The sequence below is a fragment of the Nitrobacter vulgaris genome, assembly GCF_031453995.1.
GTDB lineage: Bacteria > Pseudomonadota > Alphaproteobacteria > Rhizobiales > Xanthobacteraceae > Nitrobacter > Nitrobacter vulgaris.
This window is the reverse complement of the sequence record NZ_JAVDPZ010000020.1, coordinates 1-56,108: the sequence shown is the minus strand read 5'-3', so window position 1 is coordinate 56,108 and position 56,108 is coordinate 1. Positions and strand designations below refer to the sequence as shown.

Annotated in this window: 55 protein-coding genes and 1 tRNA gene (1 of these 56 running past the window's edge); 29 read left to right on the top strand and 27 right to left on the bottom strand. The window is 59.0% G+C overall.

Annotated elements, in window-relative coordinates; translation table 11 throughout:
- From GGQ85_RS13085 to GGQ85_RS13070, 3 genes are all read left to right on the top strand, one after another.
- Positions 1–4,169, top strand: partial view of a hypothetical protein gene (locus tag GGQ85_RS13085; protein WP_309774873.1) — the 3' portion only. Its footprint begins 148 nt before the window's first position; 4,169 of the gene's 4,317 nt are visible here — the last part of the coding sequence; its start codon lies off the left edge, out of view; the stop codon is at positions 4,167–4,169.
- Positions 4,170–4,855: 686 nt separating this feature from the next.
- Positions 4,856–6,451 (top strand): serine hydrolase, encoded by a 1,596-nt coding sequence (locus GGQ85_RS13075; RefSeq protein ID WP_309774871.1) that lies wholly within the window; start codon positions 4,856–4,858, stop codon positions 6,449–6,451.
- A gap of 134 nt (positions 6,452–6,585) precedes the next feature.
- On the top strand, positions 6,586–6,756 hold the full coding sequence (locus GGQ85_RS13070; RefSeq protein WP_173816033.1) for a hypothetical protein: 171 nt from the start codon (positions 6,586–6,588) through the stop codon (positions 6,754–6,756).
- 215 nt (positions 6,757–6,971) lie between these two features.
- Here the strand turns inward: GGQ85_RS13070 and GGQ85_RS13065 are convergent, their stop codons facing one another.
- The 3 genes from GGQ85_RS13065 to GGQ85_RS13055 are packed head-to-tail and all read right to left on the bottom strand — an operon-like array spanning position 6,972 to position 10,730.
- Entirely contained in the window at positions 6,972–9,176 is a 2,205-nt protein-coding gene (locus GGQ85_RS13065) for a xanthine dehydrogenase family protein molybdopterin-binding subunit (protein WP_309774870.1), read from the bottom strand.
- Positions 9,177–9,210: 34 nt separating this feature from the next.
- The gene (locus GGQ85_RS13060; protein WP_309774869.1) at positions 9,211–10,227 is read right to left on the bottom strand and encodes an FAD binding domain-containing protein; all 1,017 of its coding nucleotides are present in this window, start codon (positions 10,225–10,227) and stop codon (positions 9,211–9,213) included.
- A complete protein-coding gene (locus tag GGQ85_RS13055; RefSeq protein WP_309774868.1) occupies positions 10,224–10,730 on the bottom strand; it encodes a (2Fe-2S)-binding protein in 507 nt (168 codons plus the stop codon). The genes GGQ85_RS13060 and GGQ85_RS13055 overlap by 4 nt, the downstream gene beginning before the upstream one ends.
- Positions 10,731–12,227: 1,497 nt before the next feature.
- Here GGQ85_RS13055 and nirB point away from each other — a divergent pair.
- From nirB to GGQ85_RS13040, 3 genes are all read left to right on the top strand, one after another.
- The gene (gene nirB / locus GGQ85_RS13050; protein WP_309774867.1) at positions 12,228–14,690 is read left to right on the top strand and encodes a nitrite reductase large subunit NirB; all 2,463 of its coding nucleotides are present in this window, start codon (positions 12,228–12,230) and stop codon (positions 14,688–14,690) included.
- Positions 14,687–15,016, top strand: coding sequence for a nitrite reductase small subunit NirD (nirD, locus tag GGQ85_RS13045; RefSeq protein WP_079447907.1), 330 nt, complete (start codon positions 14,687–14,689; stop codon positions 15,014–15,016). The genes nirB and nirD overlap by 4 nt, the downstream gene beginning before the upstream one ends.
- Before the next feature lie 338 nt (positions 15,017–15,354).
- Positions 15,355–15,834 carry a VOC family protein gene (locus GGQ85_RS13040; protein WP_079447905.1) on the top strand — a complete coding sequence of 160 codons (480 nt, stop codon included), beginning with the start codon at positions 15,355–15,357 and terminating at the stop codon, positions 15,832–15,834.
- Between the two features lie 50 nt (positions 15,835–15,884).
- Here GGQ85_RS13040 and GGQ85_RS13035 read toward each other — a convergent pair whose 3' ends face one another.
- The 5 genes from GGQ85_RS13035 to GGQ85_RS13015 form a co-directional block, all read right to left on the bottom strand.
- On the bottom strand, positions 15,885–16,208 hold the full coding sequence (locus GGQ85_RS13035; protein ID WP_309774865.1) for a hypothetical protein: 324 nt from the start codon (positions 16,206–16,208) through the stop codon (positions 15,885–15,887).
- A 66-nt stretch (positions 16,209–16,274) separates the two neighbouring features.
- Complete coding sequence (locus GGQ85_RS13030) at positions 16,275–16,592, bottom strand: hypothetical protein (protein WP_309774864.1); 318 nt, start codon at positions 16,590–16,592, stop codon at positions 16,275–16,277.
- Positions 16,593–16,730: 138 nt separating this feature from the next.
- Positions 16,731–16,982: a hypothetical protein gene (locus GGQ85_RS13025; RefSeq protein WP_309774863.1), complete on the bottom strand. Its 252-nt coding sequence runs from the start codon at positions 16,980–16,982 to the stop codon at positions 16,731–16,733.
- 297 nt (positions 16,983–17,279) lie between these two features.
- Positions 17,280–17,696, bottom strand: a complete 417-nt coding sequence (locus GGQ85_RS13020; RefSeq protein ID WP_309774862.1) for a DUF1236 domain-containing protein — start codon at positions 17,694–17,696, stop codon at positions 17,280–17,282.
- 1,055 nt (positions 17,697–18,751) lie between these two features.
- Complete coding sequence (locus GGQ85_RS13015; protein WP_309774887.1) at positions 18,752–19,852, bottom strand: peptidase M15; 1,101 nt, start codon at positions 19,850–19,852, stop codon at positions 18,752–18,754.
- Positions 19,853–20,113: 261 nt separating this feature from the next.
- Here GGQ85_RS13015 and GGQ85_RS13010 point away from each other — a divergent pair, with 261 nt between their 5' ends.
- The 3 genes from GGQ85_RS13010 (at position 20,114) to GGQ85_RS13000 (ending at position 22,419) form a co-directional block, all read left to right on the top strand.
- A complete protein-coding gene (locus GGQ85_RS13010; RefSeq protein ID WP_309774861.1) occupies positions 20,114–21,676 on the top strand; it encodes a L,D-transpeptidase in 1,563 nt (520 codons plus the stop codon).
- Between the two features lie 266 nt (positions 21,677–21,942).
- Positions 21,943–22,158, top strand: a complete 216-nt coding sequence (locus tag GGQ85_RS13005) for a hypothetical protein (protein ID WP_139372926.1) — start codon at positions 21,943–21,945, stop codon at positions 22,156–22,158.
- A gap of 18 nt (positions 22,159–22,176) precedes the next feature.
- Complete coding sequence (locus tag GGQ85_RS13000; RefSeq protein WP_309774860.1) at positions 22,177–22,419, top strand: hypothetical protein; 243 nt, start codon at positions 22,177–22,179, stop codon at positions 22,417–22,419.
- Positions 22,420–22,680: 261 nt separating this feature from the next.
- Here GGQ85_RS13000 and GGQ85_RS12995 read toward each other — a convergent pair whose 3' ends face one another.
- Positions 22,681–22,824, bottom strand: coding sequence for a hypothetical protein (locus tag GGQ85_RS12995; protein WP_309774859.1), 144 nt, complete (start codon positions 22,822–22,824; stop codon positions 22,681–22,683).
- Positions 22,825–22,972: 148 nt separating this feature from the next.
- On the bottom strand, positions 22,973–23,173 hold the full coding sequence (locus tag GGQ85_RS12990) for a hypothetical protein (RefSeq protein ID WP_079447896.1): 201 nt from the start codon (positions 23,171–23,173) through the stop codon (positions 22,973–22,975).
- Between the two features lie 376 nt (positions 23,174–23,549).
- On the opposite strand from GGQ85_RS12990, the gene GGQ85_RS12985 reads away from it, so the two are divergent.
- Positions 23,550–24,368 (top strand): AMP nucleosidase, encoded by an 819-nt coding sequence (locus GGQ85_RS12985; RefSeq protein WP_309774858.1) that lies wholly within the window; start codon positions 23,550–23,552, stop codon positions 24,366–24,368.
- A gap of 375 nt (positions 24,369–24,743) precedes the next feature.
- Here GGQ85_RS12985 and GGQ85_RS12980 read toward each other — a convergent pair.
- A tRNA-Leu gene (locus GGQ85_RS12980) sits at positions 24,744–24,828 on the bottom strand.
- A gap of 216 nt (positions 24,829–25,044) precedes the next feature.
- Between GGQ85_RS12980 and GGQ85_RS12975 the strand changes: the two genes are divergently transcribed.
- Positions 25,045–25,584, top strand: coding sequence for a disulfide bond formation protein B (locus GGQ85_RS12975; protein ID WP_374708890.1), 540 nt, complete (start codon positions 25,045–25,047; stop codon positions 25,582–25,584).
- 245 nt (positions 25,585–25,829) lie between these two features.
- Here the strand turns inward: GGQ85_RS12975 and GGQ85_RS12970 are convergent, their stop codons facing one another.
- Positions 25,830–26,093, bottom strand: coding sequence for a PsiF family protein (locus GGQ85_RS12970; protein WP_309774857.1), 264 nt, complete (start codon positions 26,091–26,093; stop codon positions 25,830–25,832).
- Between the two features lie 184 nt (positions 26,094–26,277).
- On the opposite strand from GGQ85_RS12970, the gene GGQ85_RS12965 reads away from it, so the two are divergent.
- Together GGQ85_RS12965 and GGQ85_RS12960 are read left to right on the top strand one after the other, a co-directional pair.
- Complete coding sequence (locus GGQ85_RS12965; RefSeq protein WP_309774856.1) at positions 26,278–26,715, top strand: hypothetical protein; 438 nt, start codon at positions 26,278–26,280, stop codon at positions 26,713–26,715.
- Positions 26,716–26,721: 6 nt separating this feature from the next.
- A complete protein-coding gene (locus tag GGQ85_RS12960; RefSeq protein WP_309774855.1) occupies positions 26,722–27,390 on the top strand; it encodes a DsbA family protein in 669 nt (222 codons plus the stop codon).
- A gap of 153 nt (positions 27,391–27,543) precedes the next feature.
- Here the strand turns inward: GGQ85_RS12960 and GGQ85_RS12955 are convergent, their stop codons facing one another.
- Complete coding sequence (locus GGQ85_RS12955; protein WP_309774885.1) at positions 27,544–27,945, bottom strand: group III truncated hemoglobin; 402 nt, start codon at positions 27,943–27,945, stop codon at positions 27,544–27,546.
- Between the two features lie 17 nt (positions 27,946–27,962).
- A complete protein-coding gene (locus GGQ85_RS12950; RefSeq protein WP_158081546.1) occupies positions 27,963–28,145 on the bottom strand; it encodes a hypothetical protein in 183 nt (60 codons plus the stop codon).
- Between the two features lie 104 nt (positions 28,146–28,249).
- On the opposite strand from GGQ85_RS12950, the gene GGQ85_RS12945 reads away from it, so the two are divergent.
- Complete coding sequence (locus GGQ85_RS12945; protein WP_079447882.1) at positions 28,250–28,702, top strand: RrF2 family transcriptional regulator; 453 nt, start codon at positions 28,250–28,252, stop codon at positions 28,700–28,702.
- Between the two features lie 79 nt (positions 28,703–28,781).
- Here GGQ85_RS12945 and GGQ85_RS12940 read toward each other — a convergent pair whose 3' ends face one another.
- The 4 genes from GGQ85_RS12940 to GGQ85_RS12925 all read right to left on the bottom strand — a co-directional run bounded on the left by GGQ85_RS12940 (position 28,782) and on the right by GGQ85_RS12925 (position 33,025).
- The gene (locus GGQ85_RS12940; RefSeq protein WP_079447881.1) at positions 28,782–29,753 is read right to left on the bottom strand and encodes a S1C family serine protease; all 972 of its coding nucleotides are present in this window, start codon (positions 29,751–29,753) and stop codon (positions 28,782–28,784) included.
- A 128-nt stretch (positions 29,754–29,881) separates the two neighbouring features.
- Positions 29,882–30,439, bottom strand: a complete 558-nt coding sequence (locus GGQ85_RS12935; RefSeq protein ID WP_079447880.1) for an HNH endonuclease — start codon at positions 30,437–30,439, stop codon at positions 29,882–29,884.
- 304 nt (positions 30,440–30,743) lie between these two features.
- Entirely contained in the window at positions 30,744–32,264 is a 1,521-nt protein-coding gene (locus GGQ85_RS12930) for an ATP-binding protein (RefSeq protein WP_309774854.1), read from the bottom strand.
- Between the two features lie 107 nt (positions 32,265–32,371).
- Complete coding sequence (locus GGQ85_RS12925; RefSeq protein WP_309774853.1) at positions 32,372–33,025, bottom strand: DNA-3-methyladenine glycosylase family protein; 654 nt, start codon at positions 33,023–33,025, stop codon at positions 32,372–32,374.
- Between the two features lie 45 nt (positions 33,026–33,070).
- Between GGQ85_RS12925 and gluQRS the strand changes: the two genes are divergently transcribed.
- Positions 33,071–33,943 (top strand): tRNA glutamyl-Q(34) synthetase GluQRS, encoded by an 873-nt coding sequence (gene gluQRS, locus GGQ85_RS12920; protein ID WP_309774852.1) that lies wholly within the window; start codon positions 33,071–33,073, stop codon positions 33,941–33,943.
- A gap of 120 nt (positions 33,944–34,063) precedes the next feature.
- Positions 34,064–35,320: an ATP-binding protein gene (locus tag GGQ85_RS12915; RefSeq protein ID WP_309774851.1), complete on the top strand. Its 1,257-nt coding sequence runs from the start codon at positions 34,064–34,066 to the stop codon at positions 35,318–35,320.
- On the opposite strand, the gene GGQ85_RS12910 is transcribed toward GGQ85_RS12915, so the two are convergent.
- Positions 35,247–36,140: a YihY/virulence factor BrkB family protein gene (locus GGQ85_RS12910; RefSeq protein WP_079447876.1), complete on the bottom strand. Its 894-nt coding sequence runs from the start codon at positions 36,138–36,140 to the stop codon at positions 35,247–35,249. The two genes, GGQ85_RS12915 and GGQ85_RS12910, sit on opposite strands and share 74 nt — an antisense overlap.
- Positions 36,141–36,283: 143 nt before the next feature.
- Here GGQ85_RS12910 and GGQ85_RS12905 point away from each other — a divergent pair, with 143 nt between their 5' ends.
- The 6 genes from GGQ85_RS12905 (at position 36,284) to GGQ85_RS12880 (ending at position 40,258) form a co-directional block, all read left to right on the top strand.
- A complete protein-coding gene (locus GGQ85_RS12905) occupies positions 36,284–36,478 on the top strand; it encodes a twin transmembrane helix small protein (protein WP_079447875.1) in 195 nt (64 codons plus the stop codon).
- Positions 36,479–36,507: 29 nt separating this feature from the next.
- The gene (locus tag GGQ85_RS12900; protein ID WP_309774849.1) at positions 36,508–37,080 is read left to right on the top strand and encodes a cob(I)yrinic acid a,c-diamide adenosyltransferase; all 573 of its coding nucleotides are present in this window, start codon (positions 36,508–36,510) and stop codon (positions 37,078–37,080) included.
- Between the two features lie 149 nt (positions 37,081–37,229).
- Positions 37,230–37,979, top strand: a complete 750-nt coding sequence (locus GGQ85_RS12895) for an electron transfer flavoprotein subunit beta/FixA family protein (protein ID WP_079447873.1) — start codon at positions 37,230–37,232, stop codon at positions 37,977–37,979.
- The gene (locus GGQ85_RS12890) at positions 37,979–38,923 is read left to right on the top strand and encodes an electron transfer flavoprotein subunit alpha/FixB family protein (RefSeq protein ID WP_309774848.1); all 945 of its coding nucleotides are present in this window, start codon (positions 37,979–37,981) and stop codon (positions 38,921–38,923) included. Before GGQ85_RS12895 ends, GGQ85_RS12890 begins: the two co-directional genes overlap by 1 nt.
- A 111-nt stretch (positions 38,924–39,034) precedes the next feature.
- A complete protein-coding gene (locus GGQ85_RS12885; protein WP_309774847.1) occupies positions 39,035–39,907 on the top strand; it encodes a 3-hydroxybutyryl-CoA dehydrogenase in 873 nt (290 codons plus the stop codon).
- A gap of 159 nt (positions 39,908–40,066) precedes the next feature.
- Positions 40,067–40,258, top strand: coding sequence for a YjfB family protein (locus tag GGQ85_RS12880; RefSeq protein ID WP_079447870.1), 192 nt, complete (start codon positions 40,067–40,069; stop codon positions 40,256–40,258).
- Here the strand turns inward: GGQ85_RS12880 and GGQ85_RS12875 are convergent.
- From GGQ85_RS12875 to tlpA, 3 genes are all read right to left on the bottom strand, one after another.
- On the bottom strand, positions 40,255–40,653 hold the full coding sequence (locus GGQ85_RS12875) for a VOC family protein (RefSeq protein WP_309774846.1): 399 nt from the start codon (positions 40,651–40,653) through the stop codon (positions 40,255–40,257). The genes GGQ85_RS12880 and GGQ85_RS12875 overlap by 4 nt on opposite strands.
- A gap of 26 nt (positions 40,654–40,679) precedes the next feature.
- Complete coding sequence (locus tag GGQ85_RS12870; RefSeq protein WP_079447869.1) at positions 40,680–41,039, bottom strand: DUF1428 domain-containing protein; 360 nt, start codon at positions 41,037–41,039, stop codon at positions 40,680–40,682.
- Positions 41,040–41,137: 98 nt separating this feature from the next.
- Positions 41,138–41,809 carry a thiol:disulfide interchange protein TlpA gene (gene tlpA / locus GGQ85_RS12865; RefSeq protein ID WP_244553543.1) on the bottom strand — a complete coding sequence of 224 codons (672 nt, stop codon included), beginning with the start codon at positions 41,807–41,809 and terminating at the stop codon, positions 41,138–41,140.
- Between the two features lie 111 nt (positions 41,810–41,920).
- On the opposite strand from tlpA, the gene argH reads away from it, so the two are divergent.
- The 4 genes from argH (at position 41,921) to GGQ85_RS12845 (ending at position 46,036) form a co-directional block, all read left to right on the top strand.
- Positions 41,921–43,309 (top strand): argininosuccinate lyase, encoded by a 1,389-nt coding sequence (gene argH / locus GGQ85_RS12860; RefSeq protein WP_309774845.1) that lies wholly within the window; start codon positions 41,921–41,923, stop codon positions 43,307–43,309.
- A 92-nt stretch (positions 43,310–43,401) separates the two neighbouring features.
- Entirely contained in the window at positions 43,402–43,683 is a 282-nt protein-coding gene (lptM, locus tag GGQ85_RS12855; protein WP_374708889.1) for an LPS translocon maturation chaperone LptM, read from the top strand.
- 158 nt (positions 43,684–43,841) lie between these two features.
- The gene (gene lysA, locus GGQ85_RS12850; protein WP_079447865.1) at positions 43,842–45,107 is read left to right on the top strand and encodes a diaminopimelate decarboxylase; all 1,266 of its coding nucleotides are present in this window, start codon (positions 43,842–43,844) and stop codon (positions 45,105–45,107) included.
- Between the two features lie 374 nt (positions 45,108–45,481).
- Positions 45,482–46,036: a c-type cytochrome gene (locus tag GGQ85_RS12845; RefSeq protein ID WP_079447864.1), complete on the top strand. Its 555-nt coding sequence runs from the start codon at positions 45,482–45,484 to the stop codon at positions 46,034–46,036.
- Positions 46,037–46,650: 614 nt separating this feature from the next.
- Here GGQ85_RS12845 and GGQ85_RS12840 read toward each other — a convergent pair.
- Entirely contained in the window at positions 46,651–47,058 is a 408-nt protein-coding gene (locus tag GGQ85_RS12840) for a DUF59 domain-containing protein (protein WP_309774843.1), read from the bottom strand.
- A gap of 706 nt (positions 47,059–47,764) precedes the next feature.
- On the opposite strand from GGQ85_RS12840, the gene GGQ85_RS12835 reads away from it, so the two are divergent.
- Both GGQ85_RS12835 and GGQ85_RS12830 read left to right on the top strand, forming a co-directional pair.
- Positions 47,765–48,511: a hypothetical protein gene (locus GGQ85_RS12835; RefSeq protein WP_079447862.1), complete on the top strand. Its 747-nt coding sequence runs from the start codon at positions 47,765–47,767 to the stop codon at positions 48,509–48,511.
- Between the two features lie 1,382 nt (positions 48,512–49,893).
- A complete protein-coding gene (locus tag GGQ85_RS12830) occupies positions 49,894–50,055 on the top strand; it encodes a hypothetical protein (RefSeq protein WP_244553541.1) in 162 nt (53 codons plus the stop codon).
- A 939-nt stretch (positions 50,056–50,994) separates the two neighbouring features.
- Here GGQ85_RS12830 and GGQ85_RS12825 read toward each other — a convergent pair.
- The 3 genes from GGQ85_RS12825 to GGQ85_RS12815 form a co-directional block, all read right to left on the bottom strand.
- Positions 50,995–52,047 (bottom strand): CobW family GTP-binding protein, encoded by a 1,053-nt coding sequence (locus tag GGQ85_RS12825; protein WP_309774842.1) that lies wholly within the window; start codon positions 52,045–52,047, stop codon positions 50,995–50,997.
- 319 nt (positions 52,048–52,366) lie between these two features.
- Positions 52,367–52,639: a hypothetical protein gene (locus GGQ85_RS12820; protein WP_079447859.1), complete on the bottom strand. Its 273-nt coding sequence runs from the start codon at positions 52,637–52,639 to the stop codon at positions 52,367–52,369.
- Between the two features lie 437 nt (positions 52,640–53,076).
- The gene (locus GGQ85_RS12815) at positions 53,077–53,274 is read right to left on the bottom strand and encodes a hypothetical protein (RefSeq protein ID WP_158081545.1); all 198 of its coding nucleotides are present in this window, start codon (positions 53,272–53,274) and stop codon (positions 53,077–53,079) included.
- A gap of 381 nt (positions 53,275–53,655) precedes the next feature.
- Here GGQ85_RS12815 and GGQ85_RS12810 point away from each other — a divergent pair, with 381 nt between their 5' ends.
- Positions 53,656–54,924 carry a hypothetical protein gene (locus tag GGQ85_RS12810; RefSeq protein WP_309774841.1) on the top strand — a complete coding sequence of 423 codons (1,269 nt, stop codon included), beginning with the start codon at positions 53,656–53,658 and terminating at the stop codon, positions 54,922–54,924.
- 67 nt (positions 54,925–54,991) lie between these two features.
- Here the strand turns inward: GGQ85_RS12810 and tsaA are convergent, their stop codons facing one another.
- On the bottom strand, positions 54,992–55,432 hold the full coding sequence (gene tsaA, locus GGQ85_RS12805) for a tRNA (N6-threonylcarbamoyladenosine(37)-N6)-methyltransferase TrmO (protein WP_274533971.1): 441 nt from the start codon (positions 55,430–55,432) through the stop codon (positions 54,992–54,994).
- Between the last annotated feature and the right edge of the window lie 676 nt (positions 55,433–56,108).

The following is a 56,108-nucleotide window of genomic DNA, read 5'->3' as shown; positions in this document are numbered from 1 at the left end:
GCGGATTTCTGCCGGGCGCGGGAGTTGTCAATAATCCGCCCGACCTTCTGGTCAACGGCGAGTGCCACGTCAAACCTAATCAGACGTACTACTTCGAGAACGTCAACGTTCTCGACAAAGGTCGGCTCGTGTTCGATGAACTTGATAAGACGATTAAGCCCACGGCCACTCACTTCTGGGCTCAATCGATGGTGATAGAGAATGGCGGGACAATCGCCGCCGGTTCAGCGAGACAGCCCTATGGGAATTATGGCAGTGTTCTGACCATTCATCTCTACGGAACCGACCGCAACGCAAGTGGTCCCGCGCTCGGCGCGCTTTGCCGGACCGCGCAAAATGCCGATACGGGCCCTTGCGGTATCCCCAAGTCGGCATGGAGCGACAACGGCAAGACGAAGCTTGAATTGCCTGGCGGCGTCTCGGACTTCTTCTACCGCTACGGCCCGCTGCACGGCGATGGCAAATGCTCCGACGGCTCGGTCTGGTCGAGCACATCGCCTTGCGATGATAGTCAAGGCAAGCAGGTTGGGTATTTCGGCTACAAGGTTCTTGCCGTTTCCTATGGCGGGAGTCTTGAGCTCTGGGGCGCAACAGGCTCCTGCAACTCGATGGGCTGCTCCAATCCGCAACTGACCCATCCGAGCTGGACCCGGCTGGAAGGTTCGGTCGCGGCTGGCGGCGGCACTGGGGCGAATGATCCGCTCGTCGTCGCCGGTCCGAGCAACGAGCATCCGGAAAACCTCTATGTCAAAGCCGGCGATCAGATTGTCGTCACGACGACAGACTATCTGCCCGGTCATTCCGAAACCTTCGTTGTCAAGGACGCCAGCACGGGCGTTGGTCCGGCGGGACGATGGCTCGAGAAAATCCGGGTCGATCACGGCGCGGGGTGGCACCATAACGGCGAACGCTACGCGCTCACCGACAAGCTGGCGCCATCGCAGGGGCGCCTCGACCTTGATCCCGATCTTGTCAAGAACGGCGTCGAGACCCGCGCCGCTGTCGCCATCCTGAATCGTAGCATCCGGATCGTGTCCGGAGGCGACCGGCCGGGCGAGGAGTTTCCGGCCTCGACACCCGAGAACCCCTGCGTCGCCCAGGACGGCAAAGGGCCGTGCTATTCGCTCGGCGGCCATGTCGTGTTCCGGCAGGGGTTCAAGGCGGTGCACGTCAAGGGAGTCGAATTCAAGGAGCTCGGGCAGGGCGGGCGGATGGCGCACTATCCGGTGCATTTCCATATGGCTCGCCAAACACCGGCAGGAACATACGTGCAGGATTCGTCGGTCAACGAATCGATGACCCGCTGGATCGTCCTTCACTCGACGCAAGGCGTCCTGCTTGCCGGCAACGTCGGCTACAAGTCCATCGGCCACGGCTTTTATCTTGAGGACGGCACCGAGACCGACAACAAGCTTTACGGCAATCTCGGGATCCTCGCGCGCGCCGCGGTCGCCAATGAACAAAATCCGCGACGGATTCCTGGAATTCTTGCGGCTAATGAAGATCACAAACCCGTGCCGAAATTTCCGTTCCTGACCGACTCGACCTATCCGTCGGTGTTCTGGATCACGAACGGCTGGAACGAGTTCATCGGCAATATGGCGGCCGGCGCCACGGCCTGCGGATCGGCCTACTGGTTCGTGCCGACCTGGAATAGCGACAGACCGGATGTGATGACCCCGAATAACAGCCCCGATCAACGGCATATGAAGTGGTCCGGTTATGCCGGACTGCAAAAGGACGGCGCTTATCGAGGCTCGACGCCGCTCAAGGCATTCGTCGGAAATTTTGCCACATCGACGATGATGTCGTTTCAGACGACCGGCGACGCACCGGAGTGTTCGGGCGTCGTCAAGCCTGACACAGCAAAGGTGAGCGCGCCCGCCAACAACGTTCTTACGGCGGTTCGCAGCCTTGCGCCGGATCCGAACGATAATGAGGCCAACGATCATTACTATCCGCATGCGGTCGGTGGAAACCGGCACGCGACGGCCTGCAACAGGAAGGATGACGGCACTTATGATTGCGAGGGCATCAAATTCTGCGATCCGGGTCACCCTGAAAATTGCGCGGTGACCGTCATCGACAAGTTCACGTCGATGTTCCATTGGGCCCAGCACAATGTCGCGGCGATCTGGCTGCGCAATCAGTGGTATCTCGTCGCCAACAGCGTGCTGTCGGATGTTCAGAACGGCGGCCTGACCTTCATCACGGGCGGCGATTATACCCATGCGTCGGTGATCCGGGGCTATTGGGCGCTTGCGCGCAAGAGTGTTTTCATCGGCCATACCCAGCCGCAGGACGACATCCATGCCTTCGCGCTGGATGCCGGACCCTTCAACGCGCGTTCGAAGCTCCGCTGCGATTGGCAGGTGGCGGGCCTTGCGCCGAGCAATTATTGCCTCAGCGCGAAAGAGGGCGTCTTCATTCCGCTGGTCAATTTCGACTCGGGGCAGCGTCTCTTCAACATCTACGACGGTCCCGCCTATCAGGATTCCAACGCCTACCTCGACATCACAAAATCAGACTGTCCCATTCCCATTACCGAGCTGAGTACCGATCCGGGCTGCATGTATGGCTCAGGCGTGGTCCTGGGCGTCACCAAGGATCCACTGAACGGGCAATGCTATCTGCCGAACGCGGCCATCGGTTGGAAACAGAACAACGGCTTCTTCTATCCACCCGCTTTTCACTCGGCGAATCTCTTTTTCAGCAACGTCGACATCCGTCATTTCGTATTCGATCCGTTGTTTCGGGCGCCCGATGGCGTGACGGGTGAAAAGGACTTTGGTCAGGGCGGCACCTATCGCACGGCGACCTCCGGCCCCAACGCAGTGAAGAATTTCTATTGCACCTCGACGGAAAACATGTTCGACGGCTGGAGCGGTATCGACCGGCAGACCGAGCTCACCGACGACGACGGGACGCTGACGGGACTCATCAGTTCAAAGCCCGGCGGCGAGACGGTGTCGATCAACGAGGATCAGTTCTTCACCGCCAAGCTTGAAACCTCCGAGTGCAAATCGAACCTGAGGGTCAGTCCCTCGCTGGTATGTCCGCAGAAGCCGCCGCCGCCCGCGCCGACGCCATCGACCGCAAAGACGAGTCCCTATGATTACGTGGCCACGGCGATCGCACCGGGGTGCTCGGAGAAGTCCCCACCTGATCCGTCGAAACCCTATGGCCGCTGCGGAGACTCGCCGGATCTCGGTCAGGGAGGCGAGTGGTCGAGCGAGTGCTCCAACGGAGCCTGCTACGGCGTGCCGCTGTACCGCCAGTATCTGACCACGTCCGAGCAAGGTCATTGGCAGACCAACGGCTGCGTCGGAAATCCCGATACGCCCGCGTGCCGCTGGCCCTTCATGCGCATGGGCGGCCAGAACATGTATCAGCGCGAAACGCTGACCGTGAACAACGGTGTCTACTACGTCGACACGTCCGTTTCCAAGACCACGCAGAATACGGAGAACTATACGACAATGAAGCCGCGGGACGTGAATGTCTTCGCCCCCGGCCAGACCTATTACATGTTCTTCCTCTATGCGAAGCCGAGCACGGCCCAGACCTACCAGATCTATGTCGGCGAGGGCTTTGATACGGGAACAGTGAAGCCCGTGCGTGGAAGCCTGGCGACCGCGCCGATCAAGTTCAGCCCGGACGCCTCACCCAATGCGGGGAAGTGGTTCGCCGTGAAAGGAGTCTCCAGGGGCGTTTTGACCATCGAGACCAATTTCGCGGGCCAGTCCGAGCTCGATCCGAAGCAACCGAAAAACGGGCTTTGCGGTCCGGCGACCTTTTGCGGTTGGAAGAAGGACGGGAGTTGCGGTTCAAAGCTCGCGGCCACAGATCCGGGCAAGGAGCCGTTGCTTGTCGCCGATCCGGCGCTGGCCAAGGAAGCGGACGCTGTTTGCCGGACCTGGGCTGTCAAGGATCTCGATTGTCCGTCGGCTGGATGCTTCGGCTTTTCGTTCACGCTTCCAGCCGGTTTCAAGGCGGAGGACCAGGGACAGGCGGCGCGTCCGACGCCGGTTGCGTTTCCCGCGACGGGCGACTTCGCAACGCGCTTCCTCAACACCAAAACCGTCCCCGACAACGCCAGTCATGCCAAAGACGGGGTCGAGACGGAATGCTTCTATCCAAGACTACCCGGCAGTTGCCAGGCGCAATAGCCGGACCCGTTTCCCGTTCCGGAGCGGCGTCAATGTCACGATGGCTTTGGCGCTGCCGATCCTGAAACGGATTATAAGTGTAAACAGGTTGGAGAGTGGCCCATCCGGACCGACGTGAGGTGTCCACTGCCGTGATCGTTTTTAATCAACGCCGACACGCGCAGGTAAATAATATTGAATGTGCGCGATTGGATAAGGATCCTCCCGAGATCAGTTCGAGGTCAACGAAACATGCAAGACATGCGGTTAAACTTCTACGGTTATTCCGCTGCCCTTGTGGTCCTCATTTCATGTGCGGCAAATGGCGCGATGGCGCAGTCTCTCACGCCGTTCCGGTATGAATCCCAAGCGCAACGCAATTGTCCCGGCGATACGATCGTCTGGCTCGATTTCAGAAAAGAACGCTATTACCTGAAAGGCCAACGACGCTATGCGTCGGGAAATACCGGCAGCTTCGTGTGCAGGAATGAGGCCCGCGATAGTGGCTACCGGCGCGCGCCCTTGGGATTGAGATAAACCCGCTCGCTACCCCATACGCAACGCGCAGCAGGTGGGCATCGCGTCTGCCAGAGGTTCATCTCTGAAATGATATGTAAGCCTTCGCGTTTGTGATTGCAGTGGACCGATGATAATCGCAAAACGTCATCATGCATCAAAGTGACGGTACAAACAGCTGAAGGCCGCATATGTTCTTGCAGAAATCTGTTGTCGCATTTCGCCTGAGGGCAATCCTCGTCAAGCTGGTAGCTTCCTGCCTAGTCTGGGCGTGCGCGACAACATCGAGTTTTGCGGAGACCTCTCCGCCTCAGACCTCCGGCGTACCCATTACCCATGGTCAGATCGAGAAGGCGATCACGAGCCTCGACGCGATCGTCGGCGACGTCATGAAGAAGAGCGGCATTCCGGGCATGGCGATCGCGGTGGTTCATGATGGCAAGATCGCCTACGCGAAAGGCTTTGGCGTCCGGAAAGTCGGCGAGAACCAGCCGATTGATGCGAATACCGTTTTTCAGATCGCATCGCTTTCGAAATCCCTTGCGGCCAGCGTCGTGGCCCGCCAGGTCGGCGCGGGCGTTGTCAAATGGAATACGCCTGTCCAAGCGCACTTGCCCTGGTTCGAGTTGATGGATCCGTGGGTGACACAGCATGTCACCATTGCGGATATGTTCAGCCACCGTTCGGGCTTGCCGCAGCATGCCGGCGATGATCTAGAGGATCTCGGCTACGATCGTCGAACGGTGCTGGAGCGCCTTCGTCTGCTACCGCTTCGCGGCTTCCGGGACGTCTATGCCTACACAAACTTCGGGTTGATGGCGGCGGCGGAATCCGTTGCTGCCGCATCGGGCAAGGACTGGGAAAGTCTGTCTGAAGAGGTTCTTTACAAACCGCTCGGCATGAGCGCGACCAGTTCGCGCTTTGCTGATTTCGAAAAGCAGACCAATCGCGCCATTGGACATGTAAAGGTCGGCAACAGCTTCCAGCCCAAATATCAACGCCGGCCCGATGCGCAGTCAGCCGCAGGCGGCGTCAGTTCGTCGGCAAACGATCTTGCGCGATGGCTAGCGTTGGTGCTGCAGAACGGTGAATTCGAAGGCCGGCAGATCATCCCGGCAGATGCGCTGCTTCCAGCCATGACGGCCGAAGTCGTTTCTATTCACTCCCCTTCAGCCGATGCGAGGCCCAGCCTGTACGGATATGGATTCGGCGTCGGAATCACACCGGCGGGCAGGACAACGATCAGTCATTCTGGGGCCTTCGCGCTGGGTGCCGGGACTTATTACGCGATCATCCCCTCGGCCGGGATTGGAATTGTCGTGCTGACCAATGCAGAACCAGGTGGCGCAGCGGAGGCGGTCGGCACCTCTTTCACGGACATTGTCCAGTTCGGGATGGTGACGCGGGATTGGTTTGCTGCTTATGGCACGGCTATGACGCAGCTCACGGCCCCGGCGGGCGATCTCGTCGGCAAGTCGCCGCTCACCGCGCCAGCACCGGCTGCGCGTTCTTCATCCTATGTTGGTCGCTACGGCAATCCTTACTTCGGAGACGCTGAGATCGTCGATGCAAATGGTCATCTAGAATTAAAGATCGGCCATTTGAGCCAACCCTATGAGCTGACGCACTGGGATGGTGATGTGTTTTCGGTCCGCCCTTCCAGCGAAAACCAAACCGACGGTTCGTTGTCGTCGGTTACGTTCAAACGGGCTGGTGACGAGCCAGCCCGCGAACTGACGATCGAATATCTCAACGGCAACGGGCTCGGCCAGTTTATGAGGCGCTGAAAAACATTGTGCGGGTGAGCTTCTGATCCGCAATCCTCACGCGAGTGGCGCCAGGATAAACTGCCAGCCCGAAGTTTCATCGGAACCAATCCGGAGGGGAACCCATTGTCCTTTGCAAACGAAGGAGTTCTCCAATGACCAACCCGAATGAGAAAAATCCGGACCAGAAGCGTGATCAAGGCCAAAAGGCAGGCCAGCACACGGAAACCAAGCAGAAGTCCGAAATCCGGAAGGGTGTCCAGGAAGATATGCCTGACAACAAGCCTCAGGGCCAAGAGAAAACCGGATACAGCGGCGGCACCTGATAGGCTGCTTTAGCCATGGTAATGGTCGCAGCCATGGTAAGGGCCGCCCCAACGGGCGGCCTTTTTCTTATAGGAGTTTATGTCGCTTGAGATGGGAAGATTTTATCAAAGTTGGAAAAAAGGAACCTGCGAGCAAAGTTCGGTCTCGCTGCTTGCAGCATATGAGATCAAGAAGTTGTCGGCTTACGCTCGCCAGCTGCCAAGATGAAATGCACCTAGGCGTCACGTGTTAACTTGTCGAGAGTGATCGGAAGATCTCTCACGCGTTTGCCTGTGGCATGATAGACCGCATTGGCAATCGCCGCAGGAACGCCGACGATGCCGATCTCGCCCAACCCCTTGATGCCCATCGGGTTGACGATATCGTCCTGCTCATCGACGAAGATCACCTCGACGTTGTGAACGTCGGCATTCACCGGCACATGATACTCGGCGATATTGGCATTCATGATCCGGCCGAAGCGGTGGTCGATGAGCGTTTCCTCGTGCAGCGCCATACCCATGCCCCAGATCATACCGCCCATCACCTGACTGTGCGCGGTCTTAAGGTTGAGGATACGTCCCGCAGCGACCGCGCCGACGAGCCGAGTGACGCGTATGACCCCCAACTGCTCGTCCACTTTTACTTCGGCAAAGATTGCTGAATGGGTGTTGTGGGCGTGCTTGCCTCCCTTCTTAAACTTTGTGGCCTTTTCCTGAGTGACGCGTTCGATGCCGGCGTGACGCATGGCGTCCGCGACCATGACGGTGCTGCGCGGATTTTTCTTGGACATGATCGAGCCGTTGGTCAGCACCACGTCGTCGGCCTGCGCGCCTTTCAGCGCCGAGTTCGGCATGGCCTGCGCCATCTTCAGGAGCTCATCGCGGATCGCGTTACTGGTGGTGACGATGCCGTTCGACACCGACGCGGCGATCCACGACCCTCCTTCGACAGGAGACGGTGGCAACGTCGAGTCACCGAGCTTGACAGTGATGTTATCGATCGGAAGGCCGAGCATATCGGCGGCGACCTGTGCCATGATCGTATAGGTTCCGGTCCCGATGTCCGACGTCGCGCACGCCACTTCGGCGTGGCCGTTTCCAGTCAGCGTGATCCGCACCGTGATAGGCACCTGCAGCGCTTCCCAGATGCCCGTGGCCATGCCCCAGCCGATCAGATCGTTGCCATCACGCATCGATCGAGGCTCGAAACTGCGTTTGTTCCAGCCGAACGCCTCCGCACCTTGGCTGTAACATTCGCGCAGGTTCTTGCTGCTGAAGGGCAGTCCGGTAGACTGATCGCTGTCCGAATAGCACTTCAGCCGCAGTTCGAGCGGATCCATCTTCAGCGCAACCGCAAGTTCGTCCATCGCCGCTTCGAGCGCATAAACGCCGGTTGCCGCGCTCGGCGCGCGCATGTCGCACGCTGTCGGAAGATCGAGGCGGACCAGGCTGTGCGCGTAACTGGCGGCTTCGCTCTTGTAGAGCAGACCGGACCATGTCGTCTCATTGCGATGAAAGTCCTCGTATTGCGACGTCATTGTGGTGGCGTCGTGTGTGATCGCATTCAGCGTGCCGTCCGGTTTTGCGCCGAGCTGGATGCGCTGAATCATCGCCGGGCGATAGCCGATCATGTACATTTGCTGCCGCGTCAGGACGAGGCGGACCGAGCGTTTGAGCGCGCGGGCGCCTAGCACCGCGAGCACCACCTGATACTGCGGCCGCAGACCGGAGCCGAAGCCGCCGCCCATGAACGGCGACATCACCCTGATTTCGTCGGGCTTGGCCTCGAACACGCCGCATAGATAGCGCTGAACGTTCTGCACCCCTTGCGTCTTGTCGTAAACCGTGAGCTTGCCGTCGTGCCACACGGCGGTCGATGCGAACAGCTCCATCGGATTGTGATGCTCGATGGGCACGGAATAGTCGGCCTGATGCTTGATATCCGACGTTGCGAACGCCTTGGCCGCGTCGCCACGCGGTTTGGCCGGTGGATCGAGCGCAACGGCGTTGCCGAGTTGGCGCTCCAGATCGGTGACATGCGGTTGCTCGTCGTAGTCGACCTTCACGAGAGACGCTGCATAAGTCGCGGTCTCGAAATCCTCCGCCAGCACTAGCGCAACCGGCTGGCCGTTGAATTTGATTTCGCCGTCATAAAGCGGACGATAGGGCGAGCCTTCGGGCGCGACATCATCCTCGTATGCCTTGTCGCTATCGGCCATCGGCGGCCGATTCTCATGGGTGAGGATGACGAGGACGCCATCCACCTTCATGGCTTCGCTGGTGTCGATCCGCCTGATACGGCCTTTGACGATGGTCGACGTGACCACGCTGCCATGTGCAAGATCGGGTGCGTCGTACTCGCCGGCGTAACGAGCGGCGCCGGTGACTTTGTCGCGCCCATCGACGCGCGATGTCGCCGTACCGATATAGGTCGTCATGGTCGTGCTCGGTTGATGAAGGTGAAGCACCGGCTCATGCGATTTTCTTGTCCGATTGCGATTGCGGTGTGCCGTTCGCGGCTTGCGTCAGCGCCCGGATGATGACGCGCCGGGCGAGGTCGATCTTGAAGGTGTTGTGACCGAAACCCATGGCCTCGTGCAAAACGACGTCGGCCGCGCGAGCGAAGGTATCGTGAGTGGGGGGCTGTCCGTTCAACGCCGCTTCGGCTTCCGGATTCCGCCACGGTTTATGGGCAACGCCGCCGAGCGCCAGTCGCGCGTCGCGAATCGTGCCGTTATCCATCTTGAGAGCTGCCGCGACAGAGACCAGCGCGAAGGCATAGGACAGACGATCCCGGATCTTGAGATAGGTATAGTGCGTGTTGAAGCCCTGCGCCGGCAGTTCGATGGCCGTGATGATTTCTTTCGGGTCGAGATTGGTGTCACGCTGCGGCGTATCGCCGGGCAGGCGATGGAAATCCGCCATTGCAATGGCGCGCTCACCGTTGGGGCCGGCGACATGCACCTTGGCATCAAGCGCCGCCAGCGCGACGCACATGTCGGAGGGATGGGTGGCGATGCAGGCATCGCTGGTGCCGAGGATCGCATTGATCCGGTTGATGCCGTCTTTTGCCGAACAGCCAGAACCGGGATCTCGTTTGTTGCATGGTGTCGCGACATCATAGAAATAGAAGCATCTGGTCCGCTGCAGCAGGTTGCCGCCGGTGGACGCCATGTTGCGCAGTTGAGCCGAGGCGCCGGCGAGGATAGCGCTTGAGAGCAGCGGATAACGTTCCGTCACCAGTGGGTGCCAGGCGAGGTCAGAATTCGGCACCAGCGCACCGATGCGCAGGCCGCCGTCGGTCGTTTCCTCGACCTTGGCGAGAGGAAGGTGCGAAATGTCGATCAGCCGGCTGGGTTGTTCGACGTCATATTTCATCAGGTCGATGAGATTGGTGCCACCGGCAATAAACTTTGCCGAGGCATCGGCCGCAATCTGGCTCAGTGCGTCAGCAACATCCGTTGCCCGCGAGTACTGGAAATTGTTCATGACGCATCCATGGCCTGCTGAATCGCAGCGACGATGTTTGGATAGGCCGCGCAGCGGCAGATGTTTCCGCTCATCAGTTCGCGAATGTCATCGGGCGTCTTCGCCTTGCCTTCGGCGATCAGGCCGACCGCCGAGCAAATCTGCCCCGGTGTGCAGTAACCGCACTGGAAGGCGTCGTGATCGATGAAAGCCTGCTGCACGGGATGGAGGACGCCATCGGTCGCAAGACCTTCGATGGTGGTTACCTCGGCACCGTCCTTCATCACCGCAAGCGTCAGGCAGGAATTAATCCGTCGGCCGTCAACCAGCACTGTACAGGCACCGCATTGACCGTGGTCGCAGCCTTTCTTGGTACCCATGAGGCCAAGGCGATCTCGCAATGCATCGAGCAACGTCGTCCAAGGAGCAATATCGAGCTTCTCCTTGGTGCCGTTGACGGTCAGCTCAATGGTGGTCAAGCCGGGAAACGAAACGGTTGCCGGAGCGGTGTTTGACCGAGCCATCCGATACCCCCGCCAGTAAAGAAGGACGGGCTATAACGCGATCCCGGCGCACATGTTCCCACAGAGGATAATCCCTTGCGTGCCCGGACCGGCTACTCCGGCATGTCGCGATGCCGGCCGGTTGCTCACGCGGATATTAAACGATTTTGAATGCCGCACGTCGTCGCGTTCAGGCTTGCGTCGTTTACCGCACCGGCAACGGCGGCCGGGGAGCACTGTCGTCACCAGGCTGTGCCGGAAGTCGGGCGGGTACCGGCGCTTGGGACGGAATGTAGGCGTCGCGTTGCGGGGGGATCCGGCTTTCGGTCGCCGGTGGCGGCGAAGGGGACGGAAGAGGAGGACTGTATGTTGCCGCTTGAGGCGAGGGGCGTTGTGGCCGTGGCGGAACAGACTTCGCCCGGTGCTGCACGGGGGGCTTGGGGTGAGCTTCGCGCTCTGCGGCCGCTGCGATCTCTCGGCGCAGTTGCTGTTGGCTGGCTTTCAAATCCTCGACCGCGCTTTTCAGCGCAGCAATCTCGCTTGCGTTTGCCTCAAGCGACCGTGCAATTTCGGCCGGAAGCGCAGCTTGAGTTGGTGCAGCTTGCGTCGGGGGCGTGATGGGATCCGTTGACGGTGTTGATGGCTGGGCTGCGGTCGCAGTCTCTTGCGCAGGTTCCGCTTCGGCATTTGGTTGAGGCGCGGCGGCTTGGGTCGCCGTTTCCTGCGCTTCAACTGCATTTACGCCCTGCGTAGAGGCAGGAGCCTCCATTGAAAGGTGCGGTATAAGACTCGAAAGCCTCTGTTTGGCCTCTTCACCATAGGAATGCCAGGCCACGCTTGCGGCAACGCCGATACAGATGGCTGATAGTACGGTGAAGACACCGCGATAAGACCGTGCGCGGGGGATATCTTTTAGGAGTGCGTCAACGTTGTCGTTCGACGGCGCAGGGTGGAACGAGGGTTCGCTTGCCGGCAGGGATGGTGCCGTCGATAGCGACGTCTCTTCAACCTGTGACGGCTCGAGATTGGCTTCAATTTGAGGATCACGCGTGATTCGCGGCGCCAAGTCGCGAAGTTGCGCGGCTATCGCGTCGTGCGGATCGGCTTGAGGACCAGCAGGTTGTGATCTGAATAGCATTTGAGTTCCAGGTTACATGTTGCGCGGCCGGATTCCGGCTGGTCTATATGTCGAGATGAAGGCTTTGGGTTTGACCTCAGCAAGGCGGCAAGATGAAAAGTGTAAGGCAGGGAAGCCAAGGTGACTGCCTCTCAGTGCTTCCCATACTTGCCTAAGAGTTAACGGCGCTGGCGGACGTCCCTGATAGGCCGATGTTGCGTTGCACAATTTTTCAGCACCGTCTGCTTCCGCAGCGAGCGATCCTGCCCGGTCGTTTTTGGGAGCGGTCGATCTCGGCAATGTTCTGAGGGCAGCGTAGTGCATTTTCAGGATTGGCACGAGTCTTGCGTTAGTGATCCGCGACGGCTCTCGCTATCTAAGGACGACGGAGCAAAATCAAGATGAACAAGAAAGAGAAGCTCGTCATCGTCGGCGCAGGTATGGCCTCCGGACGGATGCTCGAGCACCTATTCGAAGCTGACCCCGAACGTTTCGACATTACCCTTTTTGGAGCGGAGCCGCGCGGAAATTACAACCGTATCATGTTGTCGCCTGTGCTGGCAGGCGAGAAGTCGTTCGATCAGATCGTCACGCATGATGCGGCTTGGTATGACGCCCACCAGATCAAATGCCGCTTCGACGAGACGATTACGCGCATCGATCGTGCGGCGAAGACGGTGCACTCGGCGAGCAGCGAAACTCCTTACGACAGGCTAGTGATTGCGACCGGATCCGCTCCCTTTATGATTCCCGTTGCCGGGCGGGACTTGCCGGGTGTCATGGCATTTCGCGACTATGACGATGTCCAGGCGATGGTGGCCGCAGCCAAGAAAAAGGACGCCAAGGCTGTCGTCATCGGTGGCGGTCTGCTCGGACTGGAGGCCGCGGCGGCGCTCAGGCTCCATGGTATGGAGGTGGTGGTCCTGCATCTGATGGGCCACCTGATGGAGCGCCAGCTGGACGCGGCGGCGGGCTATCTCTTGCAGAAGGAACTGGAGAGCCGCGGCATCAAAATTCACTGCAAGGCACAGACCAACGCGATCCTCGGCCACGGGCGCACCGAAGCGGTGCTGCTCGATGACGGCACCCTTTATCCGGCGGATATCGTGGTGATGGCGGTCGGCATCCGCCCGGAGGCGCGGATCGCAACCGATGCGGGCCTCCATGTTGAGCGCGGCATCGTCGTGGACGACCAGATGCTGACCTCTGATAAGAATGTCCTCGCCCTCGGCGAATGCTGCGAGCACAACAACATTTGCTATGGCCTCGTCGCGCCGCTCTATGACATGGCCAAGGTCGCGGCGAAGACTTTGACAGGAGTCGAAGCGACGTTCCGCAGCGTCGAAACAGCGACCCAGTTAAAGGTGACCGGGGTGAGCCTTTACTCGGCGGGCGACTTCACCGACGCGCCTGATCGGGAAGATATCGTGCTGCGGAATTCGGGCGCGGGGGTCTACAAGCGGCTCGTGCTGAAGGACAACCGCATTGTCGGCGTGGTCCTTTACGGCGAGACCGCGGACGGCGCCTGGTACTTCGATATGCTGCGCAAGGGGACAGATGTCTCGGAGATGCGCGAGACGCTGATTTTCGGTCAATCCCGTCAGGGGAGCACGTCCCTCGATCCTATGGCGGCGGTCGCAGCCTTGCCGGATGATGCCGAAATCTGCGGCTGCAACGGCGTCTGCAAGGGCAAGATCGTCTCGGCCATCACGGCCAAAGGCCTGACGTCGCTCGACGACGTGCGCGCCCACACAAAAGCATCCGCATCCTGCGGCTCTTGCACGGGTCTTGTCGAACAACTCATGACGCTGACGCTCGGCGATGGCTACAATCCCGGTGCCGTAAAGCCGATATGTGGCTGCACTACGCTCGGACATGGCGATGTCCGCCGGCTGATCAAGGCGAAGAGTTTGAAGACCATTCCTGCCGTCATGCAGGAACTGGAATGGAAGACTTCATGCGGCTGCGCAAAGTGCCGGCCGGCGCTCAACTACTATCTCGTATGCGACTGGCCCGACGAATACGCCGATGACTATCAGTCGCGTTTCGTCAACGAGCGCGTCCATGCCAACATTCAGAAGGATGGTACCTATTCGGTTGTGCCGCGCATGTGGGGCGGCGTCACCAGCGCGAAGGAATTGCGCGCCATCGCCGACGTGGTCGATAAATTCCACATTCCCACCGTGAAGGTCACGGGTGGCCAGCGCGTCGACATGTTGGGCGTCAGGAAGGAAGACCTGCCTGCGGTGTGGGCTGATCTGGGCAAAGCCGGCTTTGTCTCGGGTCATGCCTATGCCAAGGGCTTGCGCACAGTAAAAACCTGCGTTGGTACCGACTGGTGTCGCTTCGGCACGCAGGACTCGACCGGGCTCGGCATCCGCATCGAGAAATTCATGTGGGGCTCGTGGACTCCAGCCAAGGTCAAGATGGCGGTCTCGGGTTGTCCGCGCAACTGCGCCGAGGCGACTTGCAAGGATGTCGGCGTGATCTGCGTCGACTCCGGCTATGAGATCCATTTCGCCGGCGCGGCGGGCCTCGACATCAAGGGCACGGAGGTTCTGGGTGTCGTAAAGACTGAGGATGAAGCGCTGGAGCATATCGTAGCGCTCGTCCAGATGTACCGCGAGCAGGCCTACTATCTCGAGCGCATCTACAAATGGGCGAAGCGCGTCGGCCTTGACGAGATCCGCCGCCAGATTCTGGAGGACCCCCAGAAGCGCAATGACTATTTCGATCGCTTCGACTTCAGTCGGAAATTCGCCCAGGTCGATCCGTGGTCTGAACGCGTGTCTGGCAAGGACAAGCATGAATTCCGGCCGATGGCGACTATCGGTTTTCCGGTTGCGGCGGGGGGAGCACGATGAGCTGGATTGCTATTGGCCAAACGGCAGATATCCCTCTTCGCGGTGCGCGCTGCGTGGCGACGCCTCAAGGGCGGATTGCGGTGTTCCGCACTATCGAAAATCGCTTCTTCGCTATCGAGGACCGCTGTCCCCACAAGGGAGGCCCGCTTAGCCAGGGGATCGTGCACGGCGCTCAGGTCACCTGTCCGCTGCATAACTGGGTCATCTCGCTCGAGACAGGCATGGCTGTTGGGGCCGACGAGGGTTCTGTACGCACCTTTGCGCTGAAGGTGGAGGGCGGAAAGCTCCTGATCTCCTCAGAAGCACTCGTCAGCATGACCGCATGACGCGAAGAGATTTTGCTGAGCAGCGTTAGATACTCCGTTCGACCGGGAGAGCGTGAACTCGATTCCTCGCGCTCCAGCCAACCCGTCCGCTCATTCTTGAACCTCTGAAGACCCGAAAAAGTCACCATACGGGGCTTTTATGTCTTCGGCGTTCCTCTTGACGAAGCTCAGGTCGAGATTATTGACCGCGACTGGGTGCACCCTGGTTGTAGATCGCGTGTTGCCGGAGGAACGTCATATGCCATTCTACGTTCGCGTATCTCGCTAAGGCGGCTGTGAACCGACCACAAATGCATGGGAACCGGGGGTGAATTGGTTTCAAAAGCAAAGGACAAGCAATGACCGTCGCCAAGAACACGATCTGTCTATGGTATGACAAGGACGCCGAGACTGCAGCCCGGTTTTACGCCGAGACTTTTCCTGACAGCTCGGTGAGTGCCATCCACCGTGCTCCCAGCGATTACCCATCCGGCAAGGCTGGCGACGTGCTGACAGTCGAATTCACAGTGGCCGGTATCCCCTGTCTGGGGCTCAATGGCGGACCTGCGTTCAAACATAACGAAGCCTTCTCATTCCAGATCGCCACGGACGATCAGCAAGAAACCGACCGCTATTGGAACGCCATCGTCGGCAATGGCGGTCAGGAAAGTGCTTGCGGTTGGTGCAAGGACAAATGGGGCATCTCCTGGCAGATCACGCCGCGCGTGCTGACCGAGGCGCTAGCTGCCGGCGGCGCTGAAGCAAAACGCGCGTTTGATGCGATGATGCATATGAAGAAAATCGATGTTGCCGCGATCAAGGCGGCTAGGGGCGGTTGATGGTCCTACGGAGACCTTGCATCACTGGTTTTGACCGCAAGGGGACCGGCTCATTCCAGCCACCACTCATTCGACGTGCCCATGTCCTCAATGAGATGCCAGCGCCTGATCCGCTCCGGCGTCAGGGACGCATAGAACCGCTCCCACGCGGCCCTGAACTCGTCCTTCGCGGCCTCAAGGCTAGCAGCCGTGCCGCTGCACCACGGCGGGATAGGAAGAGGCGGATTGATGCGCCACTCCCACGCGGCGACACCCTGCCGTGACCGTTCCCCCGCAAGCCTGATCCGACCGACCGATCGGCCGTCGTGGATCACGCAATAGTCGTCTGTCAACTTGTCGCCGGCGTTGAGAGTAGGGCGGAGGGAAAGGTCCATGGCCCGAATCTAGGGCGAACGTCCCGGAATCATAGGGCTGGAACCGCCATCAGGAAGCTGGTTGAGTCATTTATCCCGCTCAAATCCCACGACAGCGTCCAGGTTTTCCGGAGCCAGCTTTTCTTCTGCAACCCAACCATCGCCTTCGCGCCTAAAATCACCGGGGTGGACATTTTTGGCGTTGAGAGGTTCAAAGTCTGCCGGGAGCGTCCCGACACGACGACCGTGGTGCATAACTGAGACACGTTCGATACCCAGCCATTGGATGAGATTATCCGCTCCAAATTGCGCCACAGCGTTTTCATCGAGCGTCACGTAACGACCGTCGTCTAACTGATACGTGACGGTCCCGCGTCTTTGGTCTTCTTTTTCGATCCTTTTCATCTTTCCATCCTGCCTGGATGCATCAGGACTAAACCGCAGTGAGGGTGGAAAGTTCTCGCATCATTCGGGTTTTCAGATGGGCTTCATTCCTATCGGTAGGTCGCGTTTCGGCAATCACCGTCAAGGCGGGGAATGCGTTCAGGAATAAAAGGGCCTGGGCTGTCCCGCGCCCTTTTCGATCTCTTCGTCGACAACTTTTTTTAACAGGTAGAGCGCGGTTTCCTCGTACGATAAGTCCGGCAATTTCTTGATCGCCGGCACCGCAGCCGTGAAGTTCTCAGGAAACAGTCGGACCAAATCGTCACTTTTGTCGGCTTCATAGTCTGCCGAGTATATCCGTCTTTTTCCCCGGTATTTGATGAAGCCAGTGATCTGGTCTTCGTTGGTCATGGTCGTACCTTCCGTTCGGCTTGTCCCGGATCAATAATAGCCTCCCTCTCTTGGTGATCTCAATGGTGTTTGCTCGGTTGGCGATCATTGATCGTGGGATGCCGACGCTTGCACTGCAGCTAACTACGGCTCTATCAAAGCTGCCGTCGGCGTTTCGTGCAGATGACGGCAGGCACCTCACGCCGGCACTCACCTCGAATGGGATCCCGCGGGGAAGTTCGGGAGTCTCCATTCGAAGCAAGGGTCTTAAGGTTCAAGCCAGCGCGAGCAGGCCCGGCAGCCCGCCGGATCGATCATCTAGTCAATGATCTCGACCACGCTATGCGTCCGCGGATCGACCAGCACGGTTTGGTCGTTCACAACGGTGTATCGATAGTGCGGCGCACCATATTCAGCAGGCACCTCGTAGTAGGTGAGGCCGCTATCCGGCAGGACGACGCCAACATGCACCGGTTCACGATAATGAAATGAAGGATGGTGCTGCTCGACCACGTATTGCCGGAAGCGCGGACGCTGATCGATGCCGAGCACGCCGGCTACACCGCCAGTAACGGCCCCGACGGCCCCACCGACTACGGCACCGACCGGACCCGCTGCTCGATCACCTTCGCGCGCGCCATGTTCCATGCCTCCAATCACACCTTGGGCCATGACCGATGCGGGCAATATCAACGCAATTGAAATCGCTGCGGCTCTGATCAACGAACGGGCCATAAATTTTTCCTCCGACCTTTAAACACGGGGAGCAAAGTCGGAGATCGTCGTTTTCGTTCCACCGATCCGAGCTCAAAAAAAGGCGTTCGTTTGGAACGAAACCTGGGGTCTTCTGCGAGTTGATGGGGAAGGCATCACTCGTAGACAGGCCATGAGTGGCATGTTGAGCTCATTCCAATCCTAGGATTCGCAGACGGCCCGCGTGCCTTGGTTGGCTCACACTCCGCTTCGGCATCAGCCGACTAACGGAATGGGTGACGTGAACTGGCCGCGCTACAATTCGCGCGACCAGTAGATCAATGTCGATGAGTCCGCCCGCCTACCTCTTGTTTCTCTTCTTCTTCTTATGTTTCGTCGTATGATACTGTTTCGTATGATAGCCGTCTGTGTCGGACACATGCGGTGTTTGGGACCTGCTTACTCCCCTGGCGGTGCTGGCTCCGTGCTCCGCGACGGTGGGCACTCCGCTCCGCGGATGAGCGCCACCGTCGACATTGTCGGCCAACGAAGCGGAAGCCGAACCAAAAGCCAGCCCGATGCCCAGGGCAGCTACTGCAATTGCGTTTTTCATTATTCACTCCAATGTTGGTATCGCAGGAAATATATAGCTTGGACCGCGGCGTTCCAGATAGGGTGCATATTTAGGCTGTCGCTGAACATCAACGGCCCAGTCGCGTGGACCTGTCCGGGTATCTGCTGCGGCTGTGAAATGGCATACCAACAGCTCCGTTTACCAATCGGATATCAACGGGAATGGAGGGGGATTGCCGCTCAGCGATGTGGGAAGTGTCCGTGTATTTGTTGATCAGATCGGACCTGAGCGAACGATAGCGGAGAAGCTTCTGTTGCTCTGGCCGGAAACGAATTATTTGATAACTATCTGATTATATTTGATTATTATTTATAATAACCTTTTGTCTGGCTGGCGACGACAATGCAAAAGAGGGCCAGCAACGGACGCTACGGATTCCCAGATTTCATTTAGAGCCTGATATCGGTCAAGCCACTCAGCTCGCTTTCGGCTTTGAGGCGGCTGCAGTTCTCGGGCGCTTGGCTCAGCGTGAGTGATCGCGTGTGGCCACGCCCTTCGCCTTCTTCTTCAGGCCGGTCTCCTTGGCGTCCGATGCCGCCTGTTTTGTACCGCCGCTATGCTTCGCATATTCCTGGCCGTCGACCGGTGCGACATGCGGCGGGTCCCTGCCGAGATATGGGCGCCCGATTCCGAACTCCTTCCCGTGCGCATCAACCCACTTCCAGAATTTTTCCGAGGAAGCAAATCGCTGGTTGCGCGTTCCGCCTTCGACGCTCACCACATCGGCCGCGAGCCCATGCCCATAACCACCGCGCAAGCTGCCGCCATGATACGACCTGTTGCTCGCCGCCTTGAGGCCGCTTGCGATCGATTGGCGGTAGTCGTCACGGAATGCGCTGGTGATGCCGGGCGAAAGCCCGGCTGCCTCCGCCGCATGAAACATACGAAACAATTTTAGTTTGAAGCTCCGGTCCATGCCGCCGATCACATAGTCCATCATGGACATGCCGACGCGTTCCGCCGCCTTGGGATCCTTCCACCCGAAATTTTGATCGACAAGCTTGGTGAAGGCTCTGGAAACACTCACCCTCTTGCCCTTCCTCTTGATCGTGACGCTCTTCCATTCACGTATCCTGATAGTATCTTCCTTGGGCGTGCGCTGATAAAGCGCCCACAGATAGCGATCGACGCAGATGTCCACGACCTGGCACTTGTCGACCATCTCGATGGACTTCGTGGCTTTGTTGATATCGACAGGTTCGATATCCGATGGATTCACGCTTGCGATTTGCACGGACGCTGGTTCGGCAGGCGAGATTTCGACAGGTGCCATCGGTTCGTGGGCGATATCTCCCGCAAGCGAGAGTTCGGTCATCGCCACATGAGATATCAAAGGGGGTTGCAGATCGGTTTGACTCAGATCGTGACGAGATATTGAACTCGGCTGCAACGCCTTGGTGAGCTCCTGTGCAGCGGAGGAAGAAGGCGTGCTGATAGTGGTGGGTGTCGCCCCGCCCGTGGTCTGGCGTGCCTCTGATCCCATCGCAAGCAGAGCGTAAATGCCTGCCGCGAAAACGACCCATAGCAAGGCGGGCGTCAGCGTTGAAAGTTGCCGCGGGTTCATCATGCCAGCCTCATCGGAACCGGATTACATAGCCGAGGATGTGGACGCGACGATTGTTTCGGGAAGGAAATAGCCGCGCAATGGCGCAACCGGGCAGACCGTGTCCTTTTCCCCGAAGTGTTGCCTGTGTGCAACTGAAGGCTTGCGAACGCTCTCTGTCCGTTTTGTGCCAATTTCAGCTGCGAGCATGCTTGTTTTTCACGAGTCGGCTATCTGTGAGGTCGGTCACGGCAGCGGACATGCGTTGCGACGGGGAATGGAATGGTGAATCGATTGACGTTGGTGCGATCTACGGTGGCGATGCACCATTGGGGACGTTCGGCCGTCGTGATGTTCGCGGCGATGGCCGCGCTGATCGCACCAATTGCTGAAGCCACGGCGAAACAGGCGCGCCGCGCGCAACCCGCCGAGACCACGGCGCCGCGCGAGGCCGGCGAGCCGATCATGGCAATCGTGTCCATCAAGAGCCAGCAGGTCACGTTCTATGACACCGAGGGCTGGATCCTGCGCGCCCCGGTATCGACCGGCATCAAGGAGCGCGAGACGCCGGCCGGCGTCTTCGCCATCGTAGAGAAGGACAAGGACCACCACTCGAGCATGTATGACGATGCCTGGATGCCGAACATGCTGCGCATCACCTGGAACGGCCTTGCATTGCATGGCGGGCCATTGCCTGGTCATGCGGCCTCACATGGCTGCGTGCGAATGCCCTATGGCTTTGCGGAGAAGCTGTTCGACAAGACGCGGATCGGGATGCGCGTGATCATCTCGCCGGACGATGCGGCCCCGGTCAACTTTTCTCACCCGACGCTATCGCTCTTCATGCCGAAGGCGGAAATCGTCGCAGATGCTCCGGCGACTGCCGAGAGACTCGCCCGCGAAGCCGCCGAGACTGCCAAGGCGGCCGATGAGGCCAAAAAGACTGCGGCCACAGCGGCTCGCGAGTTGGCACCGCTCGCAGCGTCTCTGCGCAAGCTGGAGCGATTCAAAGTCCGGGCCGACGCTGCAGTTGTATCCGCCGACAAGGCGCTGGCCGCGGCCAAGACCGATCAAGCCAGGACGAAGGCTGAAGATCGCAAGCAAAAGGCCGTTGCCAAAGCGGCAGAGTTGGCGACCCAGTTAGACACCGCCAAGGCAGACGCGAAATCAAAGCTCGACACAGCCAACGCCGCAAAGGAAGCGGCCAAGGCGGCTCAGACAAAAAAGGGCGGCATCGCCAAGGCGGCGCTCGACGCGAAGCTCGCGCTCGAGCCGGTCTCGATCTACATCAGCCGAGCGACGCAAACGCTTTACGTTCGGCGCAACACACATGAACCAGCGCCCGACGGAGGCGGCGAGGTATTCGATGCAACCATCGAGGTCCCGGTCACGATCCGCGATCCCGGCACACCACTGGGCACGCATGTGTTCACGGCGGTGGCGCGCAACGATGCGGGCCTGCGTTGGACCGCCGTCACGATCGAGACTGGGGATGACGCCAAAAACGCGCTCGACCGCATCACCATCCCGAAGGAAGTCCTCGATCGCATCGCGCCGGCCGCGTTGCCGCGATCCTCAATCGTCGTCTCCGACGAGCCGCTGAGCAAAGAGACAAACTATCGCACCGAGTTTGTTGCAGTGCTGAGCGACCAGCCACAGGGCGGCTTCATCACGCGCAAGCCGAGCGAGGTCCTCGTGGCGGACGATAGCGGCTGGAGCAACGATAGCCCGCAGGGAGACGACGGCTTCGGCTTCTTTTTCCAGCGCAGTCCGAATCCCCACCCGAGCAATACGCGCAGGGGCGGCGGTCAGTTCTTCCCTCCGATGCAAGGAGGCTGGTGGTAAGACGCGGCACGCTGCGTGTTGGCCCGGTTGTCCGCTTCGGGCCATTCGAATTGGGCATGTCCACAGCATGTTCGGTTGGGCAACCGCAAACAACGCGCGGTAGAAGTCCTTAGGTGTATTGGACGCAGGAAAAGAAGCCGGTTCGGTTACGCAAAGCGTCCGGCGCTATGGGCAATCGATGTGTGAAGGTGCGCCGCTTTCAACGGAGGGCTAGCCTCGTAGCGGGTGCCGCCTATCTAAGAAAACAGGCTATCAGGAGCATGAAGATGAGCGACGATCACGAGCGGCAGATTCAGGAGATACTGGCGCGGTTCAGCGACGGCCCCGAAAGCACGGACGCGAAGGTGCAGCAGGTCAAGGACACCCTGGAGGCGTTCCTCGAGAGCGGACCCGGCACGCGGGAGGAGCGGCAGCTGATCGTGCTCGACAAGCTCCTTCTGATCGATGCTTCGTTCAATGACTTCCGGAGCAAGCGGAACTAGCCGCACAGGCGTGCGGTTATGGACGGGAGCATTGGGAGGACCGTGGCGGTGAATGACATAGAAGAGCGCGTGCAGGACATCATGGCGGAGTACGGCGACCTGGTCACGGGAGAGGAGCCGCAGGTGGAGGAGTTCAAGAGGGCAATTCAGGACTTCCTCGAGCACGGCCCCGGCATGCCCCACCAGCGGCGCCAGGCCTTGCTCAAGCATATGAAAGGTTGGGACCCCGATTACATAGCCTACCTGACGAGGCGGGGCTGAGCCGGAAGGTCGAAGCAAGACGGTTGCCCGCGACGTTTCCAAACCTCTAAGAAGCAAACCCCAACGCCATTTCTCCGGCCAATTCGTTTATGTGGTCTACGCGCACGACTTTAAAATACACGTGTTTATCGGAGAAGCTAAAGCGATAAGCGCTACGAGGATCAGCTTGTAGTTTCGGAGAGAACCAAACGATTGGTTCTGATCTCTTTCGTTTCCGATTCACCGTAAAACTGAGCCCTGCGTATCAAAGCGTATCTCGTTTCAGTCAGGGATAGAAATGTACTTCGCGGGGGACAGTTCCTTTCCGCTTGGCACCTGCTGCTTGGAGAATGAGCCTAAGCCGAGCAGCAGCGCGATCAGCGTCGCCAACCCTCCTGCCATAGCGATAAGGAAATAGCGCGACATGCGTTGCCAACGCCGGCGCAAAGCGATTGTTTCGTATCGCAACTTATCGTGCGGCAAGAAAAACCCGCCGGGCTCAAGGGCCGCGGCGGGCAAAGTCTGTCAAACTTCATCGCGGGCAGACAACGTCGGGAGCCCGTCTCTGTTCCCATTACTTCGGCGGTTGCAGTTCGGGCGAGGTTGCCCACCTCTCGATGTTTGCGGCGGTTTCGGCCTGCCGAATTTTCTTCAGCAACTCGTAGTGATCCGCACCGCCCGGCCCACCGTCCGCCTCAGATCGTGCGCCCGCGATAAAGTCCGAAAGACGGTCTTGAAACGACGTGGTCTGCTTGAATCGACGCCGGGTCTGCATGGCGCGCTCCTGTCCGTGAGAAAGAGGCGGGACGCAATCGGGCGTTCTCATCACCGAGATAAGCCACGATGATCCGTGCGGTGATCAGCCATCATCGCGTATTCGAAAGCGGAGTTCTGTGCACTAGTGGACATAGCGCGGTTCACAACCGCTTGAAGGCCACGGGCCTTCCCTTGGGCACATCCATCGCCTTTCCACTTAGACCAGTGCGCGCCCTTGTCCCTCTCCGCGAACCCCACGCATGAATGTTTCGCGGTATGCGCGCGGTCCCGGATCAGCTAATGAAGGATTGTTGCTAGCCGCAGGATTCGTGAGCTGAGACGATCCATTCAACCGTGTCTTTCAGCGGGAAAACGCGCATCTAGCTTCGGCCAATTTGACTTGGGAGCAGAAACTGAAAGAGAAAAGGGACATCGTCGAAAATTGGCTGCCGCGTTATACGGGCACGCCGCTTGGCGAATTTGGACAATATGTTCTCTTGACGAATTTCAGCGGCTACGTCGCGTGGTTCGCCGCTCAGCACGAGGTATCGATCAAGGGGACGGATCGACCGATGCCCAACGCGACTGCCGATGGCATTACCTTGATCAATTTCGGCATGGGAAGCCCGAATGCCGCGACCGTGATCGACCTCCTGAGCGCCATTTCCCCGAAGGCTGTTCTATTTCTCGGAAAATGCGGCGGCTTGAAACGCAAGAATCAGACTGGCGATTTCATTCTGCCCATTGCGGCCATTCGCGGCGAAGGCACTTCGAACGATTACCTGCCGCCGGAGGTTCCTGCGCTTCCCGCATTCCAACTGCAACGCGCAGTGTCAACCATGATCCGCGACCTGGGTCATGATTATTGGACAGGCACCGTGTACACAACGAACCGTCGTGTCTGGGAGCATGATGATGCTTTCAAGGAGAAGTTGCGTCGCACACGGAGCATGGCGATCGACATGGAGACTGCAACAATCTTTGCCGCCGGATTCGCCAACCACATCCCGACCGGTGCGCTGCTTCTCGTTTCCGACCAGCCTATGATCCCCGAGGGTGTGAAAACCGAAGCGTTGGATTTGGTTGTGACCGCAAACTATGTTGAGACGCACATCAAGGTTGGAACAGAGGCCCTTAAACTGGTGCGGCGTCATGGCCGAAGCGTGAAGCATCTGCGCTTCGAAAGCGAATTCGAAGGATCACGTGAGCCATAAGGCGTTGCGGCCCTGGATCGCTTGGCCACCATCGTTCGAGGCGCCGACATCTCACACAGCCGCGCGCGGTGACCCCATCCTCGTGAGATATAGCAGCTGTGGCGGCGACCATCTGGACCTGTGTCCTGATCGGTTTTCGCGTGGTTTGACCTTATGCGTGGCAATGGCTCCTCGCAATGCTTGCGTCGGACCGGCCTTTGCCCGCGTCGTCTGGATGGCGTGCCGAAACATCGCGCCGATGGTGCCTCGCACGGGCTGCCGTCTCCAATTTTCCGGCTGCCTCGACCGGCTCAAGGAGAGCCAGAACCTCAACGGGCTCGATTTCGCAGCCTTTTGCGTGATCGCGAACGGTGACGAACGTCTGGAAATGCTTCGTGGTGCCCCTGGCCGGAATCGAACCAGCACTCCTTGCGGAACTCGATTTTGAGTCGAGCGCGTCTACCAGTTCCGCCACAGGGGCATTCGCGAGTCATACGCCGAGTGCGGCGGTGGTCTTGCGAAGCGGGGCGGACTATAGCGGCCGATCCCTGCCGGTCAACCCGGTGCGCCAAGCGTCCCCCGTCAACAGGATCATTTGGTCTCGAAACACTGCAGTGTGATGGCTGCCGGCTCGACAGCGGCAAGGCTCGCAAGCTAGGACGCATGGTGCAATCCAAGCACTTCGCCGGAGGAAGCCGTGACCCTCGATGCTGTCGTGAAATCCGCCTCCGGAGTCGGTAGAAAAACCGCCTTCGCGACGACGCTGGCCGTGGCCTTCATCGCCGCGGCGACAATCGCAGGCGCGTGGTTCTTTCAGATCGTGCTGGAGATCCTGCCGTGCCCGCTCTGTCTCGAGCAGCGCTATGCCTACTATTTTGCGGTCCCCTTCGGCCTGCTCGTGGCATTTGCCCTCGCGAAAGGCGCACCACGTTGCCTCATCATACCGCCTCTCGCCGTTCTTACGCTGGTTGTGCTGGTCAACGCCGGGCTCGGCGCCTATCACGCCGGGGTGGAATGGGGCTTCTGGCTGGGGCCGACCGAGTGCAGCGGAACGGTGCTCGATCTGGGCAAGGGAAGTCTGCTTGAGAATCTCGATAGAGTGAAGGTGGTGCGTTGCGACCAGGTGCAGTGGCGCTTCCTCGGCCTGTCGCTGGCTGGCTACAATGCGCTGATCTCGCTGCTGATGGCGGCAATCTCGGGGTGGGGCATCGCAGCTTTGGCAGGCAAGGTCAGGTAAACTCTGCGCAGTACGGGATGAAAAGTGTGTCGCGGCTTTCCGCTCGCATCCCGCTCATCGTGATCCAGCGACATCCAACCTTGATGGCAATCAAGGTAGAGCTCCAACAGCTTGTTTTGAGCCGCATTCTTTACGCGAACCGACCCCGGACTCGCTTGCGGTCGAACATTTTGATCAGGCTGGCGGATGGCAAGCCCGTTAGTGTCGCAGGTTGGTTGACCTGTCGACACTAACGGGCGAGCGGATCAGTTCGGGTTGGTCGCTTTGGCCTTGCACCCAGAGAGGAATTTCTTGCGTTCCTTGCCGTGCAGGCCTTTGGCGGTGGCCTCTTTCGAGCATTCGAGCGAAGCTGCGGTGCGCGGCTTTTGGACCTTCTTGGTGGCGGGCGCCATCTTTGAAGTCGGTGCGGGCGTTGCGGGTGCGGTAGGCGCGGCAGTCTGGGCGAATGCCGTGCCGCCGAGCAGCAGAGACGCAGCGAGGATCGCAATGAAGCGGGAAGACGTGGTCATGAAAAATTCCTCAGGTTGATAACGGCTTCAACGTCGCGGAGCCGGCCTGAACGGTGGCTGAACGGCCTTGAGCCGATCCCCCACATGAAGCATTTTTTTGGAGTCGGTCCGGGCGCGGCGTTGAAACGGCCGTCGGCGACGCTAGGATGTCGGCCCATCCTCGATGTCCGGGAAGGACAAACACATGACAGGTTATTTGAAACTGCTGGGCGCCGCGACGGTGTCCGGTCTGTTTGGACTTTCGGTACTGCCCGCCAAAGCACTGACCGCGCAGGAGTGCAGCGCAAAGTATCAGGCCGCGAAATCAGCGGGCACGCTCAACGGTCAGAAGTGGAACGACTTCCGTAAGGCTCAGTGCGGAGCGGCGGCAACTGCCCCGGAGGCAGCCGAGACGCCAGCGCCCAAGACCGCAGCTCCTTCGGCCACGTCAGCCGGCAACGCGGTTTTCCCATCGGCGGTGTCGCCGAAACATGCCAGCGAATCAGCTGGCAAGGGGCGCAGGCACACTTGCCTTGATCAATACAAGGCCAACAAGACCACCAACTCCAATGGCGGGTTGAAATGGATCATGAAGGGCGGCGGCTACTACAGCGAATGTAGCAAGCGGCTCAAGGGCGTCTGATCGATCATGCCAAAATCGCAGGACACGTCCGGCAACCCGACAAGACGCGGGCTGCTGCGGGCCTTCGGCCTGGGAGTGGTCACGGCAGGTCTGACGCGCGCGCCGACGCTTGCCGAGACCTCTGACGAAGTTCTGACTGAAGCACAAGTGTTGCGCGATCAGGAGATTCCGGCGGCGGGCAACGTGCATGGCGATATCACGATCGTCGAGTATTTCGATTACAACTGCTCCTATTGCCGCAAGCTTGCGCCGGAGCTCGCTCAGGTGGTGCATGACGACGGCAAGGTTCGGCTGATTCTCAAGGATTGGCCGATCCTTGGCCCCGGTTCGGTCTATGCATCGCGTCTGGCGCTGGCGTCCAAGTATCAGGGTAAATTCGTTGTCGCGCACGAAGCTCTGATCAGTACCAGTTCACGTTTGACCGAGCCGCACATTCGCGAACTGCTGGCGGATGCGAAGATCGATGTCGATCGCGCGGTCAAGGACATGGTCGCCAACGCCGGCGCGATCGACTCCATTCTGAAGCGTAACAGTGATCAGGCGATCGCCTTCGGATTCAACGGAACGCCTGCGTTTATTATCGGGAAATTCCGTGTGCCTGGCGTATTGACCACGACGCAGTTCGGTCAAGCCATCGCGGATGCGCGCAAAGCAGCGGCTACGAAGACAAAATGAAAGCCACGATTAGAGCATGATCCCGACCCGAAGGACCGCACCAGCGCAAAGTGAAAACCGATTTTCGGATAAGATCGTGCTCAATCGAAAGAATGAACAGAGTTTGATTCAACGCAGTTGAATCAAACTCGAGTGTAGCGTCAGTTCGTCGGGTCACGTCACATTCGTGGAAGCCTGCGGCGGCCACGGCCGGTCAGGCCGGTAGAACACCGCAATTTTCAGGCTTTCAGCGATGCGTTCGGCCTTTTCCATGAAGGCTGCACGGATCGGCTCGTCGCACAGTTCACCGCAGGTCTCGTCGAACAGTGCGAGCCATTGGGTGAACAGCTCCGGCCTCATGCCCGGTATCACCATGTGCTTCATCATAGGGTTGCCCTTGTAGCGGCCGGTGGTCAGCATTACCGACGACCAGAACGCGTACATCTTCTCAAGATGGTGGGGCCAGTTATCCTTGATCTTGTTCTCGAAAATCGGCCCCAACTCGGAATCGACGCGCACCTTCATATAAAAAGCGTCGACGAGCTGGCGAATGCCGTCCTCGGTCACGTGATCCATTTTGTCGGACACGAGTGTCATGCGAGAAAAGCCATGACGATGACTCCGGCCACTGTCCAAATCAGTGAATTAACCAACATGCGGACCAGGTGGGAATAATCCCCGGAGTTATTGCGGATTCCGAGAGCGTTGCAGACAACCGTCCCCGGCAGCAGGAAAGGCTTTGCGACGGTGTCACTGATCGTGGCGTTCTCGCGCATGAAACGCTCCTTTACAAAAGTTAGCATGTCCATACATGTGCAGTTGCGCAAAAGCAATATCTAAAATATAGCTTTTGCGTGACCGTCGTCACGGGAAAATCTGCATGCGCCTCACCACCTATTCGGACTACGCATTGCGGGTACTGATGTATCTCGCGCTCAGGTCCGATGGGCTGTCGACAATCGCAGAGATTGCTGGGAGCTATAAGATTTCCGAGGCTCACCTGATGAAGGTGGTTCATCAATTGGGGGTAGCGGGATATATCGAAACCGTGCGCGGCCGCGGCGGCGGACTGCGCCTCGCCAAGCCCGCCGAGACGATTGGGCTGGCAGAGGTCATTCGTACGACTGAGCCGGATATGGCGATCGTGTCGTGCTTGAAGCCGCTTAACGCGCCCTGCATGATCAATCCGAGCTGCGTGCTCAAGCGCGCGTTGGAGCGGGCGCAACGGGCTTTCATGGAGGTTCTGGAAGGATATACGCTGGCCGATCTCGCGGCTCCCCGCGCGCGCCTTTCAGGTCTGCTTGGCATCTCTCCAAACGCATCAACGCAATAAAAGTCAGATGGCGGACTGGCGCGGCTTCCGGCAAGACAGCGTCATGAGGCGCACGACGCCGTGAGTGGAGAAGCCTTGCTTAGTGAAGTCTTGGCTTCTTCAGCATTCGGGCACGGTCGGTGGATTTTATCACCACGTCGAAGGTGTCTCCCTCGCGATGGAGCGTCAGCGGCACATCGACGCCGGCGGGACCCAGCGCCCACAATTTGCGGTAGAGCTGGGCCGCGTCCGACACCTTTTCTCCCTTCACCGCGAGGATCGCGTCGCCAGCGCGCAGTTCGGCGCGGTCTGCCGGTCCTTTTGGCACGATGCCGACGGCGACCACCCTGTCTTCGATCTCGGCGGTGAATATGCCGAGCCAGGGTCGGGCCGGCTTGTTGACCTGCCCAAACTTCCGCAGGTCGTCGAGAACGGGCTTCAGCAGATCTATTGGCACGTTCATATTGAGATGCTCGTTCCGGCGAGCGTCCTCCCGCTCGAGCTGCAACGAGCCGATCCCGATCAATTCGCCAGCTGCCGAGATCAGGCCGGTGCCGCCCCAATTGGGATGCGCCGGGCGAGTGAAGATGGCTTCGTCGATAAGGTATTCCCAGTAGCCGGCGAATTCCTCCTTTGAGATGACCTGGCCCGCGAGCGAACGGGACCGTCCGCCGACTCCGGCGACCACGACCGGGTCATTGACTTTGGCGGCGGCCGATGAGCCTAGCGGCAGCGGTTCAAGATCGAGATCACCCAGGGCTTGTACCAGGCCGAAGCCGCTTTCCCGATCGACGCCAACCGTGTCCGCCTGCACCACGCGGCCGTCCGCAAGATGCAGCCATACAGATTCCGCCTCGGTGACGACATAGCCAATCGTCAGAACGAGGCCATCGGCGATCACGACGCCATTCCCGGCGCGCTCGGTGCCGAGGGTGTCCGCGGTGAGGGCATCGGGCGGAACAATAGAATGCAGTCCGACGACGGTGGACAGCGCGCGGTCCAGATCGAAGCGGTAGTCCTCCGGACGCGGCTGGGCGGAGCTTGGCACCTTCCATTCGGTCAATGAAGCCATGCGGATTCTCCGTGCGGTGCATATGCGGACAGCCGTTCGTAGGCATCAGAAGATGTAGCAATGCCTTATGCGAGCAATCAGCTTGTGAGCTAAGCGTTCTCCGTGAAAGCGGCATGGCGACGTTGCGGCTAAGGATCGAGTTCGGTATCCCAATAGAGATAGTCCAACCAGCTGTCGTGCAGATAGTTCGGTGGAAACAACCTGCCGTTTCGGTGCAACTGATGCACGGTCGGCGCGAACGGTGCCTGACGCGGGAACATCCCGGCCTGTTGTGGCGTCAGGTTGCCCTTCCGCAGATTGCACGGTGAGCAGGCAGCGACAACGTTGTCCCAGGTGGTTTGACCGCCCTTGCTGCGCGGAATGATGTGGTCGAAGGTGAGATCCTCGACAGCTGTGCAATACTGACACATGAACCTGTCGCGCAGAAATACATTAAAGCGGGTGAAGGCGGGGTGGGTCGACGGCTTCACGAAAGACTTCAGCGACACCACGCTCGGAAGCTGCATTTCGAACGAGGGGCTGCGCACCGCGCGGTCGTAGTGTTCAACAATGTTGACGCGATCGAGGAACACCGCCTTGATCGCATCCTGCCACGACCAAAGAGACAGCGGATAGTAACTCAGCGGCCGGAAGTCTGCGTTCAGGACCAGCACCGGCCAGCCGCCCTGCGAGACATGCGCGTTCAATTAGCGCCTCCAGAGCACTTTTCCCGACAAAGTGAAACGCCGGTTTGCCGCGGAAAATGCATCCAATATCTATGACTGAGCGCACTCTGATCGCAAACCGGCACTTTTGCGGAGCACGCTCCAGTTCCATGTTCGGCCGCATCGGCTTGAGGCGGCTTATGATGGCATAGTACAGTCAGCGTGACGGGATTGTGAAGAGCGCAAGTCCTGCTTTTCTGCTGGGCCACGCTTGCCAGCCGGTCTGGACCTCCCCCACCCCCGGCGCGGCAAGAAGCAAAAACCGTCAACCCTTGTTGCGGAATCGCTAGGAGGACAGCTTGGCGAGAGCCTGGCTCAGCTCATGAATTTCGTAGGGTTTTCGAAGAACGTGAAAGTCCAGCTTGCGTCCAGCAAGAGCTTCGCTGTAGCCGGTGGCCAGCAACACCGGCAAGTGCGGATACGTCGCGCGGAGCATCTTGGCCAGACCGAGACCATCTATTTTTCCCGGCATCACGATATCGGTGAAGACCAAATCGATGCCATCACGCTCGATCTCTAACAACGCAGCCTCTGCATTGTTGGAGACTCGCACGCGATAGCCAAGCTGTTCAAGCAGTCCCGCGCTCGCCTCCGCGACATCTGGATTGTCTTCGACGAGCAGGACGGTGCCGCCTCTCGCTCTCGTGCCGCGACGGCTCGACCCGCTTTCCTCTGCGCAAAGCGTGTCGGTGGGCGGAAGATAGAGCGTAACTGTGGTACCATAACCGAGTTCGCTCTCGATGCCGACATGCCCTCCGGCTTGATGAGCGAAACCATGCACCTGTGACAATCCGAGACCCGTTCCTTTTCCGGCGGGTTTCGTTGTAAAGAACGGGTCGAACACCTTTGCAAGGATATCTGTCGGAATACCGTCTCCGGTATCCTCAACTGAGATGGCGACATAGCGTCCTTCGGGCTCGTCCGTTTTGGTTATGTTTCGCGCCTTCACGATGACCTGCCCACCATCGGTCATAGCGTCGCGCGCGTTGATGACCAGGTTGAGCAGCGCCGTCTCGAATTCGGTTGCGTCGATCGTGACCGGCCACGCGTCGTCGAGCGTGTCGATATGCAGGGTGATCGTCTTACCAAGGCCGCTCCGGAGAACGTCGGCGATTGATTGAATGTGTTCAGAGACATCGGTCGGCAAGGGGTTGAGGCTTTGCCGTCGGGAGAACGTCAGGAGTTGCCTGGTGAGCGAGGCCCCGCGTTTGGTTGCTGTCTCGATGGCGTGAACCGCCCGCAGCGCTTTCGGTTCGCTCTCGACAATCTTTTTCAATGTTTGGATGTTGCCGCTGACGATCATCAGCAGATTGTTGAAGTCGTGAGCGACACCGCCCGTGAGCTGGCCGAGCGCATCCATCTTCTGCGATTCTGCGAGTTGCCGCTGCACGCGCTCGAGTTTCTGCTGGGCCTCACGGCGTTCCGTGATATCCCGCGTGACCTTTGCAAAACCGATGAGATTTCCGAAGTCGTCGCGAATGGCGTCAATAACGACGCTGGCCCAGAAAAAGGAACCGTCCTTACGGACTCGCCAACCTTCTTCGTCGTATCGCCCCGTGGAACTGGCAATGTTTAAAGCCCGGGCGGGTCGCCCGGCGGCGCGGTCTGAGTCCGTATAAAAACGCGCGAAGTTCTGGCCGATGATTTCGTCGGGATGATATCCCTTGATACGTTCCGCACCCGCGTTCCAGTTAATGATGGTCCCCTTGGGATCCAGCATGAAGATCGCGTAGTCGATAACCCCTTGAACAAGAATTCGATGCTCGCTGTCGAACAGGCCTTTGTTGTTATTATGTTTTTTTGGCATTTCCCGACGCTTAACTCCACAGCCCGTCGGTATAATCTGCGTTCGGTCGAAAAGTTCCCATCTTGCGCATGAGCGCAGGCCGTCCGCGCTGCCGACGCCAATCCCGTCTACTCCGGTTCGGGAACGATACCTTCTCTGCGCTTGATAACCTTATAGTATGCCCACCACAAATGCGCTGCAGCGCCGCGCAAGGGTCGCCATGGCTCCGCGAGCGGCGCCATCTGTTTCGGCGTGGGCCGCATCGTCAGCCCGAGGCCGACCTTGATCGCCTCCTGGAGCGCGACGTCGCCGGCGGGCCAGGCATCGCCATGGCCAAGGCAGAACAGCAGGTAAACGTCAGCGGTCCACGGTCCGATGCCGCGATGCCGGACCAGCGTCGCATGGGCGGCGTCGGCATCCTCTTCGGCGAGCACGTCCAGGTTGAGCCGGCTCGCCGTGATCTCGCGTGCGAGCAGCTTCAGCGTGGCGATCTTTGCCGCTGACAATCCCAGCCGGCCAAGTCGGTCGGCGCGCGCCGTGCGAATCGCGTCGTGGTGGAACGGCTCGAAGGCGGCGCTGAGTCGTCCCCAGATCGCGCCGGCGCTTGCGGTGGACAATTGCTGGCCGCAGACGATTGCGGCGAGACCTTCGAAGCCAGGCTCGCGCCGGCGCAGGGCAGGAAGGCCGGTGCGCGCGAGGATCGGTTTCAGCCGCGAATCCTGCTTCACCAACGCGCTGACCGCGTCGTCAAGATCGGATTGGGTTTCCAGGCGGACCGTCATTCGTTAGTACTTCAGCGTCACGGTCGGTTATGCAAGCAAAGATCAATGCCGCCACCCGTTCTCCGTTTTGCACCGTCGTCGAACGGTTTTCTGCATCTCGGACACGCCTTTTCGGCGCTCATGAATTTTGACTCCGCCCAGCGGAGGAAAGGTCGCTTTCTGCTGCGGATAGAGGACATTGATGCAACCCGGTGTCGTTCCGAGTTTGAAACGGCGATCTACCAAGACCTCGCCTGGCTTGGCGTTTCATGGGAGATGCCGGTGCGGCGGCAGTCAGAGCACCTTGCCGATTATCGCGCAGCGCTCGACCGCCTCGCTATGCTTGGAGTGCTTTACCCGAGTTTCGAGAGCCGCGCCGAGATTGCATCGCTCGTCAAAGCTCGCGAAGTAGATGGCGCCTGGCCGCGCGATCCCGATGGCGTACCACTTTATCCGGGTACAGCGAAATCGCTCGCGGCTACTGAGCGCGAACGGCGGCTGCGGTCCGGCGCGCCCTTCGCGTTGCGCCTGGATATGGAAGCGGCGTGCCGGCTCGCAGGCCGTCTCACGTGGATCGAGAGGGGCTCCGGCCCGGACGGGGAGACCGGCGAGGTTCTCGCGCGACCAGAAGTCTGGGGTGATGTCATTCTCGCCCGCAAAGACATTCCGACCAGCTATCATTTGTCGGTTGTGATCGACGATGCGCTCCAGGGGATTACCGACGTGATGCGCGGGCAGGATCTGTTCGGGTCGACCGCCGTGCACCGGCTGCTGCAAAAAATCCTGGACTTGCCTCAGCCGGTTTACAACCACCACGATCTAATCCGCGATAGCGACGGGAAGAAGTTGTCCAAGTCGTCAGAGGCGATCGGGTTGGGGGAGCTACGCACCCGCGGAATGACGCCCCGGGAGGTCCGCAGCTTTGTCGGCCTGCCTTGAAACTGCCGCAACGCGGCTGCGTTGGTTGGCCGTAAAGCATCTTTGCACGACAAATCATCCCCGACGTGACTCGCGCGTTCGAGCCGTGGCATACTGGCGCGGGGTGGGGAAAGCAAAATCATGGCGCCGACATCGCGCGGGTTGCGCAGGTCGCCGAAGCCTAAAAGGCGACCGGCGAGAAAGCGGGCTTTGAAGAAGTCCTCGAAGCTTGCAAAGACCAGGCGGCCGCCTTCTCAATCCACGTCTGGCGTCGTCGAGGCTGCGCTTGCCGCGTTTGCGCATGAAGTGCGGACACCGCTCACCGGGATTCTCGCCATCAGTGATCTGCTCGCCACCTCCGATCTCGGCGAGCGCGAGCGGCGCTGGGTTGAGACCATCAAGGCCGGCGCTGACCATCTCGCCAGTTTGGCGACGTTGTTCGTCGATGCGGCGCGAAGCCGTCGTTCAGCGCCGGGCGGACGGCAGGATTTCTTCGATCTGCGAGCGCTGGCGCGCAACGCGGGCGATTCGCTGGCCGGCCGCGCAACGGCCAAGGGCCTGCGCTCTGCTGTCGAAATTTCAGACAGGTTGCCGGTGTTCGTGACCGGCGATGCCGTCCGCCTGCGCGCGGCGCTGGAGAATCTCATCGACAATGCGGTCAAGTTTACCGAGCAGGGTGACGTCGTCCTCAAGGTTACGGCGCCGCGGCGGTCAGGAGAACAAATCGGCGTGACCTTCGTGGTCTCCGATAGCGGGATCGGCTTGTCTCTCGCCGAAATCCGGCGGCTGTTCCGGCCATACTCGCAGGCCAATGTCTCTATCGCATCGCGCTTCGGCGGCGCCGGCCTCGGGCTCTCCTCGGTGAAGCAACTGGCGCGCGCGATGGGCGGAGATGTCACGGCGACGCAGCGGCGCGGCGGCGGCACCACGTTCACCTTCACCGTTCTGCTGACGCCAGCCAAGGGACCGGTAGCGATCCAGTCTGGCGACGACCTCGATAGGTCTTCGGATGTTTCGAGCGGACTCCGCGTTCTCAGCGTCGAGGATAATCCGTTCGGGCGCGTCGTGCTCAACACAATTCTCACCGAACTTGGCCATCAAGCCGAGTTCGTCGGACGAGGCGAGGATGCCGTTCAGCGTATCGCGCAAGGAGGATTCGATGCGGTGCTGATGGATATGGTGCTGCCTGGGATCACTGGGATTGAGGCGATCGGACGTATCCGGGCGCTTGATGCGCCCGTGGGGCGCGTTGCCATCATCGGCGTGTCCGGCAGGAGTGACGATGAGGCCGCATCGCGCGCAGCCGGCGGCGACGCGTTTCTGGTCAAGCCTGTTTCTCCTCGGGCTTTAGCGACTGCGCTGCTTGAAGCGAAACACCGCGCGGCAACCTCGACTTGATGATCGCCGCGTTCAGTTCGCCGCCGAAAACGAAGATCGCGGCGATGAAATAGAGAAATACCAGCGCGATGACGACCGATGCGAGGCCCGCATACATTGTGACGTAATTGTTGGCGAAGCGTGCAAGATAAAGGCCGAAGCCGACGCCCGACATCAGTGAGGCCAGCATGGTGAAGATGATGCCGGGGATGATCTGCAGAAAGGATCGCCGACCCGCCGGCAGCCACGCGTGCAGGATCAGCAGCGCGGCAAACATCGCAAGGATGGTAATGCCATAGCGGGCGAGGTTGAGCAGGCTCTCATTTGATTCGACGATCAGCGGGATATGGCGTTTCGCGGCGGCGATGATCAACGGACCGAGCACGATCAGGAACGCCATCGCCAACGTTGTCACCGCGGCAACCAGCGTATATCCGATCGATTCCAGTCGTAGCCAGTACCAGCGGCGCATCTCGATCACCGCATAGGCGCGGTTTAAGGCGACCCGCAGGCTTTCGACGCCGTTCGATGCGAAGTAGACCGCGAGCACGAGACCGACTGTCAGCGCATCGCCGCGCGATGTCGTCAGCACGTCATGGATTTCGCGCGACAACGTATTGGCGACCTGATCCGGCCAAATCTGTAGCATCAGGTCTGCCGCTTGGTCGGCGAGCTCCTTGGATCCGAAGAAGCCTGCCAGGGACGTCAGGACAATCAGGAACGGGAATAGCGCCATCAGCGCCGATAGCGCGATATGGCTTGCGATTGCCCAGCCGTCGTCGGCAAGAAACGTGTAGAAGGCGTCCGTTCCGACCAGACAGAGGTATCGGATTTGTCTCACGTTTCACCCTGACAACGTCGAGGGGCGCCGCCTCGGCGCCGTTTACTATCTGATATCAATACATAAAAGACCAGATTGTTGCGTGGAATTGAATCTCGTTGCCGACAATGGCGCAGCTGCGGTTGCGATGATATGTATGAACCATGACAGTGTTTTTCAGCATGGTATTGGTTCCCGTCGCGGTGGCCTCGGTCGCTACTGTATTGGTGATGGGTCTGGTCAACATGATGCGGGGCGGTAGTCCCAACCTCTCGCAGAAGCTTATGCGAATGCGGGTTGTCCTGCAGTTCGTTGCGATCATCGTCACCATGGTCACGATCTGGATGCTTGGGCAGTGACGGATTGATAGCCTGGCACCGGAGCACCGATGGTCGTTCTCAACCGAATCTACACACGCACAGGTGACGACGGCACGACCGCGCTCGGCACCGGTGAGCGACGCCCGAAATACGATCTCCGTGTCGGCGCCTACGGGACTGTTGACGAGACCAACGCCGCGATCGGCGTGGTCCGGTTGCATCTTTCCGGCGCGCCCGATCTTGATGGGATGTTGGGCCGCATTCAGAATGATCTGTTCGATCTCGGCGCTGACCTTGCGGTGCCTCAGCGCGAGGGCAAAGCCGAGCGGCTTCGCGTGGTGTCCAGCCAGGTCGTGCGTCTGGAAAACGATATCGACAGCCTCAATGCAGGGCTGCCCGATCTGACGTCGTTCGTGCTGCCAGGGGGGACGCCCGCCGCCGCGTATCTCCATTCGGCTCGAACCGTTTGTCGCCGCGCGGAACGCATGATGGTGGAACTCGCCGCGCAGCCCGGTGAGCCGGTCAGCGATGCCGCCGTGAGATACATGAACCGCTTGTCGGATTTTCTATTTGTGGCCAGCCGTTTTATGAACGCCGCGGGCGCGGGCGACGTGCTCTGGGTGCCCGGTCAAAATAGATGATTGCGACCCGATAGCCTGCCTGCGCCGGAATCATCGAGGACGCGTTTTTTGGCCTTCCCGCGTTGACCACCGGAAACGGGACCTTTAGGTTCCGCGCCGAAGCTCACACTCACGGTTGATCCAACCAACGCTCGGTTCGAAAGAGGTCGATGAAGATTCTGGTGCCGGTCAAGCGGGTCGTCGATTTCAATGTGAAGATCCGCCTCAAGGGCGACGGATCTGGCGTCGAGCTTGCGAACGTCAAGATGTCGATAAATCCCTTCGACGAAATAGCGGTCGAGGAAGCCTTGCGCCTTCAGGAGGCCGGCAAGGCCACCGAAGTCGTATTGGTGTCGATTGGCCCGTCTCAGGCCGCGGACACGATCCGCACCGGCCTCGCCATGGGCGCCGACCGAGGCATCCTTGTCACGTCCGATGAACCTGTCGAACCGCTGGCGGTTGCCAAGATTCTCAGGGCAGTTGTCGAAGAGGAGGGCCCCGGGCTGATCATTCTCGGCAAGCAGGCCATTGACGACGATTCAAATCAGACCGGTCAGATGCTGGCGGGGCTACTTGGATGGGCGCAGGCAACCTTTGCGTCAAAGCTCGAGGTCGATGGGACCTATTTCAATGTGACACGTGAAGTGGATGGCGGGCTGCAGACGGTCAGGCTGAAAAGGCCCGCGATCGTGACGACGGATCTGCGGCTCAACGAGCCGCGCTATGCCAGTCTTCCGAACATTATGAAGGCGAAAAAGAAGCCGATCGTCGTGAGGGCTGCCAACCAATACGGCGTTGATCTCGCGCCGCGCCTTGAAATCCTCAAGACCACCGAACCTCCGGGCCGCAAGGCGGGCGTCAAGGTCAAGGATGTCGCCGAGCTGGTGTCCAAGCTCAGGAACGAAGCCGGGGTAATCTGATGACCACGTTGCTGATCGCCGAACATGACCACGCGTCGCTGAAGGATGTTACGAGCAAGGCACTGACCGCTGCCATTCAGCTCGGCTCGCCGGTCGAGGTGCTTGTCGCGGGTGAGAACGCCCAGGGCGCCGCTGAGAGCGCGGCGAGACTGAAGGGCGTCGCGAAAGTGCTGCTTGCGGATAACCCGGCCTATGGCCACGATCTCGCCGAGCCACTCGCCGCGCTGATCCGCTCCTTGGCGTCTGGTTATGATGCATTGATTGCGCCGGCAACCTCTCGCTTCAAGAACGTGATGCCGCGCGTTGCGGCGTTGCTCGACGTGATGCAGATCTCGGAAATCATCAAGGTGGTCGCGCCCGATACCTTTGAGCGGCCAATCTACGCTGGCAATGCGATTCAGACGGTCAGGTCCAGGGATGCCAAGAAGGTCATCACGGTGCGCACATCGACCTTTGCCGCGGCCGGTGAGGGCGGTAGCGCCCCAGTGGAGACCATCGTCGCGGTGGCTGATCCGGGGCTGTCGAGTTTCGTCAGCGAGCGGGTTGCCAGGAATAATCGCCCGGAATTGGCCTCGGCGAGGATCATCGTCTCCGGAGGCCGCGGCATGCGAAGCAGCGCCAACTTCACCAAATATATCGAGCCGCTGGCGGACAAGCTCGGCGCCGGCGTTGGTGCGTCGCGAGCCGCCGTGGACGCGGGCTTCGCGCCAAATGACTGGCAGGTCGGGCAGACGGGCAAGGTGGTGGCGCCGGACCTTTATATCGCCGTCGGCATTTCCGGTGCAATTCAGCATCTGGCCGGAATGAAGGATTCCAAGGTCATCGTGGCGATCAACCAGGACGCGGATGCGCCTATTTTCCAGGTTGCGGATTACGGCCTGGTGGCTGACTTGTATCAGGCGGTTCCTGAACTTACGGAAGAACTGGGAAAGCTAGACCGCTAACGATGATCCGAGGAGTGCTCCCGGAGCAACGGACTTCAGCCGGGGTTTGTGCAAGAATGCAGTGCGCCGCGGTCTGCGCGGTCAGGACCGGTGAGATGACGAGATGCGGCAATGATTAGAAAAGTCGGCGTGATCGGTTCGGGCCAGATGGGCAACGGCATTGCGCATGTGACCGCTCTTTCGGGGTTCGACGTCGTGCTCAACGATGTTTCCGCCGATCAGCTCAACTCGGCCATGGCGACGATCAACGCGAACCTGTCCCGCCAGGTCTTGAAGAAGATCATTACCGACGACGATCGCGAAAAAGCGCTTTCGCGGATTTCGCAAACCCAAACTTTCGACGGGTTGGCGGATTGCGATCTGGTGATCGAAACTGCCGTCGAGAAGGAGGAAGTGAAGCGGAAGATTTTTCTTAATCTGTGCACGGTGCTCAAGCCCGAGGCCATCGTCGCTTCCAACACGTCATCGATCTCGATTACGCGGCTGGCCGCGTCGACCGATCGGCCGGAAAAGTTCATCGGCATTCATTTCATGAATCCGGTGCCGCTGATGGAGTTGGTCGAACTCATCCGGGGCATCGCGACCGGCGATGCGACATTCGATACGGCCAAGGAATTCGTCATTAAGCTCGGCAAGCAGATTGCCGTGTCAGAGGACTTTCCGGCTTTCATTGTTAACCGCATTCTGCTGCCGATGATCAACGAGGCCATCTACACCCTGTATGAAGGCGTGGGTAACGTCGAGGCGATCGATGCCGCCATGCGGCTCGGCGCGCATCACCCGATGGGTCCGCTTGAACTCGCCGACTTCATTGGGCTCGACACCTGCCTGTCTATCATGCAGGTGCTGCACGAAGGACTCGCCGACTCCAAGTATCGGCCCTGTCCGTTGCTGGTGAAATACGTCGAGGCCGGATGGCTCGGGCGCAAGAGCCAGCGCGGCTTCTACGACTATCGCGGTGAAAAGCCGGTTCCCACGCGCTAATCGTTCCGCCAGGATTTGTTAACCACAGTTCGCTAGAGTCTTTCACCCTTTCACGGAAACGGTGAAAGATTCTATGTTTTGATTTGATGCGTTTTCTTTATGCGAACCGGTATCCACTTCGCTCGAAAACGCCTCTAGAACGGACGTGGAGCTGTCCACATGTATGTAGGTTTAGTTGCGGCAGCGGCCGGCATGATGGCGGCCAATACGCAATCGCAGGTCGCGAACCGGGTCATGAAGATGAGCCTCGACGCCCAGGCGCAGGTGCTTCAGTTGCTCGTCCCATCGCAGACCAGCCCGGCAACGAACAACGCGCCGGGCATCGGCGGTCATCTCGACGTTTCAGTTTAGGTCGATTTCGGGCTTTGGTCCTGTGTCGGTGTGATCCAGCCGACACCGACGCCCCCCGGCTGCATCAGGATCGCCAGCCGGCCAACATTTGGAATATCGAAAATCGGCTTCATCAATTGCGCGCCGGCGGCCACTGCCTTCGCGACGCGCGCATCGATGTCATCGACGGCGAGATACGGCATCCAGCCATCGGGAACGCCCTCCAGGCCGGGACGGTTGGTAGGGAAGATGCCGCCGACCGGCTCGCCATTCGCTAGCGCCACCCAGTAGCATTCGCCATCCGGTTGGGTCTGTGCCTCATAGGTCCATCCGACCGTTCGGGCGTAGAATGTCTTGAATCTTTCCGGGTCGCGGGTGACGAATTCAGTCCAGTGAAAGTGACCATGTCCCGTCATTGGATCTTCCTTTGTATCTGTGTCGATCACGCGCTGACGAACACCTCGAAGCCGCCATAGATCATACGTTTGGCATCGAACGGCATCGCCTTCGGATCCATCATGTCGGCGAGGCGCGGGTCCTTCATCACCTTGGTGTTGACCCTGTCGCGATGCTTGCGCGACTTGTAGGTAATCCAGGCAAACACCACAGTTTCGCCCGGCTTCAGCTTCACGCTGCGCGGAAACGACGTCCACTTGCCGACCTTGACGTCCTCCGCCACGCATTCGCGATAGTCCAGCGCGCCGTGCTCGCGCCAGACCTTGGCGGCCTTGCGTGCCATGGTACGGTAGGCATTGAGACGCTTCTTCGGCACCGGAACGATGAATCCATCGACATACTGCATGGAATTCCTTTCGGGTACGCTCAGGGGAACCGCAGGTGCGGGGGCATTCGGACCCGTCCGTTCGTTGTGATGCTTGACCGGTCAGTAGTGAACCGGGGTCATGGCGCCAACGATGCCTCAATCAGTTTGATCGCGTCGGGGCTGTCCCATTCAGCCGGTCCGGCCATGTTGCCGATTTCGCAACCGTGGCCGTCGATCAGCACCGAGGTAGGCATTCCGACCGCCATGCCAACGCTCTTGAGCGCCTGAAAAACGGACGCTTTGTCGTCATGAAAATTGCCCAGATGAGTCAGGTTGGCTTCTTTCAAAAAAGCCTTCGGTTTGTCGGAGTCGCGGGTGTCGATATTGATGGCGACCACGGCGAATTTATCGCTGCCAAGCTTGCCCTGAAGTCGGTCCAGGGCCGGCATTTCCGTCCTGCAGGGCACACACCAGGTCGCCCATAGGTTCACGAGAACGGTCTTCCCTTGCCAGTCCGAAAGCTTCCTGGGTTGGCCGTCGCCGTCCATAAAGGCCAGGTCCGGCATCTGACGTGGTTTCGATGCCATGGTCAGCGAAGCCACTTCGCCTATGGCCTGCGGGGCGAGCTTTTTGGACAGTTCCACCGCCGTACCGCAGGGTACGAAGGCGTGAGCGGCGGACTTCGCATGCCTGAGGTGCCCGACACCTAAAAGAGTGGCCGTAACCCCTACGACGATAGCGACTGCGACCAACGGGCCTATGGGAAGCTTGCTTTCGGCGCGGTGAGGTGGCGTGGGGGTATCGGTCATATCGTTTGTCATCCTGTATAAGATACGGGTATGCAGGCGTCGGCTTCAGACGGCTACACCAACCGGACGGGATCAATCGTCCGGCAAGCATGATGAAAATGAGCGCACGGCATGAGCAACAAGATGTGGGGCGGCCGGTTCGGCGAAGGACCCGATGCGATCATGGAGGAGATCAATGTCTCAATCGACGTGGATCGCCACCTCTACGCCCAGGATATCGCCGCGTCAAAGGTCCATGCTGAGATGCTTGCCGCTCAAGGCATCATCGCGGCGGATGATGCGAAAAAAATAGGCAAGGGTCTAGACACGATTTTGTCAGAGATCCGCAACGATTCCTTCGACTTCAAGCGAGCGCTCGAAGACATTCACATGAACGTGGAGGGCCGACTCGGGGAACTGATCGGGGCCGCGGCGGGACGATTGCATACCGCGCGCTCTCGTAACGATCAGGTTGCGACCGATTTCCGCCTCTATGTCCGTGACGTCATCGACGAGACCGATGCTGCGCTCGATGCCTTTCAGCAGGTTCTGGCGACGCGCGCTCTGGAGTTTGCAGGGACGGTGATGCCGGGTTTTACGCACTTGCAAACTGCTCAGCCGGTGACCTTCGGTCATCATCTGTTGGCCTATGTCGAAATGGCAGCCCGTGATCGCGGGCGCTTCGCCGATGCGCGCAAGCGTTTGAACGAGAGCCCGCTTGGAGCGGCCGCGCTGGCGGGTACATCCTTTCCGATCGATCGCCATGCCACCGCGAAGGGACTTGGGTTCGATCGCCCGATGGCGAATTCGCTTGACGCGGTTTCTGACCGTGATTTCGTTCTGGAGACACTATCGGCCGCGGCGATCGCATCGACGCACTTGTCGCGTTTCGCGGAGGAGATGGTGATCTGGACGTCGCCGCTGGTGGGCCTTGTACGACTTTCCGACAAGTTCACCACGGGTTCGTCGATCATGCCGCAAAAGCGCAATCCGGACGCTGCCGAATTGGTGCGCGCCAAAACCGGTCGCGTCGTCGGAGCGCTCACGGGGCTGCTGGTCGTGATGAAGGGATTGCCGCTGGCCTATCAAAAGGACATGCAGGAAGACAAGCAGGGTGCGATGGAGGCGTTCAGCGCGCTGTCGCTGGCGATCCGCGCCATGACCGGCATGGTCGCCGACCTCGTGCCTGACGAGACGCGGATGAAGGCCGCGGCCGGCGACGGCTATGCGACCGCGACTGATCTCGCAGACTGGCTGGTCCGGACGCTGAAGATGCCGTTCCGTGATGCGCATCACGTCACCGGGCGTATCGTTGCCGCTGCATCGAAGCAGGGCGTCGCCCTGCATGAGCTGCCGCTGTCTGCGATGCAGGAGGTGGAGCCGCGCATCACCCGCGACGCCCTTATGGTGCTATCCGTGGAGGCATCGGTGAAAAGCCGGACGAGCTACGGCGGGACCGCGCCGAAAAATGTTCACGCGCAAGCCGAGGCCTGGCTCAAGCGGCTGAAAGAGCGAAAATAGAATCCGTCCTTTTTTCGCTTGAATTTCCCTGTCTTCCGGTCTCGCCAGAACAGGGCATTCTTTGTATGGTGCCCCTGATTGGGGAAAACGCCGTGAACAGCACTTCGAGATCCGTCTCAGCGAGATGGGCACTATTTTTTCTGACAGCAGCTGCGCTGGCGCTCGCCGGTTGCGGGCGAAAGGGCGAGCTCGATCCTCCCTCGACCGCGTCGGAACAGCCGCCAGCCGCCGCCCCGGCGGCGGCGGACCATGAGCGCGTTAATACAACCCATGGCAACTTGTTCGATCCGTCTTACGGGATGAACAGTGATCCGGCTGCGTCCAAGGGCACCAAGAAATCCTTCATCCTCGACCCGCTGCTCGACAGCCGTTGAGATGCGGCCGTGGCGGTTCAGACGTTTGCCTCACGATCTCTGCACTCCTATGAGCCGAGATCACAACAGAAGCGCAACCGGTGTCCTTCTGAATCCGAAGTTCCCTAGGGAAGGTGCGACATTGGTGAAGCGAACGTCGGATTCGGGAAACTAGTTTTATGCACCACTTCGATTATCGCGACGGCGTGCTCCACGCCGAGGGCGTCGATCTTTCAATGCTCGCCGAGGTCGTCGGCACGCCGTTCTATTGTTATTCGACGGCTACGCTGGAACGGCACTACCGCGTATTTGCCGAGGCTTTCGCAGGGACCGACCATTTGGTCTGCTACGCCGTGAAGGCGAATTCCAATCAGTCGGTGCTGCGAACCATGGCAAAGCTCGGAGCGGGAGCCGATGTCGTCTCCGGCGGCGAACTTAAGCGCGCGCTCGCTGCGGACATTCCGGCGAGCAAGATTCTCTTCTCGGGCGTCGGCAAGACCGAATCCGAACTACGCGCGGCGTTGGCCGCGGACGTTCTTTGCATCAATGTTGAATCGGAACCAGAACTCGACCTGCTGTCCCGGCTCGCGATTGAAACGGGTCGCACCGCGCGCGTCTCGGTCCGTGTCAATCCTGACGTTGATTCCGGCACTCATGCCAAGATTTCAACGGGCAGACTGGAGAACAAGTTCGGCATTCCGATCACCCAGGCGCGTGCAGTCTATGCCAGAGCGGCGAAGCTGCCCGGTATAAAGGTCACCGGCGTCGACATGCATATCGGCAGCCAGATCACCGATCTCGGTCCGATGGAAACAGCCTTCCGTTTGCTGGCGGATTTTGTCTCCACGCTGCGCGCCGATGGTCACGTCATCTCGCATGTCGATTTTGGCGGCGGCCTCGGCATTCCCTATTACGAGGACCGATCGGCGCCGCCAGAACCGCTTGCCTATGCCGACATGGTCAAGCGCGTGACCCACAATCTTGACTGCACGCTGATGTTCGAGCCGGGCCGCATGATTGTCGGCAATGCAGGCATACTGGTGACGCGCGTCATCTACGTGAAGCATGGCAATGCCCGGAATTTCGTCATCATCGATGCGGCCATGAACGACCTCATTCGCCCCACGCTATACGAGGCCTATCATCAGATCATGCCGGTGCGCGCCGCATCCAAGGATGCCACGGTGATGGTTGCCGATGTGGTCGGTCCGGTTTGTGAGACCGGGGATTATCTGGCGATCGAGCGCAATCTGCCGGAGCCGCAAGCCGGCGACCTTCTCGCGATCATGACCGCCGGTGCTTACGGAGCAGTGCAGTCAGGAACCTATAACACCCGCGCGCTGATCCCCGAGGTGTTGGTCAAAGAAGACCAGTATGCGGTGGTCCGCCCGCGCATCGAAGTCGAGCAACTCATTGCAATGGACAAACTTGCACCCTGGCTGTGATCGCCGCCGCCTCGCTCAATTCCAATGGTGTCACTATCGATCGTGCAGTTGCGCTGCAACATGAGGGCGCTTCGCGACTGCGCGAATGAGGGCAAGCTGAGGATAATGCAAGAGTAAAGGCCCAAGAGCGCGAGTCAAAAGCCGCGCTCGCAGGGCAAGATCCGGCGGCCTTCAACGCCGGGCCGAGTCCGTTGCACGATATACATCTATTTGGTATGGGTGTGCCCGCCGCTCCCTTTAGGCACGCGAAACGGGCTAGAGTGGGGCTGTTCGAGATTGGTGTGCCGGGGGTGCCGCAGCCATCGATCTTTTCAGTTCGTCCGGGACATCCCGGGTTTCTTTGGCTCCTTCATACCGCTGGGAGTATTGTAGTAATGAGCTCTGGTAGTGATACAGTGCATTCGAACCGGTCCAACGCGATTCTCGGCGCGCTGCTGGGAACATTGTTGTTTGTGCAAACGGTACGCATCATCGACGAATCGTTCAGCGCGCCAGAGTCGTCGCACGCTGAAGCCAGCCATAAGGCCGAGACCAAGGAAGCCGCAGCCGCGTCGAGCGCCGGTGACGCGGAGTCGTTCAACAAGGCGCTAGCCAGTGCCTCTGCCGAGCGCGGTGCCGGGCTCGTCAAGCAGTGCCAGAGTTGCCACACCATTGAAGAAGGCCAGGGCAAGAAGGTTGGTCCGGGCCTTTACGGCGTTGTCAATCGGCCCATCGCTTCGGAGGAGGGCTTCAACTACTCAGCTGCCTTGAAGAGCAAGGCTGGCGGCAAGTGGACCTTTGCCGAACTCAACAAGTGGCTGGATGACCCGAAGGCCTACGCCAAGGGCACGTCCATGGGCTTCCCTGGGTTGAAGAGTGAGACCAAGCGCGCTGACTTGGTTGCCTATCTCAATACCCTTTCCAAGAGTCCGGCGGCGCTACCGAAGTAGGCCGTCTTGCATGCAAGCCTTGGGACTTAAAAGGCTTGCATGATCCGAACTCGATGGCGCTCGCTCGCGAGCATTCCGCTCGCGGTTATACCGTCAGGGTGAGTCAAACACAACGCCCGCCGGCTGCTGCTGGCGGGCGTTGCGCTTTGCCAAAGAGAAAAGTTGGGGCGGATCATTGCCGCAGCTTTGATTTTCTCGAGAACCTCGCGCAGCGAGCCTAGTGCGAGGGTAGGCGGCTAGCGGAAGCGGATACGCCGTTACGAATTGACGCTAACGGCTGCCACTCGCTCTCTATCGCCGTGGTCTATCTCTATCGCCATAGTCTATCCGTAAATCACTGACAGCCAAGCGATGGGCCACTAGTTACGATTGCAGGGGCTGGCTGCGATGCAAGCTTCCCTTTTCGGTCTTAAAGATCCGATTTTTGCGTCGATCCGGCCGCTGCCGGGCGGCTGATAAGCTCCCTTTTCTAAAGGTTTCGGGCTGCTCTGCAGGTTAGCGAGGCCGAGCCATCACACTGCATGCTGAGGGAGAAATGAACCTCTGGCGAACATCGATCGCCGGATCGTTGCCGGCTGTGTGTTCACGAATCAATCCCGAGCCAGCGCGGGCCATCACCACATGTTGAGGACGGTGCGCGCCTCGTCTGACATGCGGCTAGCATCCCACGTCGGTTCCCAGACGATGTTGACCATGGCATCGTGCACGCCCGAAACCCCTTTCACCGCGTTCTTTATCTGGCCAGGTATTTCCGCTGCGGACGGACAATTTGGGGAGGTCAGTGTCATCTCGATACTGACCACGCGATCGTCGTCTATTGCGATTTTATAGATCAGACCAAGCTCGTAGAGATCAGCCGGAATTTCCGGATCGTAGACTGTCTTGAGCGCGGCGATGATTTCTTCGCCCATCCGTGCCATTTCGTCAGGCGGAGTGTTTGAGGAGTGATCCGTCGCGTCACCCGCGCGAGCCTCGACTAGGCAGGCGCTTTCGGTTCCAGCCACATTCGCCTCGTCCATCATGTCAAAAACTCCTGCGCTGTGGCGAAAAGCTCGCGCCAAGCTTTGACCCAGGTCCACCCAGTTCGGCTCGCTAGGTTCGAATTCGGATAGGTCTTCCGCCGCACGTCTCTTGGAGCGGCTCGCCGACTGGGAGTCCCTAGGCCAGCGTGTTTAACCTACATAGCGCAGTTGCCCGCCTTATCCAAGCAGCAAGCAACGTTGGCCTTGCTGCATCTCGAAATTCGTGCCGCCAAGTCGCGACCAACCCTTTATAAGACGAGATCGCAAGAAGACGAGATCGCACGTGGTCCTGGGTGATCGCAAGAATGTGTTCGGCCAAGGAACTCGCCGCATCTCGACTCAAAGGGGATGGAGTTCCCCCGGCGCGATCGCCGAGAAGAATTTAGTGGAACGAAATTCTGGAGCAATTCTAGCCATGTCCCGGCTTTTGCCTGTGGGCTACAGTAGGGGATTTGGTCGAGCGCGTGGGCCGCACCCGCTGATTTTAAAGCAGAATTGTGCTTCGAATGGACGAAGTGGGCTGGGGAAATTGAGTTGACGCGAACGTTGTTACCATGGTAAGTTTTGGACCGTACCAATTTAGCATGGTTGGATTAGTTGGACTTAATGCGCAGCCGCCAAGGTAGGAAGATTGGCGGAACGAGTTCACATCGTTGGTATTGTATTGATGTGCGGTAATGCGTAGTCCCAACCAGAGGAGCCCTTCATGTGCGACTACAGTCTGCATCACGTCTCTTCGCGGCCTGCCAAGGTCGCCGATAAGCTGGTCACTATGGAGCTCGCAAAATCGAACGTGCGCGGCTTTGCCGCCGTGGGCGAGCTCGGTCCCAAGCTTGTAATTCATGACAGCCCGCCTGAGCTGGCGGTCTGCTTGCTACCTGGAACGGAACTCGCATTTGATGAGAATGTTCAGTATGAGCAACCCCGGAGCTTTCTTGGGATAAAGTTTTCCGGCAAAGCTCGTGTTGATCACAAGGTCGCGAGCTTCCGTAAAGTCGATACGGATAATCCGTACGTCCAGCACGACGCACTGGAATTTCCGAATGGACAGGTTTTGAAGGTTGCTCAGCTTGTGGCGGGGCAAACCGCTACGGTATTGCAGCTGCCTGTCAATGCGCAGCCGGACGAACACGATCACGAGCATACCGGACGTCGGCGTGCGCGCGATGCGCGTCTGGCCTTGAACCGCTCTGCCAGGCAAGGAATGTTTGTGCCCAACCAGGGCATGGTAATGTTGTGGGATTCAGTCCGTGGCAGGGCCATTGACCTTTCGAGCGCTTTGACAGAGTCGTTCCAGCGTCTCACCGCGCCGAAGCAGCCTTCGATTCTTGAGGGTGAAATGGCGGCAGGCATGGGTGCTGAGGTAAGCTTCGAGAACGGCGTGCCCACAGTTACATCGACGGCTGCTTCTCAGAAGCCGGAGAAAAAGATCAGGGCTGGCTCGTCTGTCTAGTTGCCCTCGACTGCTGTTTAGTTGACAGGGCTGAACGCCTTAGTGAAATCAATTAGCGCCCGCGAAAAAGCGGGCGCTAATTTTTTTGGTGAGAGCGTGGCGCCAGATGGTTGCGCATGCGACCGAACGAGCAAAAACAGAAGAAAAAACAGAAGATAGGTTGATGGGACCCTGTCGATAGGGCGATGCGTATCACGTTCTGCCCTCGTGGTTGATGGTGACTGCAAGTCTTCGCTGACCGAGCTCGCCATCAAGACCGCCAGACTCACGAATGGTTGGTTCGCGCTGACCACGGGTGAGCTTAACTTAGCTTTCAATTCGGCAAAGCCGTTAGGCGATTCGAAAAGCACGTGGCCGTCGTTGCGGCGAGAGCCGTGTTCTGATGCGGCGATGGGTCGCGACAGCCGAACACACGATACAACGCGTAGCGGCGCGAGTTCATCCCGACCGATAAGTTCATGCGAGCGCAACGTAGGAAACGTCGACTCTAAATCTCTCGGATATGAACGCGGGAGTCGAGCGGCTTTGATCGCGTTCTAATTCTTCCCAATCGCACGAGGTTCTGACCCTTTCAGGCGGTAACCAGAACAACATGCTGGCACCGACATCTGTTGCGATAACGCATCGGGTCAAAAGCGCGAAGCGACAACACGACCAGTCAGACGTCCGAGGTGCGATGATTGGAGCGCGATGATGCGGTTTTGACGAAAGCGGGCCATGGCACAGCGCCTAGCACAGGCAATGCGGTGCTCGCTAAGCTCCCCCAATGTCAAGCTCACGATTCTCGCGCCGCGCCCTTGGTGACATCGTTCTGACGACGCAATCAATTTGAGCGTTATCAGTCACGAAGAGCCCCATGGGATGGGCCTTGCTGCACGTCGCCAACAATCAGCTCCGCCTGCGTCGGGATAAGCGGGCGGCTTTGTCGCAAACATGGACTCGAGCAACAATAAATGAGTACACGCCAGAACCAAGCGCTTCATCCAGGCCGCTCTCAGGGAATGGCCTACGCTCGGGCATACCAACCTCGGATGGCCGACCTCAGAACCTGTCGATGTGGACACATATCTACAACTGGCGCCGACCCCACAGTACTCAAAGCCACCCATCAGTGGTCTCGCTCAAACCGAGACAACCTCTTCAGGCTCCGCATCCAGAGCGCACATGAATGCCAATTTTTCTCGCTGATTGAATAACTCACCAAGATGACCTCTCCTCAATGCGGACTTACCGTGTTGGGGAGGAAAAAATCCCGATCGTAAATGGAGTTGAAGCGAAGGCCGAGGCCGCATAGTATGGCATACTCGCTTTTGGTCTCATTCAATAATCCGGGATAACGCCTTAGAATGCACGCTCTATTCAGAATCGTCGGAGTTATCACCTTGATCGCCGGATTGGGCTTTATGGGGCAGGGCTTCCGCTTTTACGGCTATCCTGCCGATGGCATCATAGTCAGGCATACCGAATGGGTCTATTACGGCGCGGCGATGGCTGTCGTCGGATTTTTGCTTATCATTTTTTCCAGGCCCTCCGAGGAACCATAAGCGCCATAGCTGGTGGGCTGCAACCGCCCTCGTCTCTGGCGCTGCTCTAATCGCAAGCCCTCAGAAGATTGTTTATTCGCCGGTCATCGGCGCTGAAGCTCGGCTTCAGTGTTTTCGAAGGGCGAATAGACATCAGTAGGGTTCGCGTAGTTCAGCGTCCTGATTGAGCCTCGACGCTTGCGCTGCATGGCGCGCGCGGCTGCATCGCGTGCAATCGTACGCAACCCGCGATCGACTCCGTAACAAGCGCGGCCTTGCGGATACTTGGCTCATTGCCCGTTTCGGCTTTTGCGATCTGCTGAAGCCAGGGCTGCCCTCGCCCGGGACCAGCATCCTCACAAGCCCTGTCGACCGTTGTCGCGATCTGCAACGCACGCAGGAGAGCCTGATTCAACAGCGTTGAATCCTCTACTTGAGCATCGTCCTGCAGGCCCGTTTCACTGGCGCTCGGGCAGCCTTTCGCGCAGGGCATCTTTACCAGCGGACGAAAAACAAGTGAGGATTCGCAGTGATTGGCTCCTCGGAATTTTCAATCCTTGCCGGCGCCATCAAACTTGTTCGCGAGGTGCCAGGTTCTCGGTTTGGAAGGACTTCGCTCGATGTCAATTGCGGCCGCTCTTCCCGGTATCGATCCACTGCGTCCGGTGCGTATTCCGACTCCGGCCGCTTGCTGCATCCGCGTTGAGAAAACGGCAAGTCGTCCAAGCGCCAGGCATCGTCGGCACGGCCAAGACAGGACGTCAACAATGACAGGACGTCAACAATCGTACGCTCGCAACTGGGCCGGGATGAGGGGAGGTGTTTTACTGTTTAACCGTCCGCATCCCGGTCTAGAGTAATGGGATTGATCGCGTTTCTTGGGTCGATCGATCCAGAATCATCGCAACGTGCGGCCCGTGCGCGCACCCTCTCATCGTGACAGCACGCGGCCGACCTCGCTTAAGCGACGCAGCTCTGAAACCCTTCAGTGATCATCTGTTCGGGCAGATTGCGGCCGATGAAAACGATCCGGCTTTGACGCTTTTCGTCCTCCTTCCAGGGCCGTTGATGGTCGCCGTCGAGAATCATATGCACGCCTTGGAACACGAAACGACGATCCTCATCCTTGAAGGAAAGAATGCCTTTGCTGCGCAAGATATTGGGGCCTTCCTTCTGCACGAGATCCTCGACCCACGGGAAAAATTTGTCGGCGTCGAGCGGCTTGTCGGTTTTGAGCGAAATCGATTGCATTTCCTCGTCGTGGTAGTGCTTGAGCCCGCCATGATGGTCGTGGCCATGGTCATGATGATGGTCGTGATCATGGTCATGGTCATGATGATGATGGTCATGATCGTGATCATGGTCCTTGCCTTCGAGGAAGGTCGGTTCGATATCAAGAATGCGGTCGAGATCGAAGGCGTTGCGTTCTAGAATCTCGTTGAGCGGGATCTGCGCTCGCTGTGTCCTGTGCAACTTCGCGTAAGGATTGATGCCGCGGATGCGCGCTTCGATTTCGCTGAGCTCGTCGGGCGAGACGAGATCTGTCTTGTTAATCAGGATCACGTCGGCGAAGGCAATCTGGTTCTTGGCTTCCGGAGCGTCCTTGAGCCGGTCATTGAGCCACTTGGCATCGGTGACGGTCACGACCGCGTCGAGCTTGGTCTTCTTCCCGACATTCTCATCGACGAAAAAGGTCTGTGCCACCGGCGCCGGATCGGCGAGGCCCGTGGTCTCGACGATGATGGCGTCGAATTTGCCATTCCGCTTCATCAGGTCGGCCAGGATGCGCATGAGATCTCCGCGCACGGTGCAGCAGATGCAACCGTTGTTCATCTCAAACACTTCCTCGTCTGCGCCGACGACGAGGTCGTTATCGATGCCAATTTCCCCGAATTCGTTGACGATAACGGCGTATTTTCTTCCGTGTTCTTCCGAAAGGATACGGTTGAGCAGTGTGGTTTTACCGGCGCCAAGATAGCCGGTCAGCACGGTGACCGGGATTTTGTCAGTCATTTTGTTCCTCCGCTGGTTCGCCTATATAGGCACCCAGCCTCTTTGCATCAATCACCACGAGGGATTGTTTCCTCGGCGTTGGTTTTGGCGGCCTTCGCTTGCGTTGAGCGCCGATGTTGATTTTGCGCGGGCTGCCGGATATCGCGCTCCGCTGACGCTAGGCTTGGTGCTGCGCGTGAGTTGGGTCTGCGCAATAGCAAGCAGAAGAGGCCCGAATGGGGCCGACTTCTCGGGTGCTCGCTCCACGGACACCCGTCAGAGCGTAGCAATTTTCCTGGCGAGCCTGCCAGGCTGACACCGAAGCCAGCCGATTCTGGCCCTATTTGCGATCGGCCTCCTGGTTCGCCGCATCCGGCTGCGTATCATCCGGTTCGCGCGTGAGTAGTCCGCCCCTCAATAACCCGGCAATGAACATGTCCGGGCTGAGCGTTGAAACGTGGATACCCTCCTGGAACATGCGATCCGCAACCGCTTCCATGTACGCCTCATCGCTGAGGTTCTGTTCGTTCCAGCTCGACTCTCGCAGGCGGCGGATTGCACCGGCCGACGTTTCGGCCTCTATCAGCAGTCCCTGGTTGGTGCGGTATCGCATCGGCTATTTTCTCCTAAGACAGGTGTTTCTGGGGCTCCGACATCAGCCTTAATCACAGGCGAGTACGGCTTGTCCATGAGGGCGATCGACACCTGATCCGGATGTGTCTTGAAATAGCGCCGGCTCTGGCCGGGCGCGTCGCTCCCGCCGCGCGCCGTCGATCGACGTGGGAAACTATTTTTCTCAGCTGCCGTGAAGAATTTGGAGATCCCGGCGCTTTACGGAACCTCATTTGGACCCGTCTCGCAACCAAAACGACAAATATCGTAAACGCCGAACATAAACCTCGGCTCGCTTATGGCTGATCCATCCAAAAGTGCCAAATCGGCTGTCAGCTACAACCTTATGATCGCGGAACTATCCTCGCGCCGTATTCTCAGGCTTCTGCAATTCGCCGCTTACAAAAGGGATGCGAGCATGCACCTTCCCGGATCAATTCAATCGGCGAGTACAACCATTTCGCCGTCGATGACCTGATATTCGGCAAGAAGCTCTGGAGTGGCTTCTGAATCGACCTTGATTTCCGCGTCAGGGAGGGTCTCCTTGACCGCGCGAACAGCCGCGTCCTGGTCGGCGATGGCGACAAGGATGAATTCCCGGCGTAACGCCCCGCTGGCGCCTCTGCCCGGCCTCACGGTGCTGATCTTCCAACCTTTAAGCATAGCCTAGTATGACATGGATTCGCGCCGGCGTACAATCCCGTCGGGTTCGTTTTACGCCGGTTATGCTCGTTCCCGTCAATGTATTCCGGAATGAGGCAGCGACGGATATACAATTATATTGCGGAGCAACAACGGACGCCTGGCCGCCTCATTCGCTATGAGTGATCGTTTTGGTGATGCCTGAGCGAATTGCGTCCGTCTATTGCGTCAAGCCCTCGACTTGGGAGGAGGCGCATTCCACTAACCAGGTCGAGCGTGTTGCGCGGCAACGGTTGGCCTTCGGCAGCGGATTATTCATTGAACCCGAAGGTTTGCGATTGTAAACGTGCCACCTTCACCCCAAGAGGTCATCTGATGCCGGATACCGCGCTGAGCGTACTCGTTGATGCATTGAACCGGCCCGTCCATTTTCCGAAGCTTGACCAGACCGGATCTCTCTTCATCGCGGAGCCGCCGACCCCGTTCGTGCCACCGAGATTCGAAACGGAGGAGGGCGATCGGGCGGTTCTGGAGAAGGAGATCATTTTGATCGAGGCGTCTGCAGCGACCGGCAAGAGTACCCTGGCAAGACAATTGTCAGCCCAGCTCGAGATCCCGATCCTCGATCTGGCAAAGGTGCCCGTTTCCGCCGGATCGCTCCATGCCCTGTTGGCCGATCTTGAGGCTGCCGATAAGAGCGAACCGATCGCGGCGTTTCACGAGGGGCGGATTCCCGTCATTGTCGACGCTCTTGACGAAGGGAGATTGCTGTCGAACGAGACCGGGATCGAGCAGTTTCTCGGATCAAGTGTCGAATTATTGCAGAGGGACCGGCGTGTTACATCAAGGCCCAAACTGGTCCTGTTGGGAAGGTTCGAGTCGATTGAACTGGCGCGACAGCAATTTGAACGCACCGCGCCTGGAGTTAAGCACGTCACGGCGAACGTCGAGTTCTACGACAAAGAGGGTGCCCGGCAACTTATCCACGCTTATGCCAAGGCGGCCGCCAGGCCAGGCTCACACTATCTGGAGCACCCGGACCTCGCCGAGGATTTCATAACGACTTTCTTTGATGCGATCGAAGCTGCGCTTGGCTTGTCGGCAGGCGAACTGTGGCACGACGGAAGAGGAAAGGTATTCGCGGGCTACGCGCCATTGCTTGCGGCGGTAGGGTCGATCCTGGCTGTGATCGACGATTTCACAACCGTCGCCAGAAACCTTAAAGCAAACCGTGGCCGCGAGGCATGGGGAGTAGTCGAGGCGGTCCTGTACGAGATACTGTGTCGCGAACAGGACAAGTTGCGGGATCGGATGAGAGATCAATGCGAGTCCTCGTTGCCGAACGCGGTTTATGATGTAGAGGAGCAACTGGCGCTCCTTGCACAACATATCGAGTCGAAGCCGCTCGAGGGCGCCGGCCGTGTCAGGCTCTCGGCGTCTGACATGGGAAAATACAGAGCGATGGTGCAAATCTATCTGCCGCATCATCCCTTCTTGCGAAGGCACGAATTTGGTGATGCCGTGCTCGGCGCGAACGCCGTGTCGCGCGCGGTCTATCACGGCGGGACGATTTCCCGGGAGCGACTTATTAGCTTGTCGCGACAATGGCGCCAGTCGGCTCCGATGGGCCCGCGGTCGCGTTGATCGCGCATGCCATAGAGCCATAGAGTACATTCGCCGGAGCGATGTTCTCATGAAAAGCCGGTGTCGCTCACGGCGTTAACCGGCCCGTTGCGGTCATCCACCATTGCGGCGCTCGAAGTTCGGTGATGGCGTCAAATGCATCATAGGGTTTGATATCGAGCACGGGAGTGCCGTCGTAGGCGTCCAGAGCCTTGACGGTCAGAATATTTTCGTGGCGCTTCAGCAACTCGACAACGGCCAGTCCAATCGGATTGGGTCGTTCCGGGCCGCGGGCGCAGAATACACCCACTTCCGGCAGGTCGGTGCGATGCCGAGGGTGCGTGGTTAATGGGACAGGCTTGCCGACGAGCTGATCCATCCAAAACAGGATGATCAGATGCGACCATTCCTCAATGCCAGTCAGCGCCTCCGCAAGATCCTCACGCACGACGATTTCCGCGACGATGTCGCGGCGTGATATTCGCATCTCGTTTGTGAATCGGCTGCGCACGGTAGCGATGGATCGCATACAAATCGTCATGGGTGGCTACCAGTGTGGAATTGAGTGATCCAAAGCGGTTGTCCGGCGAGAGGCATTTGCGGTCCGTGGTCTGCTGAGCATTTTACATTGCTCCAAGATCGAGCGTCACGACAAGAGACACGAGAGAAGTCAGGACAGGAGATGTCATTCGGCATCCGCATCCTCAGTTTGTCAAAGCTTGCGAACGAGACATGAAGCTCTGATCAAGTTCAAGTTGTGATCAAGTTCCAAGGGGCCTAGGCGCCGCGTTTGCACTTCGGTAAATGTTTCAGCGACGCCGCCGCCGCTTGCGCCGTCGATGATTAGAATTCAGCACATGGTCAAGAAAGAGTAAGAAGATTTGCGGTCGCTGATCGTACGATCGAGATGACGTATCGACGTAAAAACCTCGGCGAGACGTTTGATACAGCGCAAAGATGCAATTAGTTCTCGCGATTGGAACGTTTTCGTTGTTGCCGCATAGCAGCATGAACGGCGCTTGCATCTTAAAATATACTCCTTTAAGAAAACGGCCGGTACGTAACGCGCTTGTTAGGCCCGTATCAAAGGCCGTCAGGTGCTTGTGCGGGTTTATGACAAGGAGCGCGAGCGGCATGAAGATGTCGATGGGCCAGTCTGGCCGCCGGTTTGGCCGCCGGTTTCTGGGATTAGCGTTTGGCGGAGC

What these genes read in the sequence shown, in the direction of transcription:
- GGQ85_RS13075 (WP_309774871.1), top strand. Translation starts at nt 4,856, where the DNA reads ATGTTCTTGCAGAAATCTGTTGTCGCATTTCGCCTGAGGGCAATCCTC.
- GGQ85_RS13070 (WP_173816033.1), top strand. Translation starts at nt 6,586, where the DNA reads ATGACCAACCCGAATGAGAAAAATCCGGACCAGAAGCGTGATCAAGGC.
- GGQ85_RS13065 (WP_309774870.1), bottom strand. Translation starts at nt 9,176, where the DNA reads ATGACGACCTATATCGGTACGGCGACATCGCGCGTCGATGGGCGCGAC.
- GGQ85_RS13060 (WP_309774869.1), bottom strand. Translation starts at nt 10,227, where the DNA reads ATGAACAATTTCCAGTACTCGCGGGCAACGGATGTTGCTGACGCACTG.
- GGQ85_RS13055 (WP_309774868.1), bottom strand. Translation starts at nt 10,730, where the DNA reads ATGGCTCGGTCAAACACCGCTCCGGCAACCGTTTCGTTTCCCGGCTTG.
- nirB (WP_309774867.1), top strand. Translation starts at nt 12,228, where the DNA reads ATGAACAAGAAAGAGAAGCTCGTCATCGTCGGCGCAGGTATGGCCTCC.
- nirD (WP_079447907.1), top strand. Translation starts at nt 14,687, where the DNA reads ATGAGCTGGATTGCTATTGGCCAAACGGCAGATATCCCTCTTCGCGGT.
- GGQ85_RS13040 (WP_079447905.1), top strand. Translation starts at nt 15,355, where the DNA reads ATGACCGTCGCCAAGAACACGATCTGTCTATGGTATGACAAGGACGCC.
- GGQ85_RS13035 (WP_309774865.1), bottom strand. Translation starts at nt 16,208, where the DNA reads ATGGACCTTTCCCTCCGCCCTACTCTCAACGCCGGCGACAAGTTGACA.
- GGQ85_RS13030 (WP_309774864.1), bottom strand. Translation starts at nt 16,592, where the DNA reads ATGAAAAGGATCGAAAAAGAAGACCAAAGACGCGGGACCGTCACGTAT.
- GGQ85_RS13025 (WP_309774863.1), bottom strand. Translation starts at nt 16,982, where the DNA reads ATGACCAACGAAGACCAGATCACTGGCTTCATCAAATACCGGGGAAAA.
- GGQ85_RS13020 (WP_309774862.1), bottom strand. Translation starts at nt 17,696, where the DNA reads ATGGCCCGTTCGTTGATCAGAGCCGCAGCGATTTCAATTGCGTTGATA.
- GGQ85_RS13015 (WP_309774887.1), bottom strand. Translation starts at nt 19,852, where the DNA reads ATGAACCCGCGGCAACTTTCAACGCTGACGCCCGCCTTGCTATGGGTC.
- GGQ85_RS13010 (WP_309774861.1), top strand. Translation starts at nt 20,114, where the DNA reads ATGGTGAATCGATTGACGTTGGTGCGATCTACGGTGGCGATGCACCAT.
- GGQ85_RS13005 (WP_139372926.1), top strand. Translation starts at nt 21,943, where the DNA reads ATGAGCGACGATCACGAGCGGCAGATTCAGGAGATACTGGCGCGGTTC.
- GGQ85_RS13000 (WP_309774860.1), top strand. Translation starts at nt 22,177, where the DNA reads ATGGACGGGAGCATTGGGAGGACCGTGGCGGTGAATGACATAGAAGAG.
- GGQ85_RS12995 (WP_309774859.1), bottom strand. Translation starts at nt 22,824, where the DNA reads ATGTCGCGCTATTTCCTTATCGCTATGGCAGGAGGGTTGGCGACGCTG.
- GGQ85_RS12990 (WP_079447896.1), bottom strand. Translation starts at nt 23,173, where the DNA reads ATGCAGACCCGGCGTCGATTCAAGCAGACCACGTCGTTTCAAGACCGT.
- GGQ85_RS12970 (WP_309774857.1), bottom strand. Translation starts at nt 26,093, where the DNA reads ATGACCACGTCTTCCCGCTTCATTGCGATCCTCGCTGCGTCTCTGCTG.
- GGQ85_RS12965 (WP_309774856.1), top strand. Translation starts at nt 26,278, where the DNA reads ATGACAGGTTATTTGAAACTGCTGGGCGCCGCGACGGTGTCCGGTCTG.
- GGQ85_RS12960 (WP_309774855.1), top strand. Translation starts at nt 26,722, where the DNA reads ATGCCAAAATCGCAGGACACGTCCGGCAACCCGACAAGACGCGGGCTG.
- GGQ85_RS12955 (WP_309774885.1), bottom strand. Translation starts at nt 27,945, where the DNA reads ATGGATCACGTGACCGAGGACGGCATTCGCCAGCTCGTCGACGCTTTT.
- GGQ85_RS12950 (WP_158081546.1), bottom strand. Translation starts at nt 28,145, where the DNA reads ATGCGCGAGAACGCCACGATCAGTGACACCGTCGCAAAGCCTTTCCTG.
- GGQ85_RS12945 (WP_079447882.1), top strand. Translation starts at nt 28,250, where the DNA reads ATGCGCCTCACCACCTATTCGGACTACGCATTGCGGGTACTGATGTAT.
- GGQ85_RS12940 (WP_079447881.1), bottom strand. Translation starts at nt 29,753, where the DNA reads ATGGCTTCATTGACCGAATGGAAGGTGCCAAGCTCCGCCCAGCCGCGT.
- GGQ85_RS12930 (WP_309774854.1), bottom strand. Translation starts at nt 32,264, where the DNA reads ATGCCAAAAAAACATAATAACAACAAAGGCCTGTTCGACAGCGAGCAT.
- GGQ85_RS12925 (WP_309774853.1), bottom strand. Translation starts at nt 33,025, where the DNA reads ATGACGGTCCGCCTGGAAACCCAATCCGATCTTGACGACGCGGTCAGC.
- gluQRS (WP_309774852.1), top strand. Translation starts at nt 33,071, where the DNA reads ATGCCGCCACCCGTTCTCCGTTTTGCACCGTCGTCGAACGGTTTTCTG.
- GGQ85_RS12915 (WP_309774851.1), top strand. Translation starts at nt 34,064, where the DNA reads ATGGCGCCGACATCGCGCGGGTTGCGCAGGTCGCCGAAGCCTAAAAGG.
- GGQ85_RS12905 (WP_079447875.1), top strand. Translation starts at nt 36,284, where the DNA reads ATGACAGTGTTTTTCAGCATGGTATTGGTTCCCGTCGCGGTGGCCTCG.
- GGQ85_RS12900 (WP_309774849.1), top strand. Translation starts at nt 36,508, where the DNA reads ATGGTCGTTCTCAACCGAATCTACACACGCACAGGTGACGACGGCACG.
- GGQ85_RS12895 (WP_079447873.1), top strand. Translation starts at nt 37,230, where the DNA reads ATGAAGATTCTGGTGCCGGTCAAGCGGGTCGTCGATTTCAATGTGAAG.
- GGQ85_RS12890 (WP_309774848.1), top strand. Translation starts at nt 37,979, where the DNA reads ATGACCACGTTGCTGATCGCCGAACATGACCACGCGTCGCTGAAGGAT.
- GGQ85_RS12885 (WP_309774847.1), top strand. Translation starts at nt 39,035, where the DNA reads ATGATTAGAAAAGTCGGCGTGATCGGTTCGGGCCAGATGGGCAACGGC.
- GGQ85_RS12880 (WP_079447870.1), top strand. Translation starts at nt 40,067, where the DNA reads ATGTATGTAGGTTTAGTTGCGGCAGCGGCCGGCATGATGGCGGCCAAT.
- GGQ85_RS12875 (WP_309774846.1), bottom strand. Translation starts at nt 40,653, where the DNA reads ATGACGGGACATGGTCACTTTCACTGGACTGAATTCGTCACCCGCGAC.
- GGQ85_RS12870 (WP_079447869.1), bottom strand. Translation starts at nt 41,039, where the DNA reads ATGCAGTATGTCGATGGATTCATCGTTCCGGTGCCGAAGAAGCGTCTC.
- tlpA (WP_244553543.1), bottom strand. Translation starts at nt 41,809, where the DNA reads ATGACCGATACCCCCACGCCACCTCACCGCGCCGAAAGCAAGCTTCCC.
- argH (WP_309774845.1), top strand. Translation starts at nt 41,921, where the DNA reads ATGAGCAACAAGATGTGGGGCGGCCGGTTCGGCGAAGGACCCGATGCG.
- lysA (WP_079447865.1), top strand. Translation starts at nt 43,842, where the DNA reads ATGCACCACTTCGATTATCGCGACGGCGTGCTCCACGCCGAGGGCGTC.
- GGQ85_RS12845 (WP_079447864.1), top strand. Translation starts at nt 45,482, where the DNA reads ATGAGCTCTGGTAGTGATACAGTGCATTCGAACCGGTCCAACGCGATT.
- GGQ85_RS12840 (WP_309774843.1), bottom strand. Translation starts at nt 47,058, where the DNA reads ATGATGGACGAGGCGAATGTGGCTGGAACCGAAAGCGCCTGCCTAGTC.
- GGQ85_RS12835 (WP_079447862.1), top strand. Translation starts at nt 47,765, where the DNA reads ATGTGCGACTACAGTCTGCATCACGTCTCTTCGCGGCCTGCCAAGGTC.
- GGQ85_RS12825 (WP_309774842.1), bottom strand. Translation starts at nt 52,047, where the DNA reads ATGACTGACAAAATCCCGGTCACCGTGCTGACCGGCTATCTTGGCGCC.
- GGQ85_RS12820 (WP_079447859.1), bottom strand. Translation starts at nt 52,639, where the DNA reads ATGCGATACCGCACCAACCAGGGACTGCTGATAGAGGCCGAAACGTCG.
- GGQ85_RS12810 (WP_309774841.1), top strand. Translation starts at nt 53,656, where the DNA reads ATGCCGGATACCGCGCTGAGCGTACTCGTTGATGCATTGAACCGGCCC.
- tsaA (WP_274533971.1), bottom strand. Translation starts at nt 55,432, where the DNA reads ATGCGATCCATCGCTACCGTGCGCAGCCGATTCACAAACGAGATGCGA.